At 43.6% G+C, this 57,671-nt stretch carries 55 protein-coding genes, 1 tRNA gene, 1 pseudogene and 1 riboswitch (2 of these 58 cut by a window edge); of the genes and pseudogenes, 28 read left to right on the plus strand and 29 right to left on the minus strand.

All coding sequences use genetic code 11. From position 1 onward, the window contains the following. The 3 genes from AC07NA_RS24165 to AC07NA_RS24175 form a co-directional block, all read left to right on the plus strand. A protein-coding gene (locus AC07NA_RS24165; protein WP_494900429.1) for a glutamine--tRNA ligase/YqeY domain fusion protein crosses the window boundary here: on the plus strand, window positions 1-993 show its 3' portion. It extends 663 nt beyond the left edge of the window; only the last 993 of its 1,656 coding nucleotides appear in the window; its start codon lies beyond the left edge, outside the window; it ends in the stop codon at window positions 991-993. Window positions 994-1,046: 53 nt separating this feature from the next. Next, window positions 1,047-1,310, plus strand: a complete 264-nt coding sequence (locus tag AC07NA_RS24170) for a hypothetical protein (RefSeq protein ID WP_494900430.1) — start codon at window positions 1,047-1,049, stop codon at window positions 1,308-1,310. A 90-nt stretch (window positions 1,311-1,400) separates the two neighbouring features. Further along, window positions 1,401-2,864 (plus strand): hypothetical protein, encoded by a 1,464-nt coding sequence (locus AC07NA_RS24175; RefSeq protein ID WP_494900431.1) that lies wholly within the window; start codon window positions 1,401-1,403, stop codon window positions 2,862-2,864. A gap of 25 nt (window positions 2,865-2,889) precedes the next feature. Here the strand turns inward: AC07NA_RS24175 and AC07NA_RS24180 are convergent, their stop codons facing one another. From AC07NA_RS24180 to era, 3 genes are all read right to left on the minus strand, one after another. Then, window positions 2,890-3,099, minus strand: coding sequence for a YqaE/Pmp3 family membrane protein (locus AC07NA_RS24180; RefSeq protein ID WP_494900433.1), 210 nt, complete (start codon window positions 3,097-3,099; stop codon window positions 2,890-2,892). A 499-nt stretch (window positions 3,100-3,598) separates the two neighbouring features. Then, a complete protein-coding gene (gene der / locus AC07NA_RS24185) occupies window positions 3,599-4,900 on the minus strand; it encodes a ribosome biogenesis GTPase Der (RefSeq protein WP_494900434.1) in 1,302 nt (433 codons plus the stop codon). A 133-nt stretch (window positions 4,901-5,033) separates the two neighbouring features. Beyond that, window positions 5,034-5,909 (minus strand): GTPase Era, encoded by an 876-nt coding sequence (gene era, locus AC07NA_RS24190; RefSeq protein ID WP_345213365.1) that lies wholly within the window; start codon window positions 5,907-5,909, stop codon window positions 5,034-5,036. 145 nt (window positions 5,910-6,054) lie between these two features. On the opposite strand from era, the gene AC07NA_RS24195 reads away from it, so the two are divergent. Next, window positions 6,055-6,127: transfer RNA gene (locus tag AC07NA_RS24195), tRNA-Met, on the plus strand. Between the two features lie 91 nt (window positions 6,128-6,218). Here AC07NA_RS24195 and AC07NA_RS24200 read toward each other — a convergent pair. Next, entirely contained in the window at window positions 6,219-6,632 is a 414-nt protein-coding gene (locus tag AC07NA_RS24200) for a hypothetical protein (RefSeq protein ID WP_494900435.1), read from the minus strand. A 188-nt stretch (window positions 6,633-6,820) separates the two neighbouring features. Between AC07NA_RS24200 and AC07NA_RS24205 the strand changes: the two genes are divergently transcribed. Next, window positions 6,821-7,147 carry an Imm32 family immunity protein gene (locus AC07NA_RS24205; RefSeq protein ID WP_494900436.1) on the plus strand — a complete coding sequence of 109 codons (327 nt, stop codon included), beginning with the start codon at window positions 6,821-6,823 and terminating at the stop codon, window positions 7,145-7,147. Between the two features lie 50 nt (window positions 7,148-7,197). Here the strand turns inward: AC07NA_RS24205 and AC07NA_RS24210 are convergent, their stop codons facing one another. The 3 genes from AC07NA_RS24210 to AC07NA_RS24220 form a co-directional block, all read right to left on the minus strand. Beyond that, a complete protein-coding gene (locus AC07NA_RS24210; protein ID WP_494900438.1) occupies window positions 7,198-7,800 on the minus strand; it encodes a Crp/Fnr family transcriptional regulator in 603 nt (200 codons plus the stop codon). Further along, window positions 7,797-8,507: an alpha/beta fold hydrolase gene (locus AC07NA_RS24215; RefSeq protein WP_494900440.1), complete on the minus strand. Its 711-nt coding sequence runs from the start codon at window positions 8,505-8,507 to the stop codon at window positions 7,797-7,799. Before AC07NA_RS24215 ends, AC07NA_RS24210 begins: the two co-directional genes overlap by 4 nt. An 81-nt stretch (window positions 8,508-8,588) precedes the next feature. After that, window positions 8,589-9,176, minus strand: a complete 588-nt coding sequence (locus tag AC07NA_RS24220) for a Crp/Fnr family transcriptional regulator (RefSeq protein ID WP_494900442.1) — start codon at window positions 9,174-9,176, stop codon at window positions 8,589-8,591. A gap of 220 nt (window positions 9,177-9,396) precedes the next feature. Here AC07NA_RS24220 and AC07NA_RS24225 point away from each other — a divergent pair, with 220 nt between their 5' ends. From AC07NA_RS24225 to AC07NA_RS24240, 4 genes are all read left to right on the plus strand, one after another. After that, a complete protein-coding gene (locus tag AC07NA_RS24225) occupies window positions 9,397-9,990 on the plus strand; it encodes a hypothetical protein (RefSeq protein WP_494900444.1) in 594 nt (197 codons plus the stop codon). A 330-nt stretch (window positions 9,991-10,320) separates the two neighbouring features. Beyond that, complete coding sequence (locus AC07NA_RS24230; protein ID WP_494900446.1) at window positions 10,321-10,647, plus strand: Imm32 family immunity protein; 327 nt, start codon at window positions 10,321-10,323, stop codon at window positions 10,645-10,647. A gap of 36 nt (window positions 10,648-10,683) precedes the next feature. Beyond that, a complete protein-coding gene (locus AC07NA_RS24235; RefSeq protein ID WP_494900448.1) occupies window positions 10,684-11,289 on the plus strand; it encodes a hypothetical protein in 606 nt (201 codons plus the stop codon). Between the two features lies 1 nt (window position 11,290). Beyond that, entirely contained in the window at window positions 11,291-11,905 is a 615-nt protein-coding gene (locus AC07NA_RS24240; protein ID WP_494900450.1) for a hypothetical protein, read from the plus strand. Window positions 11,906-12,064: 159 nt separating this feature from the next. Here the strand turns inward: AC07NA_RS24240 and AC07NA_RS24245 are convergent, their stop codons facing one another. Together AC07NA_RS24245 and AC07NA_RS24250 are read right to left on the minus strand one after the other, a co-directional pair. Then, window positions 12,065-12,643, minus strand: a complete 579-nt coding sequence (locus tag AC07NA_RS24245; RefSeq protein WP_494900451.1) for a TlpA family protein disulfide reductase — start codon at window positions 12,641-12,643, stop codon at window positions 12,065-12,067. Next, on the minus strand, window positions 12,640-14,037 hold the full coding sequence (locus AC07NA_RS24250; RefSeq protein WP_494900452.1) for a hypothetical protein: 1,398 nt from the start codon (window positions 14,035-14,037) through the stop codon (window positions 12,640-12,642). Before AC07NA_RS24250 ends, AC07NA_RS24245 begins: the two co-directional genes overlap by 4 nt. 244 nt (window positions 14,038-14,281) lie before the next feature. On the opposite strand from AC07NA_RS24250, the gene AC07NA_RS24255 reads away from it, so the two are divergent. Further along, window positions 14,282-14,581: a hypothetical protein gene (locus tag AC07NA_RS24255; protein ID WP_494900454.1), complete on the plus strand. Its 300-nt coding sequence runs from the start codon at window positions 14,282-14,284 to the stop codon at window positions 14,579-14,581. A gap of 55 nt (window positions 14,582-14,636) precedes the next feature. Here the strand turns inward: AC07NA_RS24255 and AC07NA_RS24260 are convergent, their stop codons facing one another. Further along, window positions 14,637-15,674 (minus strand): redoxin domain-containing protein, encoded by a 1,038-nt coding sequence (locus AC07NA_RS24260; RefSeq protein WP_494900456.1) that lies wholly within the window; start codon window positions 15,672-15,674, stop codon window positions 14,637-14,639. 190 nt (window positions 15,675-15,864) lie between these two features. Here AC07NA_RS24260 and AC07NA_RS24265 point away from each other — a divergent pair, with 190 nt between their 5' ends. The 4 genes from AC07NA_RS24265 to AC07NA_RS24280 all read left to right on the plus strand — a co-directional run bounded on the left by AC07NA_RS24265 (window position 15,865) and on the right by AC07NA_RS24280 (window position 17,419). Continuing rightward, entirely contained in the window at window positions 15,865-16,275 is a 411-nt protein-coding gene (locus AC07NA_RS24265; RefSeq protein ID WP_494900458.1) for a hypothetical protein, read from the plus strand. Between the two features lie 30 nt (window positions 16,276-16,305). After that, window positions 16,306-16,617 (plus strand): hypothetical protein, encoded by a 312-nt coding sequence (locus tag AC07NA_RS24270; RefSeq protein WP_494900460.1) that lies wholly within the window; start codon window positions 16,306-16,308, stop codon window positions 16,615-16,617. Between the two features lie 64 nt (window positions 16,618-16,681). Then, window positions 16,682-16,891: a hypothetical protein gene (locus tag AC07NA_RS24275; RefSeq protein ID WP_494900462.1), complete on the plus strand. Its 210-nt coding sequence runs from the start codon at window positions 16,682-16,684 to the stop codon at window positions 16,889-16,891. A 75-nt stretch (window positions 16,892-16,966) separates the two neighbouring features. After that, complete coding sequence (locus AC07NA_RS24280; RefSeq protein WP_494900464.1) at window positions 16,967-17,419, plus strand: SMI1/KNR4 family protein; 453 nt, start codon at window positions 16,967-16,969, stop codon at window positions 17,417-17,419. An 85-nt stretch (window positions 17,420-17,504) separates the two neighbouring features. Here the strand turns inward: AC07NA_RS24280 and AC07NA_RS24285 are convergent, their stop codons facing one another. Beyond that, window positions 17,505-17,984, minus strand: coding sequence for a cupin domain-containing protein (locus tag AC07NA_RS24285; protein ID WP_494900468.1), 480 nt, complete (start codon window positions 17,982-17,984; stop codon window positions 17,505-17,507). A 251-nt stretch (window positions 17,985-18,235) separates the two neighbouring features. On the opposite strand from AC07NA_RS24285, the gene AC07NA_RS24290 reads away from it, so the two are divergent. From AC07NA_RS24290 to AC07NA_RS24300, 3 genes are all read left to right on the plus strand, one after another. Further along, window positions 18,236-20,602, plus strand: a complete 2,367-nt coding sequence (locus AC07NA_RS24290) for an ABC transporter permease (RefSeq protein WP_494900470.1) — start codon at window positions 18,236-18,238, stop codon at window positions 20,600-20,602. Window positions 20,603-20,715: 113 nt separating this feature from the next. Next, entirely contained in the window at window positions 20,716-23,448 is a 2,733-nt protein-coding gene (locus AC07NA_RS24295; RefSeq protein WP_494900472.1) for a TonB-dependent receptor, read from the plus strand. Continuing rightward, the gene (locus AC07NA_RS24300; protein ID WP_494900474.1) at window positions 23,445-24,215 is read left to right on the plus strand and encodes a GLPGLI family protein; all 771 of its coding nucleotides are present in this window, start codon (window positions 23,445-23,447) and stop codon (window positions 24,213-24,215) included. Before AC07NA_RS24295 ends, AC07NA_RS24300 begins: the two co-directional genes overlap by 4 nt. An 11-nt stretch (window positions 24,216-24,226) precedes the next feature. Here AC07NA_RS24300 and AC07NA_RS24305 read toward each other — a convergent pair whose 3' ends face one another. From AC07NA_RS24305 to AC07NA_RS24320, 4 genes are all read right to left on the minus strand, one after another. After that, window positions 24,227-24,913: a pirin family protein gene (locus AC07NA_RS24305; RefSeq protein ID WP_494900476.1), complete on the minus strand. Its 687-nt coding sequence runs from the start codon at window positions 24,911-24,913 to the stop codon at window positions 24,227-24,229. Window positions 24,914-24,917: 4 nt separating this feature from the next. After that, window positions 24,918-25,421 (minus strand): hypothetical protein, encoded by a 504-nt coding sequence (locus tag AC07NA_RS24310; RefSeq protein ID WP_494900477.1) that lies wholly within the window; start codon window positions 25,419-25,421, stop codon window positions 24,918-24,920. Window positions 25,422-25,483: 62 nt separating this feature from the next. Beyond that, a complete protein-coding gene (locus AC07NA_RS24315; protein ID WP_494900478.1) occupies window positions 25,484-26,215 on the minus strand; it encodes a dioxygenase family protein in 732 nt (243 codons plus the stop codon). A 160-nt stretch (window positions 26,216-26,375) separates the two neighbouring features. After that, complete coding sequence (locus tag AC07NA_RS24320; RefSeq protein WP_494900479.1) at window positions 26,376-27,254, minus strand: NmrA family NAD(P)-binding protein; 879 nt, start codon at window positions 27,252-27,254, stop codon at window positions 26,376-26,378. An 83-nt stretch (window positions 27,255-27,337) separates the two neighbouring features. Here AC07NA_RS24320 and AC07NA_RS24325 point away from each other — a divergent pair, with 83 nt between their 5' ends. After that, window positions 27,338-27,733, plus strand: coding sequence for a winged helix-turn-helix transcriptional regulator (locus AC07NA_RS24325; protein WP_494900481.1), 396 nt, complete (start codon window positions 27,338-27,340; stop codon window positions 27,731-27,733). Between the two features lie 10 nt (window positions 27,734-27,743). On the opposite strand, the gene AC07NA_RS24330 is transcribed toward AC07NA_RS24325, so the two are convergent. Further along, complete coding sequence (locus AC07NA_RS24330; protein ID WP_494900482.1) at window positions 27,744-30,314, minus strand: T9SS type B sorting domain-containing protein; 2,571 nt, start codon at window positions 30,312-30,314, stop codon at window positions 27,744-27,746. A gap of 149 nt (window positions 30,315-30,463) precedes the next feature. Further along, window positions 30,464-32,857: an ABC transporter permease gene (locus AC07NA_RS24335; RefSeq protein WP_494900483.1), complete on the minus strand. Its 2,394-nt coding sequence runs from the start codon at window positions 32,855-32,857 to the stop codon at window positions 30,464-30,466. Between the two features lie 429 nt (window positions 32,858-33,286). Between AC07NA_RS24335 and AC07NA_RS24340 the strand changes: the two genes are divergently transcribed. From AC07NA_RS24340 to AC07NA_RS24350, 3 genes and pseudogenes are all read left to right on the plus strand, one after another. Further along, window positions 33,287-33,865, plus strand: coding sequence for a Crp/Fnr family transcriptional regulator (locus AC07NA_RS24340; protein WP_494900485.1), 579 nt, complete (start codon window positions 33,287-33,289; stop codon window positions 33,863-33,865). A 103-nt stretch (window positions 33,866-33,968) separates the two neighbouring features. Further along, window positions 33,969-34,538 (plus strand): annotated as a pseudogene (locus AC07NA_RS24345) (SDR family NAD(P)-dependent oxidoreductase); the annotation flags it as partial. A 175-nt stretch (window positions 34,539-34,713) separates the two neighbouring features. Continuing rightward, entirely contained in the window at window positions 34,714-34,833 is a 120-nt protein-coding gene (locus tag AC07NA_RS24350) for a hypothetical protein (protein WP_494900487.1), read from the plus strand. 91 nt (window positions 34,834-34,924) lie between these two features. On the opposite strand, the gene AC07NA_RS24355 is transcribed toward AC07NA_RS24350, so the two are convergent. Continuing rightward, window positions 34,925-36,142: a glycoside hydrolase family 76 protein gene (locus AC07NA_RS24355; protein WP_494900489.1), complete on the minus strand. Its 1,218-nt coding sequence runs from the start codon at window positions 36,140-36,142 to the stop codon at window positions 34,925-34,927. A gap of 359 nt (window positions 36,143-36,501) precedes the next feature. Here AC07NA_RS24355 and AC07NA_RS24360 point away from each other — a divergent pair, with 359 nt between their 5' ends. Beyond that, window positions 36,502-37,410: a glycerophosphodiester phosphodiesterase family protein gene (locus tag AC07NA_RS24360; protein WP_494900491.1), complete on the plus strand. Its 909-nt coding sequence runs from the start codon at window positions 36,502-36,504 to the stop codon at window positions 37,408-37,410. Between the two features lie 7 nt (window positions 37,411-37,417). Here AC07NA_RS24360 and AC07NA_RS24365 read toward each other — a convergent pair whose 3' ends face one another. Further along, a complete protein-coding gene (locus tag AC07NA_RS24365; protein ID WP_494900493.1) occupies window positions 37,418-38,374 on the minus strand; it encodes an ROK family protein in 957 nt (318 codons plus the stop codon). Window positions 38,375-38,514: 140 nt separating this feature from the next. After that, a complete protein-coding gene (locus tag AC07NA_RS24370; RefSeq protein WP_494900495.1) occupies window positions 38,515-39,312 on the minus strand; it encodes a tRNA pseudouridine synthase A in 798 nt (265 codons plus the stop codon). A gap of 701 nt (window positions 39,313-40,013) precedes the next feature. Between AC07NA_RS24370 and AC07NA_RS24375 the strand changes: the two genes are divergently transcribed. Further along, window positions 40,014-40,487: a ribonuclease H-like YkuK family protein gene (locus tag AC07NA_RS24375; RefSeq protein WP_494900497.1), complete on the plus strand. Its 474-nt coding sequence runs from the start codon at window positions 40,014-40,016 to the stop codon at window positions 40,485-40,487. A 48-nt stretch (window positions 40,488-40,535) separates the two neighbouring features. Then, on the plus strand, window positions 40,536-41,012 hold the full coding sequence (locus tag AC07NA_RS24380; RefSeq protein WP_494900499.1) for an SRPBCC family protein: 477 nt from the start codon (window positions 40,536-40,538) through the stop codon (window positions 41,010-41,012). Between the two features lie 8 nt (window positions 41,013-41,020). Here the strand turns inward: AC07NA_RS24380 and AC07NA_RS24385 are convergent, their stop codons facing one another. Beyond that, window positions 41,021-42,250 (minus strand): acyltransferase family protein, encoded by a 1,230-nt coding sequence (locus AC07NA_RS24385; protein WP_494900500.1) that lies wholly within the window; start codon window positions 42,248-42,250, stop codon window positions 41,021-41,023. Window positions 42,251-42,414: 164 nt separating this feature from the next. Between AC07NA_RS24385 and AC07NA_RS24390 the strand changes: the two genes are divergently transcribed. Beyond that, the gene (locus AC07NA_RS24390) at window positions 42,415-42,873 is read left to right on the plus strand and encodes a hypothetical protein (protein WP_494900502.1); all 459 of its coding nucleotides are present in this window, start codon (window positions 42,415-42,417) and stop codon (window positions 42,871-42,873) included. Between the two features lie 3 nt (window positions 42,874-42,876). On the opposite strand, the gene mnmL is transcribed toward AC07NA_RS24390, so the two are convergent. Beyond that, on the minus strand, window positions 42,877-43,827 hold the full coding sequence (gene mnmL / locus AC07NA_RS24395) for a tRNA modification radical SAM protein MnmL/YtqA (RefSeq protein ID WP_345213333.1): 951 nt from the start codon (window positions 43,825-43,827) through the stop codon (window positions 42,877-42,879). Window positions 43,828-44,141: 314 nt separating this feature from the next. Between mnmL and AC07NA_RS24400 the strand changes: the two genes are divergently transcribed. Continuing rightward, window positions 44,142-45,536 (plus strand): glycoside hydrolase family 76 protein, encoded by a 1,395-nt coding sequence (locus tag AC07NA_RS24400; protein WP_494900504.1) that lies wholly within the window; start codon window positions 44,142-44,144, stop codon window positions 45,534-45,536. Between the two features lie 72 nt (window positions 45,537-45,608). Here the strand turns inward: AC07NA_RS24400 and AC07NA_RS24405 are convergent, their stop codons facing one another. The 7 genes from AC07NA_RS24405 to murQ all read right to left on the minus strand — a co-directional run bounded on the left by AC07NA_RS24405 (window position 45,609) and on the right by murQ (window position 54,877). Further along, window positions 45,609-46,862: a hypothetical protein gene (locus AC07NA_RS24405; protein ID WP_494900506.1), complete on the minus strand. Its 1,254-nt coding sequence runs from the start codon at window positions 46,860-46,862 to the stop codon at window positions 45,609-45,611. Window positions 46,863-46,892: 30 nt separating this feature from the next. Further along, window positions 46,893-47,849: a methylenetetrahydrofolate reductase [NAD(P)H] gene (gene metF / locus AC07NA_RS24410; RefSeq protein ID WP_494900508.1), complete on the minus strand. Its 957-nt coding sequence runs from the start codon at window positions 47,847-47,849 to the stop codon at window positions 46,893-46,895. An 89-nt stretch (window positions 47,850-47,938) separates the two neighbouring features. Then, a complete protein-coding gene (locus tag AC07NA_RS24415; protein WP_494900510.1) occupies window positions 47,939-48,292 on the minus strand; it encodes a four helix bundle protein in 354 nt (117 codons plus the stop codon). Window positions 48,293-48,327: 35 nt separating this feature from the next. Continuing rightward, on the minus strand, window positions 48,328-52,002 hold the full coding sequence (metH, locus tag AC07NA_RS24420) for a methionine synthase (protein ID WP_494900512.1): 3,675 nt from the start codon (window positions 52,000-52,002) through the stop codon (window positions 48,328-48,330). Window positions 52,003-52,157: 155 nt separating this feature from the next. Beyond that, window positions 52,158-52,270: riboswitch (SAM riboswitch) on the minus strand. A gap of 292 nt (window positions 52,271-52,562) precedes the next feature. Next, the gene (locus tag AC07NA_RS24425; RefSeq protein ID WP_494900513.1) at window positions 52,563-53,297 is read right to left on the minus strand and encodes a Bax inhibitor-1/YccA family protein; all 735 of its coding nucleotides are present in this window, start codon (window positions 53,295-53,297) and stop codon (window positions 52,563-52,565) included. 115 nt (window positions 53,298-53,412) lie between these two features. Beyond that, window positions 53,413-53,979: a hypothetical protein gene (locus AC07NA_RS24430; RefSeq protein ID WP_345213326.1), complete on the minus strand. Its 567-nt coding sequence runs from the start codon at window positions 53,977-53,979 to the stop codon at window positions 53,413-53,415. Window positions 53,980-54,061: 82 nt separating this feature from the next. Beyond that, window positions 54,062-54,877: an N-acetylmuramic acid 6-phosphate etherase gene (gene murQ / locus AC07NA_RS24435; protein ID WP_494900515.1), complete on the minus strand. Its 816-nt coding sequence runs from the start codon at window positions 54,875-54,877 to the stop codon at window positions 54,062-54,064. 104 nt (window positions 54,878-54,981) lie between these two features. On the opposite strand from murQ, the gene AC07NA_RS24440 reads away from it, so the two are divergent. Together AC07NA_RS24440 and tcmP are read left to right on the plus strand one after the other, a co-directional pair. Further along, entirely contained in the window at window positions 54,982-56,580 is a 1,599-nt protein-coding gene (locus tag AC07NA_RS24440) for a S41 family peptidase (protein WP_494900517.1), read from the plus strand. 381 nt (window positions 56,581-56,961) lie between these two features. Continuing rightward, window positions 56,962-57,671: the 5' portion of a three-Cys-motif partner protein TcmP gene (gene tcmP, locus AC07NA_RS24445; protein WP_494900518.1), read on the plus strand. It continues 418 nt past the right edge of the window; 710 of the gene's 1,128 nt are visible here — the first part of the coding sequence; the start codon lies at window positions 56,962-56,964; the stop codon falls past the right edge of the window.

Below are 57,671 nucleotides of genomic sequence, written 5' to 3' on the forward strand. Positions count from 1 at the left end.
CAGATCACCCACTCGATATGCACCCTGGAGTTTGTGCCACACCGTGCCCTTTACGATTGGTTTATTGAGCAGTTGAGCTTGTTCCCCTCGCATCAGTACGAGTTTGCGCGCCTTAACCTTAACTATACCGTAATGAGCAAGCGCAAGCTGCTGCAACTGGTAGAGGAAGGCCATGTAGAGGATTGGGATGACCCGCGTATGCCAACCATCAGCGGTTTGCGCCGCCGTGGTTATACTCCTGCCAGTATCCGCGATTTTTGTGAGCGCATCGGCGTAGCCAAGCGCGAGAACATGATAGACGTAAGCCTGCTGGAATTTTGCATCCGCGAGGACCTTAATAAAACCGCGTGGCGCCGTATGGCCGTGCTTGATCCGGTTAAACTGATCATCACCAACTATCCCGAAGGGCAAACAGAAATACTGCACGGCGAAAACAACCCCGAGGTTGAAGGCGGCGAGGGCGGTCGTGATATACCATTCAGCAAAGAACTGTGGATTGAACGTGAAGACTTTATGGAAGTTCCGCCGAAGAAATTCTTCCGTTTAGGTGTTGGCCTTAGCGTGCGCCTTAAAAATGCCTACATTGTTAAATGCGAGGATTTTGTGAAGGATGCCGATGGCAACGTAACCGAAATACACTGTACCTACATCCCCGAATCAAAATCGGGCAGCGATACCAGCGGCATCAATGTAAAGGGTACCATTCACTGGGTGAGCGTACCGCATGCTAAAACCGCCGATATCCGTTTGTACGACAGGTTGTTTAAGGTTGAAGACCCATCAAACGAGGATGGCGACTTTAAAGATTACATTAATCCGGATAGTTTAAAGGTGATTCCGGGATATATTGAGCCCGATCTGGCTACTGCTGTAACCGGTAAAGGTTATCAGTTTATCCGCAAAGGCTATTTCACTTTAGATAAACATTCAACCGCCGACAAGCTGGTGTTTAACCGCACCGTTACCTTGAAGGACGGCTGGGTGAAGAAATAAATAAGAATAAGATGCATAGTTAAACCTTATGGGCGATTATGCATCTTATTTGTATGAAAAAAATACTACCCTTATTACTTGCCCTTTGCGTTTTAGTTAGCTGTAAAATACCCGAAGCTATTTTGGGCATGAGCGAACCGCAGTTTAAAAAACAGCATCGTTACGCCAATGTTGTTGAAGCATCGGCCTACCGCAAGGTTTATAAAGAGCCTCTTTATGAGAGCTTTCGCTTTTACTATTTTAAGGATGGTAAATTGTTCCTGATAGATCAGGGTTATTTCCCGGAGAATGCTAAGGAAGCGGTGCCTTCGCGCTAAAGTAAAATTTAATGTATACATAATATAACAGGCTTGCAGTATATCGCTGTAAGCCTGTTATATTTGGGCACGTAATTAACCCCTTATTACATGAAAAAACTATTACTCTACGCAGTACTGGCACTTCTGCCATTTTTAACCTCCGCGCAAAGCGAACCACCCGTAAACAAAGATTTTGCTAATGATACAAAAGGCATAGCTGACTCCTTTAGCTGGGATGATCACATCAGCGTGATGCAAATTAACCTCAATAACGAAAAGTTCGACCTGGTAGCTATTGACGACAAGATGAACATTTTGTGGAAAACCACCCTTAACGGTTATGCCATATCATGCGGAAAATTTAAAGGAAAAATATTAGCCATAGCCGCCGAAAAGCATGGCGAAATAAGAGGTTTTAACGGTGTTTATAAAGGCTTTTTAATTGACCCCAAAACCGGCAAATCAAAAATTGAGAAAACAATATATGAAGGCAAGGGCGAATATTACGAAACCATAGCCAATTACTATACCGGCGATGGTACCTATTTCAGGATGGTGATACGCCAGAGCAATATGAAGCGGGCCATGTTTTCGTTTAGCCGCACCAAAACAAATTATGATAAAACAACAGATCTCACAGTTTTTGAGCTTAACGAGCGTTTAGATATAGCATCGGCCTTTAAACCCGTTATTGGCGATGGTACCATTATTGAAACAGCCGGTAATTACGATGCCGATCTTTTTGTGTCGGTTTTTAAAGGTGATAACACCATTGAAGTAAACAGGTACAACGCGGGCGCTAAAGTACCGTCGGGTGTGTTGAGCCAGGATATTGACCTGCCCACGAGTGCCGATAAAAGTATGCCGGGCAGGTACATCAAAACCATTGCTTCGGAAGCTGACCGTAACGTGGTTTACTTCAGCATTATGCACAAGAACTACGAAAAGGATATTCAGCTTGCTGTAGCGAAACTTGATTTTGCCAAAAAAACCAAACAGATCATCTCAGAGGTTTTTGACAGAAACCATATCAAAGAGATTAAGAAAGTTTTTGTAAAGCCTAATAAAGATGTTGACAAGCCTGAATTCGGTTCGTTTAATAATGTTGAGGTGCGCTATATCAGGGAATTAAATAACACCTTGCTGGTGGCTGTATCAAACAAGCATTTTGAACAGGGGCAGCTTGGCGCGTGGGGTGTTGAGCAAAGTATTATTATTAACGGTTATGATACCAACCTTAAGCAAAAATTTCAGCAGGTAATGCCAACACAATGCAGCTACACCATGATAGTGGTACCAACCGGTTACTATGCTGATAAGAATACACTTCATGTGATAGCTAACGATAAGGATGGGATGACATCGATAAGGGCCATACACGGCACGCTTGATATGCAAACCGGCGAATGGAAAAGCATGGAGATATTATCGAAAAAGAACCTTCGGAGTTCGTCGTTCTCGGATGGCTCGAACGCGTTGTGGTATAAAAACGGCTTTATATTGCCTTATGTAGCCATGGGCGGCATGTTCAGCATAACCAGCGACATCAGGCTGCAACAAAATCTATTTTAATTGCAGCCTGCAAGCAGGCGTAGTATTACCACGAGTACCGGTGACTGCGCCTTACCTCGCGAACCAGGCGACGATGACGTTTGGCTTCGTAATAATCCTGCGTTACCAGTACAGCATGTATAATGCCCGGTATCCAGAAGAACAGGGTAAGGATGATACTCAATATAAAGGCGCCAATGCGACCGGTAGTTAACACGGCAGCCGGCGGAAACAAAAAGCAAAGGAAGTAGCGCATAAGTTTAGTATTTAATATATGGTTTTGACGCGCGAAAGTGTGGAATGTTACAGATGATGTTTTGATGTGTAGATGATTTGATGTGCAGATGTGCAAATTAGCAGATGTGCAGATATGAGTATGTGCAGATGATGAGGCGATGCAGATTTTCCCTCCTCGGAGGGGCGAGCGTGGGGCATGCGCGGTAGCGGGGTGGGTTTATGCGATATTAATTGAAGCACAGGCACCTCCCCTAACTAAACCCGATAGCAGCGATACCGGCCCCGAGCCTAATGCCTGTGCCGTATAAGCGAATAGCGGGGCTATCGTAACCGATGCCCCGCTATTTTTGATTTTCAGAAAAATATTGGAATAGCTTTTATATTGTAGAAACCCACCCCGCCATTGCTCGGGCCTGCGCTCGCCCCTCCGAGGAGAGTAAAACTACATCAAGAAATCATCTGCACATCTGCTAATTTGCACATCTGCACATCAAATCCATCTGCACATCAAAATAAAACTACTTCTGCCTGAACCACACTTGCACCGTGGCGCCTGATAGTTCGAAGTTTTCGCGGAGTTTGTTTTCGATGAAACGATAGTAAGGTTCTTTTACGTACTGTGGCAGGTTGCAAAAGAACGCGAACATGGGTGATGTACCTGCTATTTGTGTTACGTATTTAATTTTAACGTATTTACCTTTTATTGATGGCGGCGGATAGTTCTCGATAATCGGCAGCATTACATCATTCAGCTTCGATGTTGGTATTTTGCGGCTGCGGTTTTCGTATACCTGGTTGGCGGTATCAATTACCTTCAGTACACGTTGCTTTTCGGTTACCGAGGTAAATACGATAGGCACATCGCTGAATGGCGCAAGTTTCTGGCGGATCTGCTCTTCAAATACCTTAACGGTTTTGTTGTTCTTTTCAATTAAATCCCACTTGTTTACCACGATCAGCACACCCTTTTTATTTTTTTCGGCCAGGTGGAAAATGTTGATATCCTGCGATTCGATACCTTCAACGGCATCTATCATCAGTATCACTACATCGGCCTCTTCTAATGCTTTGATGGTACGCATTACCGAGTAGAACTCGATGTTTTCTTTCACCTTGGTTTTCTTACGCAAACCGGCGGTGTCTATCAGCATAAAATCGTGACCGTATTGGTTATAACGAATGTGGATAGAATCGCGGGTGGTACCGGCTATCGGGGTAACAATATTCCTGTCTTTACCCAGCAGTGCGTTTATAATAGATGATTTACCTACGTTAGGGCGGCCAACAATGGCGTATTTAGGCAGGGCATTTTCTTCCGGAAACTCATCTTCAAAGTGTTTTACCACTTCATCAAGCAGTTCACCCGTGCCCGAACCTGTCATAGATGAAATGTTGTAGATCTCACCCAAACCAAGGCTGTAAAATAAAGTAGCGTCAGACTGTAAGGCATGGTTATCAACCTTATTTACCACTACAAAAACCGGCTTTTTGCCTTTACGAAGCAACGACGCAATTTCATCATCCAAATCGGTTACGCCGGTAGTTACATCAACCATGAACAAGATCACACTGGCTTCCTCAATAGCAATAACCACCTGCTCGCGAATGGCGGCCTCAAACACATCTTCAGAGTTGGCTACGTAGCCACCGGTATCAATCACGGTAAAGTGATGATCAGTCCATTCAGATACGCCGTAGTGCCTATCGCGCGTAACGCCGCTAAAGTCGTCAACGATGGCCTTGCGGGTTTCGGTTAAGCGGTTATATAAAGTTGATTTGCCTACGTTGGGCCTGCCCACTATGGCTACTATGTTACTCATTCTGTTTTGTTGTAAGTTGCGGGTTGTATGTTGCGAGTAGTTACCGCAAAATTACAACCATTTTTGATTATGATGTTAGATGCTAAAAAATTATGAGTACCTGCAACTCACAACCTATAACATACAACTGATTTTATTCGTACCCGAATTTTTTAAGGTAATTTTTTTTGCTGCGCCAGTCGGGTATTACTTTTACAAACATTTCCAGGAACACCTTGCGCTGAAAGAACTCTTCCATATCAAGGCGGGCGTATTTGCCCACTATTTTAAGCATACTGCCGGCCTCGCCTATCAATATATTCTTTTGCGAATCGCGCTCCACAATAATTTCGGCACTGATGCGGTGCAGCTTTTCGCCCTCCACAAAAGCGGTAACTATTACCTCGGCACTATACGGAATTTCTTTTTTGTATTGTTTAAAGATCTGCGCGCGTATCATTTCAGATGCGAAGAAACGGTCGTTACGATCGGTAAGCGCGTCTTTTTCATAATAAGCCGGGTGCTCGGGCAGGTGCTCGATAATAAAATCGAGCAGGCTTGCCGCGTTTGGCATGTGCAGAGCTGATATAGCGAAAACCGCTTTAGGGTTCAGCTTTTCCTGCCAGTAAGCAATTTTTTCGTTTACGGCGTCGGGGTTCGACTGATCTATCTTATTGATCAGCACCACCAGCGGGGCCGATGAGTTTTGCAGCTTCTCCATCACATCGTTCTCATCGTGCTTTTCGTTGATATCGGTAACCAGCAAAATAAGGTCGGCGTCAACAATAGAGCCTTCTACCTGGTGCATCATGCTCTCGTGAAGGGCATAATGCGGCTTAATGATACCGGGCGTATCTGAAAAAACGATCTGGTAGTTTTCGTGATTTACTATACCCAATATACGGTGACGTGTAGTTTGTGCTTTAGGCGTAATGATCGACATTTTTTCGCCCACGAGGTTATTCATGAGGGTTGATTTACCCGCGTTGGGTTTACCAATTATGCTTACAAAACCTGCCTTATGACTCATAAAAAAATATTTAAAATATTATTTGGACTGCAAAGAAACGAATTATATCTTTGCAGTCCAATAAAAACGGAGATGTTATTTGCATTTTCGCTAATTGGAAGCACCTTTCCGAAGTTATGACGGAATGCAACATATAAAAACACAGTGCGGGATGGAGCAGTTGGTAGCTCGTCGGGCTCATAACCCGAAGGTCGTAGGTTCGAGTCCTGCTCCCGCTACCTGAGTAAAATGAAAGCCTCTTAGAGAAATCTGAGAGGCTTTTTTTGTTTATGGTCGACTATTAGTTGTCGAAAAATAAAGTTCCTAATACTATTTGGGGGTATACTGAAAATCAACTCCTCCAAGCATAATCTCAGCTTCTGCTCTCGCCTTTAGAAGTTCTGGCATTTCAATAATATTAGCTTTATACCGAGAGAATGCATAATGAAGATGTCGCCATCCTTTCCGGCAGTTGTTTGCTTTGTTTCCTAAATTAAACGCTGTTATTAAAGTTAGGGAGGCAGTTGCAATAAAGGAAATATATGGCAAGACCCCTTTGTGAATCGCTGATTTGAGTGACCCTGAAATAAATGTAGTGACAAATACAGATGAAATTATAGCTATCAAGCCTAAAATGACATATACGGTATGCAGTTTTACAGCCATTCCATGATATACATCAAGTGCACGTAATATATCATTTTCTATTTCCTCAACTGAAGTTGGCGATCCTGGATTAATCATGATAATGGTTTTAGATAAAAATACAATTGATTTATTAATAATCAATGCGATAGTATAATAAACAGTTTAAATGAAGAACAGTAGGTCTGCATGACGGATTAAGGAGATCGAGATTGCCAACACCCTCCGGAAAATCCGGGAAACTTTTATTGTTTATATATTCGCCATTAAAAACAAGCAAACAATTCATGAAGAAATACGAACCACAAATTACAGGACACCTTGATATTTTTGTTGCAGAGAATGCAAATGAGATTGAAGGAAAAATAGAAAAATGGCAGGATGTATTAATTCACGGAGACCCGGAAGGATTGAGATCATTTGCCAAGCTTTTAATAGAAATAGCCGATTTAAACCAGGAGGATGCTACAGAACTTCCAATAGGCGCACGTGAGCATATTCACTTACGGCCAAACATTGAGATAAGTAAAAGCTCGGTACAGGTAATTGTAGGCAGAATTGACGCGAAAGGCACAGGTCATTTTTATAACAGGTATAAAAAACAGACCTCATAATGACTAATCAACATTGAATTCAAATAACTCCACCACTGGTCTAAAACACCCTATTCCGCTTTTTTCTTCTCAATCCGCTTCCTGATACGGCTTAGTGAAGGGTTGGTAATACCCAGGTACGACGAGATATGATACGCGGGTATACGCTCAATAATATCCGGGTGCTCCTGCAACAACCTGATGTAGCGTTCCTCGTGCGAGAAAAAGATGAACTCTTCGGTACGGGTTTGCGCTACCGAAAAGAACAACTCGGCCAGCAAGCGGCCAAACTTCGCCCAGTTAGCGTGGGTTTCATAAAGACTGTTAAGATCCTGGTAAGAAATGAAGAATATTTCCGAATCTTCCATCGCCTCAATAAAATACCAACATGGGTTGCGCGATACAAAACTGCGGAAGGACACTACAAACTGATTTTCCGAGAAAAAGAAGATGTTCTTATCCTCCCTGGTATCCGGGTCGCGATAATAGATACGGAATATGCCTTTTACAATAAGCCCGAGGTCATTACAAACCATGCTTTGCATGTTGAAGAAATCTCCCTTGTTGATCTTTCGCGGTTTCCAAAATGATTTGCTGTCGTTAATATCCTTATCGTTCAAGGGGGCAAAATCTTTCAGGTGCTGAAATACAATATCGTTTCTGTCGGTAGTCATATGGATGATTGTATAATTGGTTGTAAGTTAACAAAGCTTTCTAATACGGCGTTAAATGCCGCCGGTTTTTCCATCATAGGGGCATGTCCACATGCTGGTAGCATAATTAATTGCGCGTTGGGCAAGTTATCCCAAAATTGATAAGCGGTAGCCGGCGGTGTAATATGGTCATCGTTACCCCATATTAACAATACCGGTGTTTGTATCTCGGGCAGTAACTCAAGCACCTGTTCACGCTGTGTGGCTTTGGCCGCTTTAATAGTGCATAAGCATTTGTAAGTATTAGTGGTTACTTGCATTACTTCCGCAACCAACTCGTCGGTGGCTATGGCCGGGTCGTAAAATGTAGCGGCAACCCGCTCTCTTATATACGCGCTATTGCTGCGCTTTAAATAACTGCCAACCTGCATATTCTCATAAAGTCCGGAGCTGCCGGTGAGCACCAGTTTGGCAACATTGCCCGGGTGCCGGTGAGTGTACAATATAGCCACGTGCCCGCCCAGCGAATTGCCTACGAGAATAACGTTTTTTAGTTGGGCAGCGTGTATCATTGTTTCCAAAAAGTTCACCAGGAAATCCAACGTATCAGCCTTGTGTTTTTGGTACAATGGCAGTTCCGGAACGTAAACATCAAACTTGTTTTCAAAATGTGCCACCACGTCGGTCCAGTTGCTTAACCCGCCAAATAACCCGTGGAGTAAGATCATGCTTTGCTTCATAACTTTTTACCCCAAAACTATCTGCAAGGCCAAAACGGACTTGTGATTTCAGTCACAAAATAAGCGGCGCTACTTTGATATGGATAACCGTGCCCTGCTTAATGCTTCGCGACTGATATAAAGGTACCGCGCGATGTTGGTAAGCGTTACTTTTTGTATGATCATGGGCCTACGTTCAAGCAGGTAGCGGTAGCGCCCCAACGGACTTTTTAACGACAGGATATGCTGATGCTCTGATTGCTGTTCGGAGATCTCGCGGTACAGATCGAGGTTAACATGCAGCAAATTCAAATGCAAATCGTAAAGCGGTTGCAGTTTTTTAATGTTGATCTTCAATACAACGGCATCTTCAAGCGCGGTAATGCTCACGGCAGAAGGCGCCCTTTTGTTATAACTTTCGCAATTGGCCAAAAAATCATTCGCGAAGCCGAATTTGATGATCTTCTCATTGCTGTCCTCATCCAGAATAGAGAATTTGAATAACCCCGAAATTACAAAGGCCGAAAAGCGTGCCACCTTGCCATATCTTAAAAAAGCATCCCCCTTCCTGATGTGTTTAACGGTAGCTATACTATGCAGCAAAGCCCATTCCTCGTTGGTTACTACGGGATATTTTCTTTTAAGCGGCTCGTACCAATAAGGTAATTCGTGTTTCATAGCAACCGGGTTGTTAAATATGCTGAACGGGATATCTATATATAACAACTCAAATATAACAGGAATACGGCACACCCATTTTCACTTAAGTGAAAATTACAACCGTAAAACAAATGCAATCAAAAAGTCATTTCAAATGGCATTTTCACTTAAGTGAAAATTGTGCTGCCCAATGCTTTACACCTTTGACATAACGAATCACAAAAAGAATTTAAAGATCATGACAACAAGCACTTCACTTAATGCAGCACAAGCCCAACAGGCTGTTGAAACTGCAAAATCATTACGAAAACTATATTTCATACGCGCTGCCTTTTCGCTTACATGGGTTATTCTTGTAGCGCTGTTTGCAAAAACGTCCCCGGGGTTTGCCTCCATATTATTAATAATTTATCCGTTGTGGGATGTTGTGGGCACTTTCCTCGATATCCGCGCCAATAACGGCAGCACATCTAAGATGCCGCAATATGTAAATGCGCTTATCAGCAGTATTACCGCTATCGCCGTTGGTATAGCTTTGCAAAGGGGCGTTCCTGAAGCATTAATCGTTTTCGGAATTTGGGCCATAGGTACAGGATTGATCCAGCTGATATTAGGCATACGCCGCAGAAAACTTTTAGGAGGCCAATGGCCCATGATTATCAGCGGTGCGCAATCTACCTTGGGTGGTACTTCTTTTATCATCCTGGCACACGACCCAACAAAGGGCATCAGCAGCCTGGCCGGATACGCCGCATTCGGGGCCTTTTATTATTTGCTTGCAGCATTTCGTTTAGGCAAAACAGCTAAACAGGGTGCTATAACGGAGGGATAATAACGGAAGGTTGAAAGCCTGTAAATAGGAGAAAGCCCTTATATTACAGACATTCAAAAGCTTCTCAGATGTATCTGAGAGGCTTTTGAATGTTGATCAGTTTTTAATAAAAGAACTCGGGCCTCATCCGGATACATATATTACGAGCTTTCGCAATTGTATGATAAACTTGGCGATCAGCAGAAGGCTGTAAGTTATTTATATAAGTTTAATAATGTTAATGAAGCAGGTTATTTATAATAGAAAGGTTTCCTATAGGGAATGCATGAGGCTTTTTTGTTTATATTACTCTCCTTGATCATAAAGATCATTCTTCACAAAAAATGATACATGAAGCAGTATAAGTCACCGATTACAGGTCACCTTGATATTTTTGTTACAGATAATAAAGACGAATTTGAAGGGAAAATAGAAATGTGGCAGGACGTATTAATTCACGGTGACCCGGAAGGCCTGAGATCATTTGCTAAGCTTTTAATTGAAATAGCCGACTTAAATCAGGATGAAGTAACAGAACTTCCAGCGGGTGCACGTGAGCATATTCATTTACAGCCGGACATCGACATAAGTAAAAGTTCGGTGCAGGTAATTATAGGCAGACTTGACGCAAAAGACACGAAGCTTTTTTACGATAGATACAAAGGCAGAGCTCACTAAACTTATGTAGCTTTATGGCACCGAACCTTTAATTTAATGAAACGTCCTTTTCTTTTCGCTTTTATAATCGCGATATATTTTGCCTCCTGCGCTAATAATGAGCCATCATCTAAAGATGGCTTCAAACTACTTGACTTTAAATATTTCACCATCCGGGTACCCGAAAGCTGGGAGCGTGTTAATGTAAATGGTATAGATTCTTATGTAAGCGCGATTCGTATCGATTCTAATACTTTAATTGGCGTTGATTTAGGCTGGTATTCAGACCCATTAGAGGAAGGCAATAACACTGAATATTATACCGTGAAGGAAGGTAATATTTATAAGGTAGACACCTTGTTATCTACCACTCATAACAGCCATTTTGTTTACTTTGGTAAAGCCGATAGCATTAACCTTGAAAAGGTAAGAAGAAACAACATTCAATGGGCGGTTATTAATAATTATAAAGCTAAATTGGTTATTGCCAAAAGGCCAGGAATAGGAACAACGGGTGTTTATATTGATAGTTTATGGAATGCGGGCAGCTCAATTGATAAATTTCAACTCAGCGGGCATAATCTTAATCGTGAACAGCAGCAACTTCTTTTGGCCGCCATCAAAACATTAAAGTTCTACCGGCACCCGGATGAACGTAAATAGCATGCCTCTCCAAAACCGCGTTGATCCGCAAGGAAATATCTTCAGCACTGCTGCCCGTGGGGCGTGGCTGGGTAACCGGGGTGTGATCCACAATGAGGATAAACAAATTACGCGGCCGTTTAAGCTGAAGGCATGGATCACCTGCGCGTTGAGTTTCAGGGGCAGGCACCGCGAGATCATGCTGCCCGACCGCTGGACGGAGCTTTTCTTTTTGGATGAGGCCACCGCGTTTTCTGCCGGGCACCGGCCATGCTTTCAGTGCCGGTTTAAAGATCATCAACGCTTTAAATCATTTTGGTTAAAAGGAAACCCACAGCATGGCTTTAACCCAAAAACACCGGTGACCAAAATAGATGAGATCATTCACTCGGAAAGGATAGCGGCGGATAAATCGAAGATAACCTACAAAGCAAAACTTGCCTACCTGCCCGACGGTACTTTTGTGTTGCATGAAGCCGAGCCTTATCTTGTTAAAAATGGCACCTTACATTTATGGACACCGTCCGGTTATAAAACAAGCCTCGAAATACCGGCAGATGAAATAGTAACCGTACTCACACCTCGCAGCATTGTTAATATGTTTACGGCAGGCTATCAGCCGCAAATGGCTATTTAAAATACGCTCTACCCACAGGTATTGGGAAGACTACTTGTCATCTCGAACCGCAGGGAGAGATCTTCTTCGCCCTGTAAGTCTGCTACTTGCTCCGAGCAGAAGATTTCTCCTCGTACCTCGTTCGAAATGACAAAAAAATCATCTTCCCAACACCTGTGGTTACTCTGCCGACAAGCGTTTCAGCAAAGCGATGAATTTCAACGAAGAATAATCCGCCGTGCCATCGTGCCTGAAAACGATCTGTCCTTTTTTATTGATTACCACGGTGGCTGGTATGCTGCTGCCCGCCATGGTTTGCGGTATAGCGCTCTCGGCCGCGTACACCGGCAAATTGTAATGGTGTTTCGCCATAAATGCTGCCGATTTTTTAAGGTCGCCATCGGTATCTACTGCCAGCACAACAATGTTGGTGTCGGCTTTCAGTTGCGTGTGCATTTCATTTATGGCGGGCATTTCTGCCAGGCAAGGCAGACACCAGGTAGCCCAAAAGTTAATAAATACAACTTTGCCTTTCAGGCTTTCGAGGTGAAACTGTCGTCCCCGCGCATCGTGAAACACTACATTGGCAGCCTGTATATTTTTAGTTGAGCTATCAGCCACATCGGGCTGAAACAAGCCCACCTGCATTAAACCACGTATTAGCAATGCTTTTGCCGCAGGAACGAACAGGAGAGCCAGTATAACGGCGAAAAATAAGGCGTTCAGGATATTGCCGCGTGTTAACCATTTTTTGCTCATGGTGCCTGCCAGTTTGCATCGGTAAATGCAGGGTTAAACTCAATAGCCGTGGTGGTAACCGTAATGGTGTTCTTCCCGTCGGACGATTCGGTAACCGAGGGATAACTTATGTCGCCCTTCTCAACAAAATCGCGGTATACCGAATAATTAGGCGTGTTATTAACCGTGTAGGCATTGGCCTTCAGCTTATAATCGCTGCCAACCATATAAATGAGCTTGTTATTGTTTACAAAAAAAGTAAGCATATAATCGCCCTTTGATTCGGATACCGTTCCCGCCAGGAAATTCTTGTTCAGCTTTTTATGCAAACCCAGTATGCCCTGGTACAAGCTCAGCATCATTTCGGTTTTATCACTTTGCGATAGCGGCTTTTTAGCGCCGTTCACCCATTGCCAGCCGTCGTTGCCTTCCAGTTGTTTCACCATTAATAGTTTGCCATTCTGCCTTATTTCTACGCGCAGTTTATTAGCGGCAATATCGGTAAAAGTTACCGCTTGCAGGTTGCCCGTTATAGATGCCATTTCTTTTACCGTGGTGATTTTATCTATACCCGCGCCTCCACAGGCTTCGCGCAGCTTGCTCAACAGCAAAGCCGGCGATGGCAGCCCACCTGATGCTTTTGTAGCATTGGCCTGCGTTTTGGTAGTATTAGTAACAGGCTGCTTTGTATTGGCTACAGGTTTTTCACCCTCCTGCCGAAAGTAGAAGTTGCCATCCAGTATGATCATATCCTCCTCGTTAGGCGGACTGTAGAAAAAGCTATGCTTATTAACGGTGCCATTGCTAAAGGTAAGCGTGATCTCTCCCGGACTAAGCTTGTAAGTACCCAGTGTTTTGCTGTTGGTATTTGTTTTGCCGCCAATGGTACCGCCTGCAACATCGCCGCCAATACCTACCACGCCCGAATGATCTGTCGAGAAATTTCCCTTGCCGTCGAAATAAAGATAGTCGGACGAGAAGGCACCCACATTAGGCATCCCCGTGCCCATACCACCACTGCTTGATGCCGATTTCATTTCGTAACCCGCCGCGGCCAACATACTTACATTCTTCACTTTGTGCAAGGTATGCTTAATGCCCGATGTACTTTCGAGGTTGCCGTTCGCACTTAGCTTGTACTTTTTAATAGCCTTATCAAAGGTAAACTGCACTATACCATTGCTAATGGTGTATTTGCCGGTAACATTAGTTTTCCAGTTTTTGATGTTCAGTTTATCGGTATAGGTACCATCGTTTCTAAAATAGACCGCAATGTTTTCTATCTGCATACCATTGTAAGGGGTTGAATACAATTGCGCCCCCACGTATACGCCATCCAGCTTTTGCGCTTGCGCCGTGGCCAAAACAGCGTTTATAACAAACAGGCAGACTAACAGAACCTTATTCTTTTTCATAGGATGTTGGTTGTTTTTCAGTTTAGTTACGTGCGCTGTAAAGTTCTGAATTTCTTTTTACTTATTCTTTTATTGTTAAAAGCAAAAAAGACAAATAGCAAGAAGCAGGTGCATATTTAATTTATCTGCAAACTTCGCTTAATATAAAATTTAAACGGGAGAGATATTTGTGTTGTCAAACTATAAAGCTTGATGATTCTAATATAGTAGCTATATTAGAATCATCAACTTATACAAAATCACAATGACCGGTGTAGTCGCTAAATTTCAGCTAAGCAATGCCTTTAAACTAACCGGACGAGGATTGGTATTGGTAGGTGAAATTATAGATGGCCATGTTAATAAAGGCTATATTATCAGGTTATATGTTGATGGAACTTACATTGAGTATAAGATTAAGTCAGTTGAATTTGTAGATAGCTTGAAAAGCGGCAAAACAGAACTCGGGTTAATCATAGAAGCTACCGAGAATATACAAAACGCAGATGTGAATGTAATTGCAGCTACAAGGCAATTGTGTTTGGTTTTTCGCAACTCACCATAAAAGCTATTTTGCCAAGGCAAATTGCTCAGTTAAACTTTAGTTATTTCGGATTGCTTTATTTCAGATTCGCTATAATATCCTGTTCTGTAAGTCGGCTGTTATCGTAAACTTTAATTATTTTTCTATCGCCGTTCAGCAAAAAACGGAAGGGAATGAAGGTGATAAAGTAGTCACTTACCAACTTGCCATTCCAGCCCTGTAATTCAGATACATTTACCCAGGTATTGATGTTGTCCTGTTTAATGGCGTTTAACCAGGCTTCTGATTTATCATCAATAGAAACACTCACAATTTCAAGCCCTTTATCGGCATACTTTTTATACCACTCTATGTATTTGGGGTGTTCGGCACGGCAGGGCGCGCAAGAGCTTGCCCAAAAATCAATCAGAATAAGCTTTTTATCTTTTAATGATGACAGCTTGAACTCCTTGCCATCAATGGTGCGCATGGTAAAATCTTCAAAAACCTTTTCCTTGTCTATTTTCTCCTGCCTGTTCAGGTCTTTTTCCAGGCCCGCAATGTTATCGTCTTTCTTCATTTCGGGAGTAAGCATGCTGATATATTTTTTGGTGATGCTATCGCCCACAAAATAACGCACGCTGCTTACCATACCGGGTAACGATTTAAAGTTAGGGTGTTTCTTAAAAATAGCATCCATATACTGGCTGGCGGCTTTTTGCTGCTCGGCCCTGCCACCGGGGGCGTTTTTAGCAATAAAGCCAATATAGGTTTGTCGCGTAAAATCATCTAACACGGTAGCTTCGTTAGGACCGCTCGTTATTTTAGAATTAAACAGCACGTATTTACTTTCGGGATTACGGTATTCGTTGCATTGAAGCATATAGTTACCTTTCTCCAACCATATTTTATACAAAGAAGAACTATCAGTAGAAATAAACGCTTCGCTTGCCGCGGGTACTTCTCCGCTGAACTCAAAGGTTCCGTCGCTTTTTATGGGGATGATAAAACTACCCAGGCGGATGTTATTGCTTTTGGTAAGTCTTTCAACTTTACCATGAATAGTGAATTTTTGCTGGGCGATAAGGGCCGCGGTTTGCAGCAAACAGCATGCGAGAACGAGTATTTTTTTCATTTTTTGTGCGGATAACGGCAGCGTTTGTTAGTTGCACTAAATATAAGCGGATTGCTTTTACTGCTCAAGGCATTTAACATATATTCACATTTGGATGATACAATTGATATACCTTGCATATCTACACTTGAACTGAATTATTCCATATATTTAGTGAATATAAATTTGAAATCAGCCTGCTATCCTTATCATGTCAACCCCAGATAATTTTACACAGAACAATTTTAACAGGCAACAGATCAGCCTTGTCTGGTGGCAAAAAAGGCGCTTGCATTATAACACGGGCTTAGTTATAGCAGGTATATCGGCATTTGTGCTGTATGTCATTTTAGGCAGTTTCCTCATAGCGCCCTATGATGAGGAATTTGAGATAACACTATTCACCATATTTTTTCAGGGTATAGGCTATTTAATTATGATGGGAGTGGCCAATCTGTTTTATACTTTGGGCTACGCGGTAGATGCCGGCTTTAATACGGCAGATAACGACGCCTTTAGAGTACGACTCTATAAATTAGGTTACTGGTTCTCGTTTGGATTGCCGTTCCTTGTTCCGTTAGCAGTAGTGCTTAAGTATATTTTCATTTATGCCGGGCAATAAATATAATTAAACAGATATATAACATACAGCATGAACAGTTACCTGCAAAGAGCCTGGAGCGACTATATAGATAACCCTACTCTTGACGATATTAAAACAGTTATTGAAGAAACGCAACAGATGGACGACGAACACGGCGCATTTTGGGTAGGCATAAATGATGATGAAGTTGTGATGGAAGCGGAAAAAGATTTAAGAGTAACCGCTGTTTTCGATGGAGACGACCGTAACCCCATTATAAAACACGTGGACAACTGGACCGAAGTTGAAAAACTATATACACTTCTTTTAAATGGCGAGTTAGATAAATTAAGATCGGCGATGGCTAAACCTATATTATAAATCAGGTATGAAAACATTTCTTATTTGCAGCATCGTAATTTTTGTTTTATTAACATTGATTACGATGAATAATCAGGCCGCTTCGGATGGGATTGACAGCTATGGTTTCCCAAAGATATTTTATCAATATTCAGGTGGAAAATCAACGTTGGCACATAAAAATAAAACACAGTTTCTACCATTAAGCTTATTTCTGGATATAGTTGTAGCTATGTTAGCGGCTACTATCTTTTTGCTAATACAAAAGATGTTAAAAAAGAGAGTTGCATTTTAAATCCTTAGCCCATATAAATTTCAAATCTGAATTTATCGCAACAATACCCACTATTACCTTTATAAATCATCGCACATGTCGATACCCGAAATAATCACCTATTTAAAAAACCACATAGATCAAACCGACATAACGCTCTATTGGCCCGCTTCGCTTGAGCTTATTAACAAATTTGAAACGACGTTTAATGTTAAACTTCCGGATGATATCAAAGAATTCTACTTGTTCTGTAATGGCTTTGAATCGGAAGAAGATCTATTCAGAATTATTCCCCTTGATGAAATGATAGAACAGAAAGGCCAGAATGATGATCATAATATTTACATAGCCGAATATCTTATCTACTGTGATATGTGGCAGTTGGAAATAGAAGGGAAGAATTATAGTATTTCGCATACGGATTCCACCTACACAAAAGCTGTGCTAACTGTAAATTTCGCTGAGTTTTTAGAGCGTTTTCTGAAGGGCGGGGTGTACACGCCTTTGGGGTTATATCACTGGAGAACTGAAGTTCTTAGAAAAATGTAGAAAGATATTTAAATCTTGTTAAGGGAATTTTAAAAAAGCCTCTCAGATCACTCCGAAAGGCTTTCTCATTATCCCACGAAATTTCTTACGCGAATTTTACCCCATACTTTTCATCCAGTACCTGCGCCATGTAGGTTATGGCTTCGGCAGGTGGCGGGCCTTGCGGCGCGGTTACCTGCGGTTCGCCTTCCACCGGTGTGCTGAACTCCATAAAGTAATCAACAAACTTACCGGGAGTAACCATGGTAAGCATGCGGGCTTCGGCGGTATTAAGTGTAAAACGGTGAGCGATGCCGCGCGGCGCGAATACGGCTTCACCATGTTTGGCGATGATGGTTTCGTTGCCTATTTCAAAGCTTACTTCGCCATCTATCAGGTAAAAGGTTTCGTCTTCATGTAAATGAATGTGCGGCGGTGGTTCGGAACCTTTAGGCAATCGTATATCGATAATACCCATGGCTCCCGCCGTTTGTTCGGGCGAAATTAATACGCTGAAAAATCCGCCATGGTAGCTTCTGTAAGCTACCGGCGCTGTTACACTGGTTTCTGAAATTGTGATACTCATATTCTTTTGGTTATTTATATTGATGACGTAGCCGGTAAAGCATATGCTACAAGCGGGTAAGCATTTAATTATAAATGCCGCGTTCAATCAATAAAACAAACCTCTTAAAATCCTTCCCGCAACATTCAAGCGAAAGCCGCTGTGTTAAAATAAGTTAAATGCTTTTACAGCTATCGGCATATTAAATAACTTAGTGCATAATTATATTACCGGCGTAAAAACCCGCACAAAGCAACCAACCTACACACAGCATGATCAAAAACTACTTAAAGATAGCCTGGCGCAACCTGGCCAAAAACAAGGTATCGTCGTTCATTAACATAGGCGGACTGGCCATTGGTATGGCGGTAAGTTTTATGCTGCTGTTGTATGTATACAATGAGTTCAGTTTTGATAAGTTCCACACCAAGGCCGACCGTATTTACAAGGCATTTAAAAACCAACCCGGCAATGGCGAAATAAAAACCAAGCCCTTAACACCACAGCGGCTTGCAGGTACCTTAACGCAGGATTTCCCCGAAGTTGAACGCGTGGCCCGCATTAACGAAGCCAAGGATATACTGATAAAATATGCCGACAAAGGCATCAAGTTTAATACCGTAGCCGTAGACCCTGCATTACTTAATATTTTCGATTTTGATTTTATATATGGCAATAAAGCCACTGCGCTAACAGATCAATCAACTATTGTACTCTCCGAATCTGCCGCGAAGGCATTGTTTGGCAATGTAAACCCGGTAGATAAAATCGTTCAGTTTGATGTACGTTTTCCGCTTAAGGTGAGCGGGGTAATTAAGGATAACCCGGCTAATTCAAGTTTTACCTTTAAGGCACTTATCCCCTGGAACGCTTTTATGGCCCAGCAGCCCTGGTTAAAAGATGAAACCTGGGGTTACTATTCGTATTTTACTTATGTGCTGTTAAAACAGGGCGCCTCGGTTAGCGCGGTTAATGCCCGTATAAAAAATCTTATAGGCGAACACTTCGCTGCTGATAAGGATGTAAAGCTGTTTATGTACCCCTTTACACGGTTGCACCTCTATGGCGACTTTAAGAACGGCGTTCAAGCAGGCGGCAATATCGAATATGTGCGCCTGTTTTTAATCTTGGCCATCGGCATACTGGTTATCGCCTGTATCAATTTCATTAACCTATCAACCGCGCATTCGGGCAGGCGTGCCCGTGAGGTAGGCATTCGTAAGGCCATGGGTGCCCGCAGGGCCGCGCTCATCAGGCAGTTCATGGGCGAATCGTTATTGATGACCCTGCTGGCTTTTGTATTGGCGCTGATATTGGTTGCCCTGCTGTTGCCTGCCTTTACCCATTATGTGAACATCCATATCACCGTACCGTTTAAAAATGTATGGGTATGGCTTACCATTTTGGCGGTTACGCTATTTACAGGCTTGGCGGCGGGGAGCTACCCGGCCTTGTTGCTATCGGCATTTAACCCCGTGAGCGTGTTAAAAGGTCAGCTATTAAATACCAACACGGCGGCTAAACCAAGGCAGATACTGGTGGTATTGCAGTTCACCTTTGCGGTATGCCTTATCCTATCGAGCATTTTCATTTACAAGCAGATCAATTATATAAAAGATCGCCCGGTGGGTTATAACCGTAACGGGTTGATTGAACTACCTGCTGATGGCAGCATGTTCGAAAAGTTCGAGAGCTTCAGGCAGGATGCCCTTAACGCCGGGGCTATTACCGAAGGCGCGTTAATCTCCGAACCTATAACCACAGTGACTAACGCCACCTGGCAAAATACATGGCCCGGTCAGTTGCCCGGCGAAGAAAAAATTCCGATTGATTGCTTCGCGGTTACATATCATTTCATTGATACCTATCAGTTTACCTTAGTGCAAGGCCGCGATTTTGCTACCGACAGGCCTGCCGATTCAACAGCCGTAATACTTAACGAAGCCGCGGTAAAGCTGATGCGCCTTAAAGATCCCATAGGGCAAACCATAAAATGGATGGACGCTAAGCGCACGGTTGTTGGTGTGGTAAAAAACTTTGTTTGGGCTTCGCCTTACGAATCGGTGAAGCCCGCCATCATCGGCTTTGTGCCTGGCTGGGCAGGCAATATCGGGTTAAGGTTAAACCCTGATGTATCTGTCGCTAAAAATCTTGGGGTATTAAAAACCTTGTACAGCAAGTATAATCCGTCCTTCCCGTTCGAGTATAAATTTACCGACGAAAACTTTGCTTCCAAGTTCAGGAGCGAAAAATTGCTGGGCACCATGTCGGTGTTGTTTACTGTTTTGGCCATCATCATTTCGGCATTGGGATTGTTTGGCTTGGCCTCCTTCTCGGCCGAGCAGCGCCGCAAGGAGATCAGCATCCGCAAGGTATTAGGGGCAAGCACGGCAAATCTGTGGCTAAAGCTCTCGCAGGAGTTTATCAAACTGGTAATTATCGCCTTTGTGATAGGTTCGGCAATCAGCTGGTATAATATTAACCGCTGGCTAACGCAATACACCTTCCATACCAGCTTTGAGGTGTGGATATTTTTAGTCACCATGGCGGCGAGTATAGTCATCTGCCTTGCGGCGGTAAGCTGGCAGGCCATAAAAGCCGCGTGGGCAAACCCGGTTAATAATTTGCGAAGCGAGTAATATTACGCGGCGGTTCATAGTTGCATTTGCCACGCTAATAATTATTTATTAATAGTGCAAAATCGTTTTTCAAACTGGTTTTTTAGTTATATATTGCCCGCATAAACCTCCTTATGACGCCTAAAAGCGCAATAATTATTATCTATTGCTTAATATGTTCTGCCACTGCCTTTGCCCAAACCAATTATGGTGTTAAGGGGCTGGTTGCCGATACCTCATCAAATATCTCCCTGGATAAAGCCACTGTTTGCGTGCTTAATGCCAAAGATTCCATCCTTTTAAAGTATAGCTATACCGACAAGGGTGCATTTAACATCGACAAACTGCAACCGGGCAAATACATGCTCATGGTTACCTATCCCGACTATGCCGACTTTGTAGAGAATTTCACGCTGGATCCCGATCATCCTCTGAAGGATTTTAATAGTATAGGCATGATATTACGTTCGAAACTATTGAACGAGGTGATCATTAAGGCGAGAGCCGTAGCCATTAAAATAAAGGGCGATACCACTGAATTTAACGCCGCCGCCTATATCACGCAAAAGAATGCCAAGGTGGAAGACCTGCTGAAACAATTACAGGGCATGAAGATAGATCAGCGGGGGAAGATCACATTTCAAGGGCAGGCTATTGATAAGGTACTGGTAGATGGCGAGGAGTTTTTTGGCGATGACCCGCTGCTGGTCACCAAAAACCTGCGGGCCGATATGGTGAGCAAGATACAGGTATACGACCAAAAAAGCGAAGATGCCAAACTGAAAGGTATTGACGATGGTGTAAAAATAAAAACCATTAACATACAACTCACCGAGGATAAAAGGAAGGGTATTTTTGGCAAAGCCGAGGGGGATTACGGTACCGGTAAATATAATACAGGGCAGGTAATGGTGAATAAGTTCACCACAAAAGAAAAGATTGCGGCTTTTGGTAGTTTTAGTAACACGGGTAAGGTAGGTTTAAACGATGATGATAATAACAAATATGGCGGCGGTGGCTACAATAACGGCGGCTATGATGGCGTAGGCTTACCCCTGTCGCGGAATGCGGGCGCTTTTTACAGCAACAAATGGAATAAAGACAAGCAATCTATCAACACCAGTTATAAAATAGGCTCATTTAGTGTTGATGGCGAGGGTAGTTCCTTTACCCAAAATAATTTGCCGGGCAATTTTAATACCAGTAACCGCACCAATACATTTCACAGGTATAATTTTAATCAATCGTTATCGGGGGCCTTTACCTCACAAATAGATTCAACCTCCGACATTAACACCCGCTTTGGCGCTTACAATACTAATGGTAAAAGCGATGGTAAAAGCAACACAACCACCCTGCGTGGCAATGGCGTTTTGCAAAACACAAGTGATAACGCCACCTTTGGCGACTATGACCATAACTCGTTATCCAGTTCCGTTTATTATACGAAACGCCTGAAAAAGAAAGGCCGTTACATCTCCTTAAATGCTTATGGAGCAGCCAGCAAAGGTAACAATAACAACAACCTCAATACAACACTAAAATACTATAATGAGCAAGGTACGTTAGATAATACAAGCCTTATAGATCAACACAAGCCCGGCACCTTTAAAAGTAGCGATTACGGAGTGGGCGTATCCTATGGTGAACCGCTTTCAAAAAAGATTACTGTATCGGCAGGCTACAATATAAGCAGTAACGTTAGCCATAACAGCCAGTTATCATTCAACAAATCGGCAGCAAACCGGTATGATATGCTTGATTCTCTTTTCAGTAACGACTTGAAAGTTACAAACCAATCCGGGGGGTATACTGTAGGCATGGCTTACTCGGGTACCGGTACTTATTTCAGCATAGGTGCCAATGTAGCAAGGGTTAACTCAAAACAGGCTGATCTGTTTGCCGATACGGTACTGAGTCGTAAGTTTGTCAATTGGTCGCCGAATGCTTACTTCAGCCATCAGTTAAGTAAGGCGGCATCCATCAATTTTAATTATTATGGTTTTAGCGGCCAGCCATCATTTAATCAACTACAACCTTTAAGGCAAAACTCCGATCCCCTAAATATCACCATTGGTAATCCGGCTTTAAAATCATCCTTCTCTAACCGCTTTTCTGCTAATTACCGCCTTTACCAGCCAACCCTCGATAGGGGGATCAATCTTAACGGTTCGTATTCCAATACTTATAATGCCATTGTATATAACCGTACAACCGATTCGGCCGGGGTAAATACGCTGCAATATGTAAATATTGATAAAAAACCCACCAGCTGGAACATATATAGCGAGGTATACGGCCACTTCCCGAAGCTCGATTTTATTGTGAGCATCAATATGTCGGTTAACGGCAACACGCAGTTCAATTATGTTAATAACCAGTTGAATACATCAAAATCAACCACCTATACACCGCAGATCAACATCTGGAAGAACAAGACCAACTATTCATACTTTTTTGATTTCGGGTTGAATTATGTGGTCAACTCCAGCTCATTGCAGCAGATCAATAATAACAGCCGCGGTTTTCTTACCAATGCCGGTTTTAGCTTTAAGCTGCCGCATGGCTTTTTTATAAACAGCGATGCCCGGTATAGCTATACTGCCAAAAACAAGGTGTTCGACCGCGATTTCAGTCGTTACCTGATCAACTCCACCATTGGTAGAACTTTTTTGAAGGATGAAAGCCTGAAGATCTCGATAATGGGGAACGACCTGCTTAACCAAAATACAGGCTATAGCCGCAACGGCAATGCCGATAACTTTACCGAAGAACGCAACACCACCATAAGGCGCTACTTCCTGTTTTCGGTAACGTGGGATTTCAGCAAATTCGGTAAATCATTACAACCCGTACCACAACCATGAAATATATAGTCTATATTTTTACTTGCGTGTTTATGTTTAAAGCAGCGGTATCGCCTGCTCAAAACAAGCACTTTATAACAAGCGGTGTTATTGAATTTGAACGTACCGCCAACATGTTCGCGCTGGTTAAAAAGAAGGTGACCAAAAGCACCATGGATGTAAAACCTTATTATGAAGAGTATTTAAGAACCCAGCCCCAGTTCAGGAAGTTGAAGAGCACCCTGACTTTTGGCAATAATACTACTCTGTACAACCCGTTGCCCGCGGATACCTGGGTATATTACTGGTATGATTCGCCAATGGCTAACCAATTGAATATCGTGTTTTCTGACCTTACTAAAAGCTCATCAGTTATTCAGAAAGACTTTTACGAGCGTACATACCTGGTAAAGGATAGTCTGCGTACTATTAAGTGGAAAATAACCGACGAAACACGGGTAATTGCCGGGTACAATTGTCGCCGGGCAAACGCGCTGGTGCTCGATTCTATTTATGTGGTTGCCTTTTATACCGATGAGATCCATGTATCGGGAGGCCCGGAATCATTCAACGGTTTGCCGGGTATGATACTGGGCGTTGCCGTTCCGCACGAAAACGTAACCTGGTTTGCCACCAAAGTAACCGAAAAAGCAATCGAAAATAAAACCCTCGTACCGCCCACCAAAGGCAAAGGGGTAAACAACAAGCAATTGTACGAGGAGATTATGAAGGTAATAAGCAATAGCGGCGACTATGCTATTGTACAATTAAAAGGGTTGCTATTATAACTACCGTCACGCTACTTAAGCTCAATCAGCAGCAGTACAGCGTTATTGCTCAGTGCTTCGGCTTCCACCTGTTCGGTGTCCCAAAGAGCGAGCCCATCACGTTCGTGCAAGAGCCTGTTTTGTAGCTCGAAGGCTCCGGCTATTACGAAGGCAAACACCTGCGACTGTTCATCCTTTAAATAATAAACGGCTTCCGTACGCCCGGCAAAGCGGCCAATGTGCAGGGCAAAGGGCAATGTATTATTATCAACAACAGTCACCAAACTATCCGGGTTGCCGTGTATATCAAAAGCGAAATTTTGTGCTGATGTTGGTGTAGCCGCATCTGCTTTTATTTGCACCACTATAAAATCCACCCAGTTTTCGGGATAGGGATTAGAAAGGGTAAACACCTCGTTGTCGGAAACCGGCAGTAGCAGCACTTCTCCGGCATCGGCTTCATGTGTTTGTGCCCCTATCGTGATCTGTACTGCGCCGGTAACCGGCAGTACAATCATGTAACCCCTAAAGCGAGCCTGTTGCTGAACGGAAGCCCCGGCAGCAAGCATTTCATCATTAAAGGTATAAAGGCTGCCCGGCCCTTGTTTATGCTCGTTATAATAACCGGCAAAATTGAAGGTGCTATACCGGCGTTCGAGGGCTGTTTCAGTAAGTCCGCGATCATCTGCCAAAAATATTTTGCCGTGCGATTGTTCCATAGTGTTAATCAACCATTTGTACAGAATAGATGCTCAGGTAAGGCTGTAACTGAAATAAGTGAGTAAGCACAGGGCTTTCGGCGGGTATCTCGTTACCGATCAATAAATAATTATCAATGGTATCGTACCACAACACCGGTTCCGAAAAAAAGCTGATGGAAATTTGGTGCTTATCCTTCAGGTGTAAATGCGAATTAATGATCTCGAACTGAAAGGTTTTAAACTTTAAAAACCTGCGACCAAGATTGTTCAGTATATCCGGCATTACATCGTTCAATTGCTGAATATAATTCATAACCGCGCCGCTAACAATATGGGTCAGCTTTTTTACTTCGGGCACATGGCTAAGCAATTCGCCGTACGACGGATAGGTTTGTACCTCGGCAAAATTTTGCACCTGCATCCTGAACTCCATATAGCTATCGTCAAACACCAGCTTCTCCCAAGGTTTACCGGAATTTACATCGATGATTTTACGGTAACACAATACTATTTTACGATTGGCCATTAGAGCGGATAAATAAGGGCACCCAACATTCGCCGGGTACCCCTGGTTATGAAACAGAACAATTATGCAGGTACAGCAAGCGCTATTGAAAGCGCGAAACCATCGGTAGTATTACCGGTTACGGTAGCAATTTCTACCCCGGCAGTATCATCACTAAACACATTATCACTTTTGTTATAGGTATAATTGCTCATGCCTTTTGAGTAACCGTTTACCGCCGCAACGGCAGTTCCTGTACCTTCGGGAAAAGCGATCTGCGTAACTTTTAACGACGTGCCCGAGCTGTTGTATACATGCACGTGTATGTGCGTAGCCCTGCCGCTATACCAGCCCGGGAAGATGGAAGTAAAGGTAACCAGTCCGTTAGCATCGGTAGTTTGGCGGCCCCGTAAAAAGTGAACTGACTGATAATTGGTAGATTGCATGCCCGAGCCACCGTATTCGGAGTAATTGCCCTCGGCATCACAATGCCATATATCAACCAGCGCGCCTGATACTGCCGCACAGCTTTTGCTGCTGTTATTAATGGTAATTTTAATAGTAAGCTTATAGCCCGTACGATCTGACGTGATATCGCTGCGTACATAAGATGCAGGCTGCTTGGTTGGGAACGGCCCCTCGGTTTCGGTTGGCGCTACCACACAACCACCCTCCGCCGATCCATCTGCCGTGCTGCTTGAAGTAGTTGTAGCATCCGGCGAAGCCGAATCGCTATCCTTTTTGCAGGCCTGTAATATCACAGGTGCAGATACCGCGCTGATCACTAAACTCTTTAAAAAATTCTTTCTTTCCATAACCTAACGTTTATAATGTAAAGGTGTGCGAAAGAGCGGCCTGTTTAATGAGAGTATCGGTGAAGCGGGCTGATGTGTCGATAATCAGGTAACAAAAAAGGGAATCAACCTCTTATAAGAATAAAGAGACCGATTCCCTTAGTTGTTTGCTGTCGCGATGTTAAAAAGCAGCGGCAAACTCCTGCGCGAAGCTTTCAAAATTACGGCCGCCGAATGTGGCCGGTTTGTGGGCATCGTAATATTGCCATAAAATGCCGCTGCGCACAGCGGTGCCCATTTCTACAAAGTTGCGTGCCATTTCGGCGGGTAAACCGCCTTGCAGCATACCGTTAAGGGCTTGTTCGTCGGTAAACTCCACCCATGGCAGTTCGGGTTTGCCAATGGCAGCGCCCAATACCGCGGCGGCTTCGTTGGGGGTGCGCTCATCACTTACGAGGTAACGCACGCTGTGGCCTGTAAAATCATTTTGAATTTCTTCGGCAGCTACATCGGCAATATCGACCGGGTGCACCATTACCAGGCGGGCATCGCCGGGATAATTAGCGCCAAGGATGCCCTGGTGTTTGATGAGATCTACATTGCCATAAAAGTTAACGTAAAAGAACGGCGCGCGCAGGTGTTTTATCGCTACGTTTTCCAGCTTGCTAAAAATTTGCTCCACATCGTGCAAACCGGCAATTGGACCTGTGCCGCCATCTAAATGCGCGCCAATGCTGCTCAGGTTAACCACGCGGGTTACGCCTGCCTGTTTAATGGCTTCGGCGTAGTTTTTACCGATACCGCCAACATGCTGCCTGAAATTTTCGGCATTATAGCTGGGCGGTACCATAGTGTATATGGCATCGGCACCTGTAAAAGCATCGGTAAGAAAAACCACATCGGTTATAGAACCAATTTTGGGCGTAGCGCCTAAGGCCTCTATATCGGCCGCCTTATTGGCATCGCTGCTGATGATACTAACCTGATGACCGGCTTTAATTAATTGTATGGCCAGGGGCTTGCTGATATTACCCAATGAACCTAAAAGTGTGATTTTCATGCTGATTTATTTAATTTTTATTGTCAGCAAAGCTATATTTGTACTTACTTTTATACAAGTACTTACCCTAAAGTGTGTATGCTATGACGGCCATTAAAGAGAGTTCGACCCTACAGGAAAACAAACACCTGGCGTTTAAAGAATGCCCGGTAACGTATGTGATGGATAAGATAGGCGGACACTGGAAACCCATCATTTTGTTTCATTTACTATCGGGCAGTAAACGTTACAGCGAACTGAAAAAGACCATACCGGCCATTACCGAAAAAATGTTGATACAGCACCTGAAACAGCTGGAAGCCGATAAATTGCTAACCCGTGAAGCACGCCCCGTAGTGCCGCCCTATGTGACCTACACGCTTACACCATCGGGCATGGGGCTTAAGCCAGTGCTGCTTGCCATGGCGGTATGGGCCATGCAGGAACGCATGGACGACCCGAAAATAACCCATAAAGATCTGGCCGGTTTTCCGGGTTGATGGCGAATGCTTAGTACAGAACCGTGAGTGAACCTTTGAGTATTTGCTGACTTGCTTTAGTATTGATGATATAATAGTAGGCCCCGGCAGGTACTTTAACGCCTTTACGATGACCATTCCACGGCACGGGGTAACCGATACTCTCGAACACCAGCGCGCCGTAACGGTTATATATTTTAACACTGGCAGACGGATCATTATCAAGGCCGGTAATTATCCAGGTATCATTTATGCCATCGCCATTGGGGGTAAAGGTATTGGCAAACTTTATATCGGTACACTTGCTGGCAATGTTTATGGTTTGTGTGGCCGTACAGCCGTTTTGATCGGTCACTTTCAGTGACACCGTCCCCGCTGAACTTGCTATATAGGTTTGCGTACCGGGCTGCCCGTTCCATTCATATTTAGCCATATTTGCCGGGGCGGTGAGGGCAACCTGCTCATGGTTGTACGCGCAAAGCGTAGCATCGGCAAGGCTGAGTGCAGGATTTGGCAAAACATCAATATCAATACTCGCCGGGGCTGTACATAAACTTCCGGTTGTTACTATGGCTGCATACCGCCCCGCCCGGGTTACCTGAATTTCATCGGTAGTTTCACCTGTTGACCATTTTAGCGTGCCCGCGCTGTGCGTTGCTTTAAGCTTAATGGATGCACCATCGCACCAAGCGGAATTACCAATCTTTTCGATACTGATAGTTGGCAGATCGCCTATAACAAGCGGGAATATAACAGAAGACTCACTGCAACTACCGGTAAGGCTATTAACTGAAATTGAATAATTGCCCGGCACGTCGGTTATCAGATCAACCTGATCCTGTGCTTCGGGCAATGCTACACCATCGCGAAACCAGTTAATCGTATATGCCGCACCAGTAGGCACATCGGTAAACAACCTGGCTTTATCGCCCACACAGTAATTAGCTTTATCACCGCTGATAGCTGGCCGGGGCAATGTCGTAAAACTAACTTCTACTTCTTTTGATGGCAGCCAACCGGCTCCGCAGGCGCTTGCCTCAATCTTATATTTACCGGTTTCTGTAACTGATATTTGTTTACCGGTAACACCGTTCAGTATTCCGTTTTTATACCAGCGGTATTGGTAAGCATCGTTACCGTCTGCTTTTAAGGTTACCGTTTCGCCTTTGCATTTAACAATCTTGTTAGGGTAATTAAAGCTGAACACTACATCAACACCGGTAACTTTCAAAACATTTGTTAAAGCACCATATCCCGAACACGGGTCATAAATTTTTGCACTATAAAGGCCGCCTGTTTTTACTATCAACGTTGATCCAACTTCTCTGGACATGACAACTCCGTCTTTGTACCAGGCAATTGCACCTCTCCCAGCCTGATATTGTGGTATAACAATTTTAATGGTATTGCCCGTGCATAATTCCATTTCATTTACAACAGGCGACTTCCCTTCAAACTGAATTGCCGATAAAGGAGTACTCGTTTTAAAACGAGTATAACTTGGCGTTAAAAAATATAAGCCATCAGCGGTAGCCGTCCACACACCATTTTCGCAATACAGGTAAGGATCAATCGGCGTTGCGTTTACACATATATCATTTACTTTTTTGTTGCCAAGTTCATCACAATAGTAGTAGGCATATTTATCCGGGTCATAGTTCTGATCATATCCTGATGTGCTAAAGAATAAGCCTTCATCTGTAGCAACAAGCATGTTCTCCTGCCGTAGCCCTGCGCTCCCGTAAGAACCAAAAATTGCCAAACCATAAATGGATGATACTTTATTTATGCTCTTACCGGCCAAATAATTTTGATAATTATGGTTATTATAATTCTCCCACGGTGCTTTAAATAGTCCCTTTTCTGTAGCCCAGTACATCTCCATTTTATAGGTGCGCTCATCTCCCCTGCTTATATTATTAGTTGAGTAATAAGCACTTGAAATATTATCTCCAAACTGTGCGCCAACCCAAACTATATTAACAAACGTAGATAACCCATATATTCCCATAGAGTAGCCCGTGGCACCATCAGGTGGGATACCCCTGCCATTACTGGCAGACATTAGGGTGTTACGATAAGATGCCTCAAAAACCCGTCCGTTGAAATCAACTTCAGACGGTGTCATACTTTCTGTTATAAAATTATAGCGATCAATACCATGCAGGGTACCTATGTAAAGTATTTGCCCAAGTGTGCCGCCAAAGTAAACATGTTCAATACCTATTGAGTTTACCGGTCCGGATAAGCCATTAGTTGCATCAATTACTTTTAACACGCCGTTTTTATAAAAGACAATGCTGGTAGAATTGGTCGCAACAAATACCATATCTTTAGTACATCCCGCTATATCAATAAATTGCTGTCCGGCATGGGAAGCAAACACCGGTGTAAAATCTTTTACTTCCTTTGTTTCACTATTAATACGATACACCTCATTGTTTTTTGACAATACCCATACGTAAGGATCGTCAAAATCACGCTTTACTTTAATTATATTTTTACCTGGTAAATATTTATCGCTGAGATGAAATTCAATATCTTGCTGGCTGTAGGCGCTAATTCCAATAAACAGAAAACAAAATAACAGGATATAACGCACGGGGTGTTTGATAAAGCTTAGATTTTACATTCTAAAAATAACATTTTTTTCCGTTATCAATACTTTAAATCAGCAAAAGCAATTACACCAAAAAAGGCGCTGACCGCTCATCGCTGCCAACGCCTATATAAACATAACTATAAACTATACTATTCGCTGCGCAAGCTTTTCACCGGGTTGGCAATGGCTGCCTTAACCGATTGAAAGCTTACTGTAAACAAGGCAATAAATGCCGATAACAAGGCAACCCAGCCAAATACCTGCCAGTCAATCGCTATGCGGTAGGCAAAATCGTTAAGCCATTGGTGCATAGCATACCAGGCCAGCGGCCAGGCTATCAGGTTAGCAATTAATACCAGTTTTATAAAGTGCCCCGATAGCAGCAGCACAATGTTTTGTACCGATGCGCCAAGCACTTTGCGTACCCCTATTTCTTTTATACGCTTTTCGGCCGAATAAGATGCAAGGCCCAGTAAACCAAGTGCTGAAATCAAAATGGCCAGTCCGGCGAGGATCCCTACAATTTTGCTTACCTGGTTATCGGCCTGGTATACCTCGTTAAAATGATCGTCTAAAAACTGGTACTCAAAAGGGCGGTCGGGATAAATGCCATTCCATTTGGCTTGCATAAAGGCAATCGCTTCCTTGGCTTTACCCGGGTTTATCTTTACCGAAACCTGGCTGAAGCCCCATTCCTTTTGATTGAACATAAACATGGTTTCAATTTTATAGTGCAGCGAGTTAAAGTTGAAATCTTTAGCTACGCCGGTTATCACCCCTAACGAATCGAAACCGAAGGGCTTGCCGATCAGTGATGACAGCGGTGCTTTTTTATCGTCCTTCAACAGTTCTTTAGCCAGTGCCTCGTTAATGATATACTCGCGGCCTTTGCCGTTCTCGGTAAAGTTTTTTCCTTCGGCGAGTTTTATTTTATAGAGGTCAAGATAATCATGATCTACTACTAAACGCGTTACCGCCAGTTGCCGCTTAGGGCCATTACCGGGCTGAAACTCTACCCCCGATTGATCAAGGTGACTGCCCAGTACATCCTGCGCGGCGGTTACTCCCGAAATAAGGGTATTGTTGGCCAGTTCTGATTTAAGCAGATCGTACTTTCTGGAAGTAATATCATCCAGCGGAATGGTTACCACCTGCTCGCGGCTAAAACCGGGATCCTGCTGCTGCATAAACCGGAGCTGCTTTACCACAAATACGGTAGCTATCATTAAAAATACCGCGCTGGTAAACTGCCCAACCACCAGCACGTTACGTAACGATGCCTTGTTGCGGCCAACTTCGATAACGCCTTTCAGCACCTTTATCGGCTTAAACGACGACAGGAATGCCGCCGGGTAAAGGCCTGATAGCAGGCCTACCACCAGCGTTAAACCAAAGATGATCAACAAAAATTCGGGGTGGCTAAATATGGGCAGGCTTATACTACGCTGACTAAGGTTATTGATATAAGGCAGGCTGATCTCTACCAAAACAATTGCCAGCACTAAGGCAAATAAGGAGAGCAGCACGGTTTCGCCCAAAAACTGGATAGCCAACTGAAAGCGGTGCGCCCCTATCAATTTACGGATACCTACTTCTTTAGCCCGCTCGGCCGAACGCGCGGTAGAAAGGTTCATGAAGTTAACACAGGCTATTACCAATACAATGATGGCGATAATGGCAAACAGGTTGGTTGAGCGTTTATCAAATTTTTGATAGTTGAGGTAATCCAGCCCGATATCTGACGTACCGGCGTGAATTTCTTTAAGCGGTACATAAAACAGTTCATAGTATTTCCAACCCTCGTTTTGCGACATGTATTTTTTAAGATAGCCCGGCATTTTCTTTTCCAGCGAAGCTATATTGGTGCCCGGTGCCATTTCGAAATAAGTATTTAGCCAGTTACCACCCCAATTCTCCATCCATGGTTTATAAGTACTGCTAAAAGAGAACAATCCATCAAACTGAAGCTGCGAGTTTTGCGGCACATCGGCCATTATACCGGTTACGGCGAAGCTCACGGTATCCTGCGCGTAGTGGGTAATTACTTTACCGATAGGATCCTGATCGCCAAATAGCTTTTTTGCTGTTTTTTGGGTAAGCACCACAGTGTTGGGTTTTTGCAACACTGTTTTGCGATCTCCTTTTATCAGCGCGAAATCGAAAATATCCAAAAAGGTAGAGTCAACAAACAAGGCCTGCGGCAAAAAGAGCTTTTGCGCGGCAAAGGTCATCTGGTATTTAGGATTCCACCTAACACGGGTAAAGTTCTTTATTTCGGGAAATTCATTTTTAAGCGTTGGCCCCATAGGATACATAGATAAAGCCACCTTTTGAGATGATACCATGCCCGGAAACTTTTGTACTTCGCTGAGGCGATAGATGTTTTTGGTATGCAGGTTATCGAAACTCTTCTCGTAAAAAACAAACAGCATAATCACTATACAGGCGGCCATACCCACGGCAAGGCCAATAATATTGATAGCCGAAAAAAACTTGTTTTTCCACAAGTTGCGCCATGCAACTTTAAAGTAGCTTTTTATCATAATTACTTAATTTTCAGGAAATAATGTGCCGATACACTTTTTGCTTACCACATATTACATGCCATGCTTTTATCTACCTGGTTGTCAAATAGATATGTCGAATTTTAATTTAGAAAATGTTCGGCTATGATATAGCTTACGTGCGGTTATGTTACAGCCATTATAGTATAGGAGGATTGGCAGTCGCTCCAAAAGTGTTGGAAAAATTACTTGTCATCTCGACCGTAGGGAGATATCTTCTTCGCCATGAATGTCTGCGACTTGCCTGAAGCAGAAGATTTCTCCTCGTACCTCGTTCGAAATGACAACGAATCATCTTCCCAACACTTGTATGCAGTCGCCCTGAATATTCGATTATTACAACCGGATGAAAGGCGCTAAATATTTATCGTATACTTTTACCTATATTCATCTGATTGAGATACTGCCATGTTTGCTGTTTTTAAAAAATATATCGACGATAAAATTAACCTGACTGCTGAAGACTGGGCGCTGATTGAAAGCCTGGTTGTTATTAAAAAGCTGCGCAAACACCAGTATTTATTACAAGAGGGCGATTTGTGGAAATACCATGCCTTTGTATGCGAGGGTTGCCTGCGCACCTATCGTATTGATGATAAAGGGCAGGAAAACATTATGTACTTCGCCATTGAAAACTGGTGGACCGGCGACCGTGAAAGCCTGCATTCGGGCAACCCTTCGCGTTCAAATATTGACGCGGTAGAAGATACCGTGGTACTGCTTTTTACCTTTAATAACTTTGAGGCCATTAAAAACGCTATCCCTGCTTTCAGGGAACTTATTAATACTATTATAGACAGGAGTTTGGTTGCAACGCAAAACCGTGTGCATACCTCCATTAGCCAAACTGCCGAAGAACGGTACAATAGTTTCCTGGTAAACTCGCCGCATTTAGCCAACCGCGTGCCCCAGCACATGATAGCCTCCTACCTGGGTATCTCGCCCGAAACACTTAGCCGGGTGCGTAAGCAAGCGGTTAAAAAGTAATTCCGTTGATATTTGTCAAGTTTTTTGGCATCAAACATCAATGGATCGGGAGGCTTGGGCTTTGCACATTTGTCTTAATAAATCACATCAAAAAATTAAGAAAATGAGCAAAGTAATTTTAATAACCGGAACAAGTACAGGCTTTGGCAAATTGATGGCTATCACCTTAGCAAACGCAGGCCATAACGTAATTGCCGGTATGCGCGGCGTTACTGCCAAAAACGCCGAAGCTGCAAAAGAACTGAGAGCCTTGCCTAATATAGAAGTAGCCGAACTTGATATAACCAGCGATGATTCAGTTAACGAAGCTACCAGCAAAACGCTCACCAAATATGGCAAAATAGACGTATTGGTGAACAATGCCGCTGTAAGCGGTTTTGGTTTGCTGGAGGCCTACTCCTTAGATCAGATCCGCAATATGTTTGAGGTAAACTTTTACGGTGTGCTGCGTACTTACAACGCTGTGCTACCATCCATGCGTGCCAACAAAAACGGATTGATCATCAACATTACATCGGGCGCAAGTGGCCACACCCTGCCTTTTATGATCCCTTACCTGGCCTCAAAATTCGGGGTAGAAAGTATTACCGAAGGCTTGCAGGATGAACTGAGCCAGTTTGGCATCGAGAACGTAAGCATACAACCGGGCGTTTACCCTACCGAAATGAACAATGGTAGTAAAAGCGGTATCCATGCCGATAAACCAGCCATAATTGATGAATATGGCGATAACGCTACACAACAGTTCAACGCCCTTGGCAGCGCGCTTTTCAGTAAAATGGCCGAGTTTAAAATGGATCCGCAAACCATTGCGGATGGCGTATTGAACTTGGTAAATATGCCTAAAGGTGAACGCCCATTACGCTACCCACTGGATGCCGTTGCCCAAGGCACCGACCAGGAGTTTATTGATGCCAGGGCCGCTATTAAAGCCAAATGGCTTGCAAAATATAGTAACTAAGCTATAAGATCAGCATAAACAAACGAAGCCCCGCCCTGAATATTTAAGGCGGGGCTTCGTTTTTCATTAAAAGCTATTGAGCAAGTAATATTTAGCTTTTAATGATACCAGTAAACGTTATTCATCATAGAAACCCCTGTGGTAGTTTCAAACGAGTTAAGGGTAGTGTTATCGGGGGTACGGGTACCCCATTTGCCCCACATTACCCCACTGTTGTTACGTACCGACCATGCTTTTTCGGCATTGGCATCCAGCCAGGCACCGTAAGTACTTACCAACGATGCCGACTGCACGTAAATACATGCCCAGCGTGCAAATATGGCTTTCATACCCTCAGTGTCGCCGGTATCGTATTCATCAGGCAGTATGCCCGCCGCGTTACACATATTGTTTTTGGTATAGTTCATTACATTGTTGGCCATAGTAGCATAACCTACTGCCGGGTATTCGTTCCGCAGTAAATCGCAGGCGCCTATAAAAGTGCCTTGCGTGTAGGTACGTGCGCCTTCGGTAATTATATCGGCAGCGTTAACAGCACCCTTTACCTCGCCCGATGAGGTGTAGAACTTACCAACCATCCAATCCATAATTTGCTTGGCTTTGGTTTTATACGCGGCATCGCCGGTAGCGGCGTAAAGCTTCATGGCACATATTACCGCCGGGGCATTTACACATGCATTTTTCGATTGCTTGTCGGTTTTCCACCACAGGCCGCCGCCCAATTGGGTATCCCAGGCCCGGTTCCATACAATAGCGAAATTGTTTTTAGCCATATCAAGCATGCCGCCGTCATTGGTAATGGCATAGGCCCTTACGCACATGAGGGCGCCCCAAATAATATCGTCGTTAAACTCATTACTTTCCCAGGTAAGCCCCCAGTTGTCGCGCATGCCATTATAGAGGTACGATATCTTGTTTTGAAGATCGGTACTTGGATTAATATAATAAGCGTCGATCAGCATTTCAATGGCTTCGGCCTGTGTCCAAAAGTCCATGCGCGAGGTATGGTTCTGGTCTTTCCAGTAATACGCTTTAAACGATGGACCGTAAGTGCCATACTGATTGTAAAAATTGTTGTTGTACACCTGTATGGCCACCAAAGCCTCGGCACGGGTAGGAAGGGCTTCGGTACGCAGCTTTCTACCGGATGATATGGCATCGGCGGTGGCGGCATCCGTCTTGATGTCTTTTTTACAACCCGCTGCAAACGCGCAACAGGCCAATACAGCTATGGTTAGGATATGCCTGCCATGCCGTAATAATGAGTAATTAAAAACTGCACGTGTGTGGTGCAAATTGGTTGAGTTGTTTTTCATAATCTGGTTAATTACAATTGAATTTTTATAGTGGTTTACTTGCTCGCTTTTAAAAAACGCGTGTATATAAAAACACACGCGGCCGCTACAACGGCTTGTCGCCATTACAGGACAATAATTGACGATCGGCCTAAATCGGTTTAGTTAATCAGGATAAAAACACATCAAAAACAGCCTGCAGCAATTCGTATTGCAGATAATCACCTTTCAGGAAGCAGATGTATTAAATAGTTTAATTGGTTTATCATCAACAATGCGCAAACCGTGTGCCTAAAACGATAAAGTAGCTCAGCGTATCAGCATTGTTAACATAGCGCACACAATAATTTACTAATTTGGGCAGGCAAATACCCTACCCAATGAACAACATATTTAAAGGCTTATTACTGATAGCACTGGTGTTGACCGGTACAAATGGTTTTTCGCAAACGGGCAAAATCGACCAGCTGATCAAACAACTACATAACCCTACAGATAAGCATATTATGGTAGCCGCGCATCGTGGCGACTGGCGCAATGCCCCCGAAAATTCTTTACAGGCTTATCAAAATGCTATTGATATGGGCGTTGATATTATTGAGGTAGATTTAGGTATGACCAAAGACAGCGTGATCATTATTATGCACGATGGCGGTATTGACCGTACAACAGATGGGCGTGGCAGTCCGGCTAATTATACCCTGGCCGAAATAAAGAAATTTCATTTGCGTAATGGGCTGGGCATACTCACCACTCATACTATACCCACCCTTAAAGAAGTAATGTTACTGGCGAAAAACAAAGTGCTGGTGAACCTCGATAAAAGTTACCCATACTATCAGCAAGCTTATAAAATATTGCAGGAAACCAATACGCTGAAACAAGCCATATTTAAATCGGACGCGAAGTATGAAGACCTTAAAGCGAAATACCCAACAATATTTGATAAAATAACATATATGCCGGTAGTAAACATTGATAACGCCGAAGCGCAAAACATAATCAACAGCTATCAGCAAAATTTAAAACCCGTAGCTTTCGAACTCATCTTCGGGCGGGATACTTCGGGCATCCTCAGTAAGAATACGATCAATGCCAAAGGCTCAAAAATATGGATCAACTCGTTATGGGCAAGCCTGAACGGAGGCCATTACGACGACATGGCCGTTGAGCAGCACAACACCCGCGACAGCTGGGACTGGCTGATTGCCCACGGCGCCAACATCCTCCAAACCGACAGGCCAAAGGAGATGATCAGGTATTTGAAGGAGCGGAAGTTGAGGGATTGATCTTACCTCAATCCCAAACCAAAGTACTGGCGCCCAATATCGCCGCGTCGGCTTCTTTGAGTTTACTTAGGAGTAGCTTTACCTGGCCTTTGTAAACGGTGAGCACATTTTTTTCGAGCGCCTTTTTTGCAGGCTCCATCAGCATGCTGCAAGCGTGGGTTACCCCACCGAAAAGAACGATGGCTTCCGGGGAAGAGAACATAGTGAAATTGGCCAGCGCTTCGCCCAAAACCTGCCCGGTAAATTCGTATACCCGCTTGGCTACTCTATCGCCTTTCATGGCGCAATCGAATACTATTTTGGAGTTGATCTCGTCGTCTTTATATTGCTGAAGCAGGGTAGGTTTTTTGGCCCGGTTACGCATTTCGATTGCCGTAAGGCGTATGCCTGTTGCCGAGCAGTAAGCTTCTACCGTTCCGCGTAACCCGGTAGACCAATGCAGCCTCCCATTATAACGAATGGTAGTATGCCCCAGTTCCCCGGCATTGCCGTTGTGTCCGTATATTAAACCGCCGTTAACAATAATGCCGCTGCCTACACCGGTACCTAAAGTGATCATAATGAAATCTTTCATACCCTTGGCGGCGCCGAATTTGAGTTCGCCTAAAGCGGCTGCTTTGGCATCGTTATTCAGCACACAAGGAATCCCGAATTTTTCTGACATCAGCTTTGCTATAGGTACTATGCCTTTCCATTTCAGATTAGGCGCATGTTCAATACAGCCGTTAAAATGATTACCATTTGGCGCGCCGATACCGATGCCCTTAATAGTTGCCTCTTTACCGTGCTCGGCTATCATGGGCGACAAGCGCTCGTATAAACCATCAACAAATGATTCAATAGTGGGGAAAAGTATTGTTTTAACTTCTCCCTGCTGCAAAATTTCTCCTTGTTGGTTTACAATGCCGTATTTTGTATTGGTACCACCTACATCGATACCTACGGCCAGGCTTGTCTTTTTCATATAATATGTAAAATAAGCAATATCCCATCAAAATGTTTATAGCTTATTGTAACTGCAAGATCATCTTTAAATTAAAGCGGAATTAAACAGAGCGCTTACAAAAGCAAAAAGCCTTATAATAGAATTGCCGGTTAAGCTACCTATCGCCATTCTCCCGCCTCTGCAAGCATTTGACTGAAGTTGCTGCGGGGCTGAATATTAAGATACGGATAAGTGATTTTGCTGAGATATAGCCCTTGCGGGTAAGCCGGTTTAATAGTTTGCGGTAATTGCGGATCAATGAGGTGCGATTCGAACTCGTCGATACTTAGGCGGCCTGTGCCTATATCTATTAGTTTACCTGTTATTATACGTACCATTTTTCCTAAAAAACGGTTGGCTGCTATGTGAAAGCGCAACTTATCGCCGGTGCTGTCTACAAAAATACCGGCATCGTTCACATTACAAATGGTATGGGTATTGCGGTCGGGCATTTTACAGAAAGCGTGGTAGTCATTATATTTTAACAGCAGATTCGCCGCACGCTGCATTAACGCTATATCCCAGCTTTTAACTATGTATAATGAGCTGAAATTGCTCAGAAAAGGATCTTTATAGGTGTGGATAAAGTAATCATACGCCCTTTCGGTAGCATCAAACCGGGCGTGTTGCCGGCCATCCATCGGTATAATATCAAAAACGGCAATGTCATCGGGCAACAAATGGTTTAACCGGAACAGCAGGTCGAAATCCCACGCTTCATCCACATCCATATGAAAAAAGAACTGGCTTGCATGCACCTGCGCGTCGGTACGGCCGCAGCCTACAATCCACATGGGCTTTTTAAATGCCTGTGTCAAACAGTTTTCTAATACCTGCTGCACGCTTAACCCATCGGGATGCTTTTGCCAGCCGCTATAATTTGTACCGAGGTAACCTATATGAAAAAAGTAGCGCAAGTTGTTTTGATATGGTGAACGGGCCAAAAATAGGCATTATTAATTTCGCCATGTATACCCGAATACATACTGCCTTCTGGCTGAGCAAATATCGTAACACATTAAAATTCAATTAAAATACCCGGATTCAGGTATTGCGGTATTAAAGCCGGCAAGGTAGCTTTACGTAAGGATTGAATCATAGTCAATACGGATTTCAACCTAAACCTTATCATATTGTAAAGCCGGCATTCGCACGGCCTCATCAACCGTTTTCACAAAAACGTAAATCAACATAAATAATCCAAACTCTCATAGCTGTTAATTTAAAGCGTTAAAGCAAAGCGCATAATCAACTCACCCATTCTACGCTTCGCTGGACCGCCCTCTCTCCGGCTTTGCCGCAAAGAGGACTTAGAAGAAGCCAAAAAACAAAGCCCTTCTTTCCGCTTGCGGAGAGAGGGGTGACAAGCGAAGCGATGTCGGGGTGAGTTAATATTGATCAGTTCTTAAGTTGACGGCCGTGACCCGAGCCTCAACCCCCTAACCCCATCCCACACACAGCCTTCAACCCGCAACTTACAACCCAACCCACAACCTGTTGATAATCACCAAAATGTTAACAAATAAATAATATGCGGGTGATGTATATATGAAATGTTATGGCTTATTTTTATAAACCTGTTATTCAAGGTCTTACTAAAATAACTTAACTCAATTTTATGACCTGGAGAAAATTCAGCGGCGAAGTTATCCAAACGCCCATTCTCGAAGAAGTTGAACGTGCCATTGAACGTGAAGCCCTGCTCGGCAACAAACTAAAAGTATGTATCGGTACAGATTCGCAAGTAAAAGGCGCGGTGACTGATTTTGCCACCGTTATTGTTTTTTTACGCGAACAGCGTGGCGGATTCATGTTTATCCACCAAGAGCGTACCTCACAAAAAATGAGCATTAAAGAACGTATGCTTAGCGAAGTACAAAAATCTATCGACACGGCCTATAGTCTTTGCGACCTGCTTGACCTGTACGATGTAGACCTGGAGGTGCATGCCGACATTAACACCAACCCTATGTTTAAATCGAACCAGGCACTGCACGAGGCCATGGGTTATATTTTGAGCATGGGCTTTGTATTTAAGGCCAAGCCGGAGGCTTTTGCAAGCTCGTATTGCGCCAATAAAATTGTACAGTAAATAGTTAGTTAACGCTAAACTATTAAGCCCCCGTTACGTTAAATAAGCGTGAAAACTTATACATTAAAATGGGAGCAGGCCATACCTATCTCCCTTAACCAAGCATGGGATTTCTTTTCGTCGCCAATTAACCTTGCCAAAATAACCCCACAGGGCATGGGCTTTGTTATCACATCTGATTTTACGGCCGATACCAAAATGTATGAGGGCATGCTCATCAGCTACAAAATAGCGCCCCTGTTCGGTATAAAAATGAACTGGACCACGGAGATCACCCACATTAACCCTGATAAAGAATATTTTATTGATGAGCAGCGCTTTGGCCCCTACGCCATGTGGCACCACGAGCATCATTTTAAAGAGATCCCCGGCGGCATATACATGACGGACAGGCTTACCTACGCCATTCCGTATGGTGCTATAGGCACATTTGCCAACAGCATACTGGTAAAAAAGGAAGTGAACAAGATCTTTGATTATCGCACCAAAGCCATCGAAGAATTATTTGGCCCAATGCCTAAATAAGTGTACAGCTATTTTATTAATGCCGATCCATTCTCCGGGTTATGCGGTTTGTTTTTTACGAGGAAGTTTGATTTGCGGATGTAATGGTTCAGCGGCTCTTCAATAGTTTTAAACAATATAACCGATACCAGGTTGAGCAGCACAAAGGCATAGAGTAAATTAACCGTGTCGTTTTCGAAAGGTGAAGGCCAGTTGATCCCCCATTTATCGTACCATTTAAAAGCGTAATCATTGCCCTGGTTAAACCCGTTGTTCAGCAGGTTATACATCCAACCCAAATGGATAAGGTAAAATATGTAGGAACTTTTGCCCAGTAGTTCAACTGTTTTATTGGCCAGTATATTTTTAAGCAGCGTGCCCTCGGTAAGTAAGCCGTAGAAAAACCAGGCTATACACACCGGCAAAATATAATTGTTGGTAAGTATACCCACGGGATGTTGCAAGCCTGCCGCCCAGCCTTTGGGGATTGGCAGCAACGCCATGATCAGCACGCAAACAAATAGCAGCGCGAAACCTAAATAGGTATAGCTAATCTTATTGCTGCGTGTAAAATTATGCTTAAGCACATATATGGCCAGTTGCATGCCCACAAAAAATTCAAAGCACCTGCCTAAAAAGGTAAACAGCATCACAAAGGTGAAGTTGCCTAAAAAGCCATACCAGTTAACATGCCTAAACAGGCTTACCAATAATAACCCGGTAAGGGTAATTACTATCGGCTGCACCCAAAACTTTTTATAACGCTGCGCTATTAAAAACGCGAACGGTGCCGAAAAGTAAAAACATTCTTCTACCGTTAACGACCATCCCTGTGCAATGCCGGTATTCCAAAAATCATAGAAGAAACCACGGATGAAGCTAATATTAAGCAGCAACATTACTATCGGGTTATAGCCTTTGGTAATGGTTTGGTCCTTGGTAAAGGCATAATAAATAAACGCGCCTATAGTAAGCAGCGCGTACATGGGGTAAATACGGGCTACCCGGTTCTTGAGGTACTGCTTAAACCAGTGAGCCGTTAAATGAAAATTATTATAATACCTGAAGGTGATCAAAAAGCCCGACAGTACAAAGAAAATGGTTACCCCAATGTGGAATTCCCCGAAAAACCGCTGCACAATAGGAGGCATACCAGCACTGAACACATACGAATAGTGCGATATAAATACGAGGTAAGCCGCCAAAGCACGCACACCTGTAAGTGCCGGAATATAGTTTTGAGGTCGGGTTTGAAGCAAGGTGATAGCTGAGTATTGTTTTATATAATCGCTGGTGAAATAAGTATAAACACAATAGCAAGGTAAATATTATTAGCTTTATCTAACTAAACCCATTATCTATGAAATATGCAATCCTGTTAATACTGGTAGTCTGTTTTTCATCATGTATTAAACCCATAGATATGGATGCCAAAGAAGCAAAACAGTTTTTCGGGCAACTGGATTACATTAAAGATCCCGCAAGACGAGGTAAGCCATTTTTGGTTGATAGTGTGGTTTATCGTGATGATCTGATCTTGGAAGCTGCAAAAATGGATGAGTTAAATAACGAAAATGATATTAACTATATTAAAGGTCAGATAGCTTCATCCCGCCCTGTAAAGTGGAATGTTGATTTATTTGATAGTATAAGGATTGTTAAAAGCAGCTACATAGATTCTATTAGGCAACTCAAAAAATTTAAATATAATCTGATATATATCAAATTATCGAAACCTTATTATTCAAAAGATAGACAATACTGCCTGATTTATATTAATCACTATTGTGGAAATTTATGTGCTTTTAGGGGAGTAGAGCTTTATAAAAAAATAAAAGGCAAATGGATATTCGTCCGATCTTATTTCGGCATAGTAAGTTAACAACTACATCAACGCCGAGCCCTGAATGATCCCTCTATCGGCGATCTTTTTATCAATGTAGTATTGTATTTCCGATTTCTTTAATTGCCAGTTAGGAGCAATCAGCAGTTCGCGGTCGCTGAGGCCAAACAACCTTTGCACTACCACATCAGGTCGTACAAGCGGCAGTAGTTCGCATAAAAATTCGGCATATTCATCTAAGCTGAACAGCTTAAATGGTTCGCGTTTGTATTTTACGCCCATTACCGAGCCTTCTACAATATGCAGGTGGTGAAACTTTACGAATTTTATTTGCTGGTGACGGTTTATCTCGTCGGCATAGCGCAGCATCATTTCTTTTGTTTCCCAAGGGAAACCGAATATGGTATGCACGCAAATATCCAGCTTGCTGTTTTCGGTGAGTTTAAGGGCATTAATAAGGTCTTCGTGGGTGCAACCGCGGTTAATCTGGTTAAGGGTTTCGTTATAGATAGATTCCATACCCATTTCCAGGTCCACATCAAAACGGTCGGTATAGCTTTCCAGCAGCGCGATCTTTTCAGCATCAATACAATCGGGACGGGTACCAATAGACAGGCCCACAATGTTTTCGGTGTTAATGCTTAAAGCCTCATCGTACATCATTTTAAGGTAATGCGCCGGGGCGTAAGTATTGGTATTGGGCTGAAAGTAAATAATGAATTTATCGGCCTTATTACCCTTTATGGCACGCTCCATGCCTTGTATCACCTGCTCGCGCAGCGAAGGCGCCTTGCGCGATACCGACGGCGTAAACGAATCAACATTGCAATAGGTACAACCGCCATAGCCCTTTGAGCCATCGCGGTTAGGGCAAGTAAAACCACCATCCACAATAACCTTAAACACGCGCTGGCCTGCGTACTTTTCGCGCAACCATGCACCGTAATTGTTATATCCCTTAATACCCTGATTTAATCCCGCTACTGCTTCCATATTCGTTTAGCCCATACCACTGATCTGTAGTGCTTTCGGCCCATTACCGCAAAGATACGATTTTGGATTGAGTTGTAAGTTGCGGGTTGTGAGTTGTGGGGGTGAGCGAATTTTAAGTTCACAGTTCCTTCCATTATCAATCAAGCCTTACAACTTACAACACACAACCTGCAACCTAATAAAACCTTTTGCATGTTTATTAAATTGTTTTAGCTTTGGTTTTGTAAACCGGGTTGTTCTGCTGCCGATGAGTGCCGAAACATTTGCGAACAACCGTGCCCACTGAAACCAATTTTACTAAATTATAACCTAACATGAACAGATTTACATCTATCACATTCATGCTGTGCGTAGCTGCGGCAACCCTCACACAATCGTGCAAAAAGAGCGATACCAAACCCGCCGATAACCCGGAGGTGGTAACGCCCGAAAAAACCAAACCAACAGCCAACTTTACCGCGCAAACTGTTACTGCCGATAAATTCGGGAAGACCTACTCGTTTAAAGGTATTGCTACCAATTACAAAACTGTTAAGTGGGATTTCGGTGACAGTAATACTTCTACCGAAATGAATGCCGAACATAAATACACGGCTTACGGCTCGTTCAAAGTGGTTTTTACAACTGCCGATGCTGATGGCAATACCGCCAAAAAAGAGGTTACCATAGCCGTAGCCGATCCAAGTAAATGGAATATTTACGCCGAAAAGGGACAGGAAGCATTGGAAACATACTTTTACGACCCTACCGGTAAATACTACAAAACTACCCAAACTGATTTTGGCTTCAACTATTGGTGGAATGCCCACGCCCTTGATGTAAAGGTGGATGCCTACAACCGCACTAACGATCCTAAATATCTTACGCAGATGAAAAACGTATTGCAGGGATCGTACAATAAGAACGGCAACAAATTCAAGAACGATTATTACGATGATATGGAATGGTGGGCCATATCGTGCTTGCGCGCTTATGATGCCACTAAGGATGTTACTTACAAAAATGCGGCTGTGGAGCTGTGGGGCTACATAAAAACCGGCTGGACCGATGTAAATCACGGCGGTATTATGTGGAACATCAACACACCCGATAGTAAAAACGCCTGCTCAAACGGTCCGGCTGCTATTATAGCCGCGCGCCTTTATCAGCTCGATAAAAACCCGGAGGATCTGGCATGGGCTAAAAAGATATACGAGTGGGAAAAGCAATATGTGGTAAACCCAACTACCGGTTTGGTATGGGATGCCTATGGCAACTACAACGATGGCTGGCGTTTCACTTATAATCAGGGTACATACATTGGGGCTGCCGTTGAATTATATGCCATTACTAAAGAAGCTAAATACCTGAACGACGCCAGGCAAACCACCAACTCAGTATTAACTGATCCGTTCTTTAACTCGGCGGGAATACTTATCGGTAACGGCACCGGTGATGGGGGCTTGTTCAAAGGCATCTTTATTCGCTATATGGTACAGCTGATACTTAAAGGCGACCTGGATGCGGCTACTAAAACTACCTACAGTACCTACCTGGTAAAGAATGCCGAAAGCCTTGTTGCCACCGCTACAAAAAGCCCGGAAAGATATTACGGACCAAACTGGCGCGAGCAGCCAAAAAACAACGAATACCATTCATCGGTAGCCTTGAGCGGCCTTATGCTTTTTGAAGGCGTACACGAACTATGGCGATTGGATATTGTTAAGTAAATACATCCATAAAAACAAAACGGTCAATTTAATCAGATAAGTTGCCCGTTTTGTTTTTATATAATTGGGGTACTATTTTTTGTTAAACAAGTATTTCAGGTTTAAGCCGATCACTTCATTGCCTAAAGTAAAAAAGGTGTAACGGGTGTATGTTGCAGGTGGAGTATAGCTTACCGATACATCAAACTTTTTATTAATAACGGCGCCTATCTGGAAAGGGAAGCTAAGCCAAAAGCTTTCGCCGTTATATGGCCTCGCCTGGCTCGGGATATTACTGTTTCCGGATACGATCTTATCATTACTATAAAAAGAAAAAGTAAGCGCCGCGCCGCCGTTTACATATAGTTTAAGATCATCAGTGTTATATAAGTTGAATATCAATTGCGGCGTAAAGGCAACGTTGCTTTGGCTAAATGAATATACAGCCCCTGCTGTAGCACTTTGCGTTGATGTTATTTCGGGGTTGATATAGTTGAAGGATAATTCGCCCCTGAAAATAAACCGCTGTACCTGCGCATTGGTAAAGGCATCATAACCTACGCTTATTTTGGGCAAGTATGTTTTACCGCCGGTGCCTCCATCAAACGGAACATCACCTTTAAAACGTGTTTTAGTATAGTTTAACCCGATACCAACAAAAAAGCGGTTGTTGGATGGCCTTGCTATTTCAGTGATTGTTTTGGAGTTAACACCTGCACTGCCACTGTTATTAATGATATTAATACTTTTTACTAAATCGCTTTCAACAAAATTGGTATGCTCTATTGTAGACCGGTTTTTATTGTTGTCATCATTATACTTTTTATGAAGTAAAAGCAACTGCCCTATATATAGTTTAGTAACAACTGTGGCCACATTGCTGTTGTTATAATAGTAGTAATAAGCCAATTCTGTTACTACATCGCCTTGCTCCTGGTAAAAATAGCGGGTTTTAACATTGTCCGACTGTGCATATAACGTAACATTAGGCCCTGAAGCAACGCGTTTTATAAATATGGTAGCCTGGGTTTTAGTAGTATCCAGCCTTTTATCCATATTAGGAAACCCGTTACGATTATTACTGATACGGCCGGTATAGCTTACGTAAGTATCATAAGGTGCAATGTGGAAAAGTGATATATCTGCTGCCGAAAAACGCAGGGCATCTTTGTCGCCCTTCGAGTTTTTAAACTCAATAACTTCCGGACTGTGCGACCACTCCCTCGCATTAATATAACCCTTTACGGTATCACCATTGGCTTTTACAACATAGCCATCATGATAGTTTGCCTGCGACAAGGCAAAAAGCGGTAAAAGCAATAATACCGCGCAATAAAAAATACGCATGTGATAAGAATTTATGTTGCCGCAAATATATTAAAATATAGCTTCGGCAATGCGCTTTGTTGGCCCGGCGTTGCTCATGGTATAAAAGTGCAATACAGGCACGCCAAAAGCCACCAACTCCTTACACTGGTTGATCATCCACTCAATGCCTGCTTCGCGTACATCTTTTTCACTGGTGCAGGCTTGTATGGCGTCGCTCAAATCTTCGGGCATGTCAATATGGAAGGTTTTTGACAGGCTCACCAATTGTTTCGACGAGGTAATCGGCTTCAAACCCGGAATAATAGGCACATTGATACCATTAGCCCGGCAGTTGTTTACAAACTCGATGTACTTTTTATTATCGAAGAACATTTGGGTTACAATAAACTGGGCGCCCATATCTACCTTTTGTTTGAGGTATTTAAAGTCGGTTTTAAGGTTTGGTGCTTCAAAGTGTTTTTCGGGGTAACCGGCCACGCCTATACAAAAATTAGTTTTTTGAATGTTATCGTAATTCTCGTGCAGGTAAACGCCGTTGTTCATGTTCACTACTTGCTGTAGCAGGTCGGTGGCATAGCAGTGCCCGTTAGGGTTTGGCACAAAGGCCGGATCACCGCTGCGGGCATCACCACGAAGCACCAGTACGTTCTCGATACCTAAAAACTCCAGGTCTATCAACGCGTTCTCGGTTTCATCCTTAGTAAAGCCACCGCATAGCAAATGCGGAACGGTATCAACCTTGTACTTATTCATGATTGCTGCACAAATGGCAATAGTGCCCGGGCGCTTGCGATAAGCCAGTTTTTCCAGCAAACCGCTGTTATGCTGCTTATAAATAAAATCTTCGCGCAGCGAGGTAACATCAATAAACGGCGGCTTAAACTCCATCAACGGATCAATAGCGTTATAAATACCCTGTATGCTCTGCCCCTTCAATGGCGGAATCAGTTCAAAAGAAAAAAGTGTTTTGCCGTTAGCGTTCTTTATGTGTTCGGTGATCTTCATTGGTTAGTATCAAGTAGCGAGTATCAAGTAGCAAGACTTTTTTGCAAAACGTATACTCTTTTTTAATGTATCAGTATTTAATAGAGAGATCAGGCAGCAAGGCTTTTTTGCAAACCATATATCATCTTTTGTATTTCAGTAATTAGCAGGCATACGGTATCGTGCTTTGCCTGGGTTATGTAATCAAATTCTTTGGCTAAGATAATCTGCGTTTCTAATTCAAACGAAGAGCCTAACGCAATATTTAAAAAATGGTACAATTCCTTATTTGATCTTCTGCCGCAACCTTCAGCAATATTGGAAGGTATAGAAACAGCCGAGCGAGTTATTTGCGATATCAAGCCAAACTTTTCTTCAGCCGGAAAAGCCTTTGTTAGCAGATATACCTCCTTACATATTTCTATTCCTGCCCGCCAAACTTTTAGTTCTTTAAAATTGTGCATTTCGTGTCTTGATACTTGATACTAACTACTTGATACTAATAGTTCAAATTCGGTCCCAGCCATTTTTCTACTTCTTCCAGTGGGAGGGCTTTGCGTTTGGCGTAGTCTTGTACCTGGTCTTTACTTATTTTGCCGAGGCCGAAATAGCGGGCCTGCGGGTGGGCGAAGTAAAAACCACTTACTGACGCGGCCGGTGTCATGGCCAGGCTTTCGGTAAGGTGCATGTGGGCATTGTCTTCAGCTTTCAGCAGTTCAAACAGCGTTGTTTTCTCAGTATGATCCGGACAGGCGGGATAACCCGGCGCCGGGCGGATACCCTGGTATTCTTCCTTGATCAATCCGTCGGTATCCAGTTGCTCATCTTTCGAGTAACCCCAGTAATCTTTACGTACCAGTTCGTGCATTTTTTCGGCAAAGGCTTCAGCAAGACGATCGGCAAGGGCTTTGGCCATAATGCTGTTATAATCGTCGTGATCTTTTTCAAATTCGGCCACCAACTCGTCGCAACCAATACCGGTAGTAACGGCAAAGCCGCCCCAGTAGTCGGTAACGCCGCTTTCTTTGGGCGCAATAAAATCCGACAGCGCATAATACGGATCATCCTTTACCTTTTCACCTTGCTGGCGAAGGGTATGTATTTTGGTGATCACATGCTTGCGGGTTTCATCCGAGTATATCTCGATATCATCGCCCACACTGTTGGCCGGCCAAAAACCGATAACGCCATTGGCATGCAGCAATTTTTCTTTCACTATCTTTTTCAACAGCACCTGCGCATCGTCAAATAGTTTTTGCGCTTCGGTACCTACATATTTATCGTTAAATATTTTCGGGTAGCTGCCGCGTAGCTCCCAGGTATGGAAAAAAGGGGTCCAGTCGATATACGGCACTAATTCTTCAAGCGGGAACGATTCAAATACCTTAGTACCGGTGAAGGTAGGCTTGTTCGGGATCGAGCCGTTAAGGTTGATCTGGAATTTCGCTTTGCGGGCATCTTCAATACTCACAAAACGCTTATCCGATTTTTTGTTGGCGTGCGCCTCCCGTGCTTTGGCGTATTCATCTTTAATGCCCTGTATGTACGCATCGCGACCATCGCGGTTCATCAGGTTACTGCAAACCGTTACGCTGCGCGATGCATCAAGCACGTGAATAGCCGCTCCCGAGTAGTTAGGTGCCACCTTTACCGCCGCGTGGATCCGTGAGGTAGTAGCACCGCCCAATATCAGCGGAATGGTAAAGCCTTCGCGTTCCATTTCTTTGGCAAAATGTACCATTTCATCCAGCGATGGGGTAATTAAACCACTCAGGCCGATGATATCCACATCCTGCTTTTTAGCTTCTTCAATAATGCGTTGCGCGGGCACCATCACCCCAAGGTCAATCACCTCGAAGTTGTTACAGGCCAGCACTACGCCTACTATATTTTTGCCAATATCGTGTACGTCGCCTTTTACGGTGGCCATTAATACCTTACCGGCATTTTTGCGCTGATCGGCATTGGCATTGTTACGTTTTTCTTCTTCAATAAAGGGCAGCAGATAAGCCACGGCCTTTTTCATTACGCGTGCCGATTTTACCACCTGTGGCAAAAACATTTTACCCGAACCAAACAGATCGCCTACGATGTTCATGCCATCCATCAGCGGGCCTTCAATTACTTCGAGCGGTTTGTCGTATTTCTGACGGGCTTCTTCCACATCGGCATCAAGGTACTCTATGATACCTTTTACCAGCGCGTGCGACAAGCGTTTCTCTACCGGATCTTTACGCCATTCTTCATCACGAACAATCTCCTTGCCTTTACTCTTAATGGTATCGGCATATTCTACCAGTCGCTCGGTAGCATCCTGGCGGCGGTTAAGCAATACATCCTCCACCAGTATCAAAAGGTCTTTCGGAATTTCTTCGTATACCTCAAGCATCCCCGCGTTTACAATACCCATATCCAAACCGGCATTAATGGCATGGTACAGGAACGCCGAGTGCATAGCTTCGCGCACCACGTTATTACCACGGAACGAGAACGAAATGTTACTCACTCCACCGCTTACTTTGGCATAAGGCAGGTTCTGCTTTATCCAGCGGGTGGCTTCAATAAAATCTACCGCGTAGTTATTATGTTCTTCGAGGCCGGTGGCTACGGTAAGTATGTTTGGGTCGAAGATGATATCCTGCGGGGGAAAACCAACTTCGTTTACCAGTATATTATATGAGCGCTGGCAAATCTCTTTACGGCGTTCCAGCGAATCGGCCTGGCCGGTTTCGTCAAACGCCATCACTACGGCTGCGGCGCCATAGCTTTGTATCTTGCGTGCGTATTCTATAAATTTCTCTTCACCCTCTTTAAGCGAGATGGAGTTAACGATGCCCTTGCCTTGCAGGCATTTCAACCCGGCTTCCAATACCGTCCACTTTGATGAATCTACCATGATAGGCAGTTTGGAAATATCCGGTTCGGAGGCTACAAGATTCAGGAATTTCACCATCACCGCTTCCGAATCGATCATACCCTCATCCATGTTGATATCGATCACCTGCGCGCCGCCTTCTACCTGCTGACGGGCAACTGTTAGCGCTGCCTCGTAATCTTCGGCAAGTATCAGTTTGGAGAATTTGGGTGAACCGGTGATGTTGGTACGCTCGCCAACGTTAACAAAGTTGGTTTCGGGCGTAAGCGTAACTGCTTCCAGTCCGCTAAGGCGCAAAAATGGTTTTATTTCGGGGATCTTGCGCGGTGGGAATTTTGCTGCTTTATCGGCAATACACTTGATATGCTCGGGCGTGGTGCCACAACAACCACCCACAATATTTACTATGCCGGCTTTTATAAAATCGTCAACCTGGTGCGCGGTTTCGTGCGGGGTTTCATCATAAGCCCCAAACTCGTTAGGCAAACCCGCGTTAGGGTAGGCCGATATGTATACTTCTGCCTTTTCAGATAGCTCTTCCAAATAAGGCCTCATCTCCCTGGCACCCAAAGCACAGTTTAACCCTACCGACAGCAGGTTAGCATGGCGGATAGAGTTCCAGAACGCCTCCACCGTTTGCCCCGAAAGCGTGCGCCCGGAAGCATCAGTAATAGTACCCGATATCATGATAGGCAAATGCTTGCCGCTTTCTTCGGCATAGCGTTGTATGGCAAATAATGCCGCCTTGGCATTCAGGGTATCAAATATGGTTTCAACCAACAGCAAATCCGATCCGCCGTCCACCAGTCCGCGCACCTGCGCGTAATAAGCATCGGCAAGGTCATCAAATGATACCGCGCGGTAACCAGGGTCGTTCACATCCGGTGATATAGAAGCCGTACGGTTAGTAGGACCAACCGCACCGGCAACAAAGCGCGGTTTTTCGGGTGTTTTTATATTATATTCGTCAACCACCTCACGGGCAATGCGGGCACCCTCATAGCTCAGCTCATAGTCGAGTTCTTCCATGTGGTAATCGGCCAGTGAAATACGTTGGGTACTGAAGGTATTGGTTTCGATGATATCTGCCCCGGCATCCAGATATTCGGCATGTATTGCCTTAATTACATCCGGACGGGTGATATTCAGCAAATCGTTATTGCCTTTCAAATCGGATATATGATCGCGGAAACGCTCACCACGAAAATCCTCCTCGGTGAGCTGGTACCGTTGTATCATGGTACCCATAGCCCCATCAATCACTAAAATGCGTTTCTGTAGTTCTTTTCTAATATCCATTTTGGTATCAAGTAGCGAGTATCAAGTAGCAAGACTTTATGAGTCCGCGTGATTAGCGCAGTGTGATCAACAGTAAAAACTACTTGATACCTGATACTAATTACTTGATACTATAACAGCTTATCTCGAAAAGTCGGGCGTGTGTATTTGACTTTCGCTTATCTTTCCTAACCGGTCCAGTTGACTTGTTAAGTAGAATGTAGCACCTTGTAAGTACAGGTTGCTAAGACATCGCAGGGTCTAATCCCTCCGTCTTTCTCCATAAGCAGCACAAAGGTGCATAATAAAGTTTTAATGTGCAATAGGCTTTTGGCTTATGTATATAAGCGAAATGCAATATTGTTGCAGGAAGGGTTTTTAACTCACCCCGCCTACGCTTCGCTGGGCGCCCCTCTCTTTCGCAAGCGAAAAAGAAGGTATAAGTATTACATATTCCGTAATATTCAAAATAAAACCCTCTTTGCGCAGCAGAGAGGGTGATCCAGCGAAGCGTGGATCGGGTGAGTCCACAAAAAAAGCCGCATTTTCATGCAGCTTTTCAATATTGTTAATCAATACTATTATCTTCTGTTGCCGCCGAATACACGCAGTAACATCAGGAACAGGTTGATAAAATCAAGGTACAGCGTTAACGCACCCATGATAGCTATCTTTTTGGTCGACTGATCGCCGTACTCTAAGCCTGCACCAATACGTTTTAATTTTTGTACGTCATAAGCGGTTAGGCCCACAAACACTGCAACACCTATATAGCTAATAATAACACTAAGGCCACTGCTTTTGATAAAGAAGTTAACCAATGATGCTACAACTATACCTATCAGGAACATAGTTAAAATTGAACCGAATTTAGTAAGATCTTGCTGGGTTGTATACCCTGCTATAGCCATAATACCAAACACTACCGATGCGGTAATGAAAGTTCCATAAATTAGACCACTCGCATAAACCGAAAAAATAGTACTAAGGCTTATACCCATCATAACCGCGAATGCCAGGAAGAAAACCGTTAGCATGCCAAATGAGAAACGGTTAAATGCCAGGCTCATTGTGAATATAAAAACAAGCGGGGAAAACATTGCAATGGTACCAAAACCCGTACCTCTGTTTGTAATTGGGTCTATCAATAAGTTTCTTAACGACTGATCATAAGCAAATGTCCATGCAAATGCCGCCGATATACCTAATGCCACAAACATCCATAAAAACACGTTCGCAATAAATTTGCGCGATGCAGCTGCATCTTCATTTACAAATACACTATCGTAAGTGTAATTACTTTTATTAATCTCCATTTTTATTATATGGTTTAAATTGTACGAATTTACTAAAAATTACCCTGCTTAAATAATTACCGGGGTCTAATTTGTTGTTATAACAATTAGACGAATTTCGGGCTCAATGGTTTAATCAGTTTAGCCTTTTCATCAACTGTTCTTCTACCTTCTTGAATACCTGTACCGGCTTTAATCCGCGCCAGCTCAGGTTATCGAGTTCGCCGCCGAAGTTGATGTAATAGTCGATATTGTTTTGCTTAAACTCGGCTATCACATGGTCGCGAAAGTTTACACCGGCTATCCAGCCATCTTCCACATCCTGAAACCATTCCTCGTAATAACAATCGTCGGACGAGTGGTAGTTCAGCACATTTTCGCCGATCAGTACAAACTTGGTTACGCCCGCGTCTATCATCAGCTCCAGCAGTTCGCGCTTCATCAGCATAATATCGTTATTGATGGCATCGTTCCATTCGCCAATTAGTTCAATAATGGAAAAGCCCTTATCGTAATCAACAAACAGCACCTTCAGGTACAAGGTATTTGAGCCAAAGGTATCCCATTGCGGGTGCAGCAGGTAATTATATATCTGCTTATCAAACTCAAACTCATTGTACTGCGTAGCATAAAAAGGTGATAGCTCATCCTCCGATGCTATATAATCATCCCGCCAGCGGTAATATGGCTCTATCTCGTGCATTTTTTAAATTCAAAAGTTAAAAGTCAAAATTCAAAAATGGTGCATGTCTTTTTCACTTTTGAATTTTGACTTTTGAATTAATTTATTCTTTATTAAGGTTGAGGCTCTCAACTGCTTTGCGTACGCTGCCGTATTGTTTCAGCAGGGTAGCCGCTTCCGTTTCGGGCAGGCCTGTTTCGGCCATTACCATTTGGGTACCGCGGTCTATCAGTTTATTGTTTGATAGCTGCATATCTACCATGCGGTTACCCTTTACGTGGCCAAGCTGTATCATTGCGCTGGTGGTAAGCATGTTCAACACCAGTTTTTGCGCGGTACCTGCCTTCATGCGGGTTGAGCCTGTTAAAAATTCCGGACCAGTTACTACCTCTACCGGGTATTGTGCAACTGCCGCAACCGGGCCGCCACTGTTACATACGATACAGCCCGTTAAAATATTGTGCTCGTTAGCGGTTTTTAACCCGCCAATTACATAAGGTGTTTTGCCCGATGCCGCAATGCCTACCAACACATCCTTATCGTTAATGTTATAGGCCGAAAGATCTTTCCAGGCCTGCTCGGCATCATCCTCAGCAAACTCAACTGCTTTGCGTATGGCGCCATCGCCCCCGGCTATAATACCTACTACCAAATCGAACGGAACGCCAAAGGTTGGCGGGCATTCGCTGGCATCAACCACGCCTAACCTGCCGCTGGTACCCGCGCCAATATAGAACAACCTGCCGCCCTTTTTCATCCTTTCGGCAATGGCGGTTGCCAGCGCTTCAATTTGCGGCAAGGCCTTTTCTACAGCCAACGGAACGCTTTTATCCTCGGTATTAATGCTTTGCAAAATCTCCGCGACGGTCATCTGCTCCAGGTTATTATAGTATGAACTTTTCTCGGTAGTAGCTTCCATTTTTCAATTTAGTTGAAACAAAATTCGGTAAAAATCATCAAATACTACAGCTAATTAATAATTGGTATCCCGGGCAATTGTTATCTTTGTGTTAAGCGCTATTTATGAAACAAACAGCATCCGTAATTTTCCGTTCAACCCTGCTCATACTCATTGGTATAGCCCTGGGGCTGTTCATTAGCGATAATGGACTTACGGGGAGGCGTATGGGCTTGTCGCTTTCGGGCACCGATGATAAGATGTCGAAAGTGCTGGAACTGGTGCAATATAACTACGTAGATTCGGTAAATGTAGATAGCATAACCGGCGTTACCGTTAACGAACTGCTGCAAAAGCTCGACCCGCATTCGCTGTACCTGCCGCCGCAACAGGCATCGGCATTAAGCGAAAAACTGGAAGGCGGCTTTACCGGCGTGGGTATCGAATACCTGCTGCTGCGCGATACCTTTGTGGTTACGCAAGTATACGCGGGCAGCCCGGCGGCACGCGCGGGTTTAACCGGCGGCTGCAAGATCATCGATATAAATAACAAAAAATTCGCGGGTACAGGCCTCACCGACGATCACATCAGCAAGGCCCTGCGTCAAGATAAAAGCAAACCCATCCTGTTTACTGCCATTGCTCCCGGCGAAAGGGAGGCCAAGCTATACCTTGTAAAACCAGGCCGTGTAACCTTGAGCAGTTTAGATGCCGCTTATATTGCAGGCAATAACACAGGCTATATCAAAATAGGCAAATTTGCCTCCACTACCGATAAAGATTTCCGCGGCGCGCTCAACAAACTGAAAGCCGAAGGCATGCAAAAACTGGTGCTCGACCTGCGCGGCAACGGCGGCGGCTACCTCAATACCGCTACTGCCCTGGCCGACGAGTTTTTAACCAAAGGCAAGCTGATTGTTTACACCAAAGGCGTGCACGAACCCCGTACCGATTATTTCGCTACAGATTCGGGCGCGTTTCAGCAAGGTAAACTGGCCGTATTGATCGACGAATATTCGGCCTCGGCCAGTGAAATTTTAGCCGGAGCACTGCAAGATCTGGATCGTGCCGTAATTGTTGGTCGCCGTTCGTTTGGTAAAGGTTTGGTGCAGCAGCAGTTTCCGTTTGGCGATGGCTCGGCCATTAACCTTACCGTGGCCAGGTATTATACTCCATCGGGCAGGTCGATACAAAAATCGTACAGCCATGGGGTAGAAAGCTACCGCCGTGAGCTATCAGAGCGCATGAAAAAAGGCGAACTCTTCTCGGCCGAAAATATCCGTAACGACAGCGTTTTCAGTAAACAATCGCCTTATCGTACATCGAGCGGCAAACAGGTATTTAGCGGCGGCGGCATTATGCCCGACGTATTTATACCCGCCGATGCCGCCCAAACTACTCGCCTTATTCAACGGCTAAGTTCGGCACAGGTCTTTACCGCTTACATTGTGGATAAGATGCAGCCCCTGCTGAAAGAATACCCACAGGCCGATGGTTTCATTAAAAACTACACGCCAACCGATACCGATTTTAACAGCTTTATACAATACGCCTCGCACTCGCTTAAACACATCGACGAGCCGGAAGTACAGCTATCAAAAACCGAAATAAAATCGCTCCTTAAGGCCTACGCCGCCCGCTTCAAATGGGGCGACACCTACTATTTCCAGGCCATCAACCTCAACGACGCCACGCTAAACCAGGCGATAGCAAGTGTGGAATAGGTTTTTTGATGTGATGTTTTGATGTGCAGATATGCAAATTAGCAGATGTGCAGGTGATGAAGTGATTCGTTTTTTCTCCGTATCCCCTCCTCGGAGGGGCGAGCGCAAGCCCGTGCGTTGGCGGGGTGGGTTTCTACGCCATACAAGTTAATCCAATAGCTTTTTTGAAAATCAATGATAGTAGTACTTCGGTTACGATAGCCCCGCTATCCGCTTATACTACACAGGCATTAAGCTCGGGGCCGGTATAATTAAAATGAATTCGCAACATTCATATAATCTAAAACCAATAACAATAATTTATAAGCTTATACTTAGGTGAGCCGAGTTTGGTTCGTCTCAATAATCTTTGTATTTTTATATGTTATAAACCTAAACTAAATGGAAGAAGATTTTTTCAAAGAACAAACGTCCTCATCGGAAGTTAAAGCTAAAATAGTATCTGAATACTTCCCTCAATATTGTCGCATATTGTTGAAGAAACCACAAAATTCTATACGATATTTAGACTTATACGCCGGCCCCGGTAAGTATGAAGATCAAAAACATTCTACACCGTTATTATTGGCAAAAGAATGTGCAGAAGATCCTGTGCTTAGTTCAAAAGTTCATTTAATCTTTAATGACAATAGTTACGCTAAAGAACTTGAGACAAACTTTTTAGAGTTGTTTCCAGAAAATACTTTTACATATCCTCCAAGATTTGGAAATAAAACTGTCGGTGAAGATAAATCCATAAAAGACTTTTTGAATAGAGAGCCACAAAAAGTTAATCCTAATCCAACTTTGCTTTTTTTTGATCCATTTGGGTATAAAGGAATTGACACTTTAATACTTGCGAAGTTTCTTGAAAACTGGGGCAATGAATTGTTTTTGTTTGTCAACATAAAACGCATAAATCAAGCCGTTGCCGTTGGTAAGTTTGACGAGCTTATGCAATCGCTATTTCCAACTACAATTGAACAACTAAGATTAAAAAGGCAGTACAAAGCATCGGTTCAGGAGCGATTGAAACTTATTATGGAAAATTTGGCTTTGGAATTTACAAGTGCAGTAGGTGCAAAAAAATTATACCACTGTTCTTTTAGATT

The organism is Mucilaginibacter sp. GW821-FHT07G05, assembly GCF_059418565.1.

Excerpts from the sequence above, each read along its gene's own strand:
- AC07NA_RS24170 (WP_494900430.1), top strand. The coding sequence starts at position 1,047 with ATGAAAAAAATACTACCCTTATTACTTGCCCTTTGCGTTTTAGTTAGC.
- AC07NA_RS24175 (WP_494900431.1), top strand. The coding sequence starts at position 1,401 with ATGAAAAAACTATTACTCTACGCAGTACTGGCACTTCTGCCATTTTTA.
- AC07NA_RS24180 (WP_494900433.1), bottom strand. The coding sequence starts at position 3,099 with ATGCGCTACTTCCTTTGCTTTTTGTTTCCGCCGGCTGCCGTGTTAACT.
- der (WP_494900434.1), bottom strand. The coding sequence starts at position 4,900 with ATGAGTAACATAGTAGCCATAGTGGGCAGGCCCAACGTAGGCAAATCA.
- era (WP_345213365.1), bottom strand. The coding sequence starts at position 5,909 with ATGAGTCATAAGGCAGGTTTTGTAAGCATAATTGGTAAACCCAACGCG.
- AC07NA_RS24200 (WP_494900435.1), bottom strand. The coding sequence starts at position 6,632 with ATGATTAATCCAGGATCGCCAACTTCAGTTGAGGAAATAGAAAATGAT.
- AC07NA_RS24205 (WP_494900436.1), top strand. The coding sequence starts at position 6,821 with ATGAAGAAATACGAACCACAAATTACAGGACACCTTGATATTTTTGTT.
- AC07NA_RS24210 (WP_494900438.1), bottom strand. The coding sequence starts at position 7,800 with ATGACTACCGACAGAAACGATATTGTATTTCAGCACCTGAAAGATTTT.
- AC07NA_RS24215 (WP_494900440.1), bottom strand. The coding sequence starts at position 8,507 with ATGATCTTACTCCACGGGTTATTTGGCGGGTTAAGCAACTGGACCGAC.
- AC07NA_RS24220 (WP_494900442.1), bottom strand. The coding sequence starts at position 9,176 with ATGAAACACGAATTACCTTATTGGTACGAGCCGCTTAAAAGAAAATAT.
- AC07NA_RS24225 (WP_494900444.1), top strand. The coding sequence starts at position 9,397 with ATGACAACAAGCACTTCACTTAATGCAGCACAAGCCCAACAGGCTGTT.
- AC07NA_RS24230 (WP_494900446.1), top strand. The coding sequence starts at position 10,321 with ATGAAGCAGTATAAGTCACCGATTACAGGTCACCTTGATATTTTTGTT.
- AC07NA_RS24235 (WP_494900448.1), top strand. The coding sequence starts at position 10,684 with ATGAAACGTCCTTTTCTTTTCGCTTTTATAATCGCGATATATTTTGCC.
- AC07NA_RS24240 (WP_494900450.1), top strand. The coding sequence starts at position 11,291 with ATGCCTCTCCAAAACCGCGTTGATCCGCAAGGAAATATCTTCAGCACT.
- AC07NA_RS24245 (WP_494900451.1), bottom strand. The coding sequence starts at position 12,643 with ATGAGCAAAAAATGGTTAACACGCGGCAATATCCTGAACGCCTTATTT.
- AC07NA_RS24250 (WP_494900452.1), bottom strand. The coding sequence starts at position 14,037 with ATGAAAAAGAATAAGGTTCTGTTAGTCTGCCTGTTTGTTATAAACGCT.
- AC07NA_RS24255 (WP_494900454.1), top strand. The coding sequence starts at position 14,282 with ATGACCGGTGTAGTCGCTAAATTTCAGCTAAGCAATGCCTTTAAACTA.
- AC07NA_RS24260 (WP_494900456.1), bottom strand. The coding sequence starts at position 15,674 with ATGAAAAAAATACTCGTTCTCGCATGCTGTTTGCTGCAAACCGCGGCC.
- AC07NA_RS24265 (WP_494900458.1), top strand. The coding sequence starts at position 15,865 with ATGTCAACCCCAGATAATTTTACACAGAACAATTTTAACAGGCAACAG.
- AC07NA_RS24270 (WP_494900460.1), top strand. The coding sequence starts at position 16,306 with ATGAACAGTTACCTGCAAAGAGCCTGGAGCGACTATATAGATAACCCT.
- AC07NA_RS24275 (WP_494900462.1), top strand. The coding sequence starts at position 16,682 with ATGAATAATCAGGCCGCTTCGGATGGGATTGACAGCTATGGTTTCCCA.
- AC07NA_RS24280 (WP_494900464.1), top strand. The coding sequence starts at position 16,967 with ATGTCGATACCCGAAATAATCACCTATTTAAAAAACCACATAGATCAA.
- AC07NA_RS24285 (WP_494900468.1), bottom strand. The coding sequence starts at position 17,984 with ATGAGTATCACAATTTCAGAAACCAGTGTAACAGCGCCGGTAGCTTAC.
- AC07NA_RS24290 (WP_494900470.1), top strand. The coding sequence starts at position 18,236 with ATGATCAAAAACTACTTAAAGATAGCCTGGCGCAACCTGGCCAAAAAC.
- AC07NA_RS24295 (WP_494900472.1), top strand. The coding sequence starts at position 20,716 with ATGACGCCTAAAAGCGCAATAATTATTATCTATTGCTTAATATGTTCT.
- AC07NA_RS24300 (WP_494900474.1), top strand. The coding sequence starts at position 23,445 with ATGAAATATATAGTCTATATTTTTACTTGCGTGTTTATGTTTAAAGCA.
- AC07NA_RS24305 (WP_494900476.1), bottom strand. The coding sequence starts at position 24,913 with ATGGAACAATCGCACGGCAAAATATTTTTGGCAGATGATCGCGGACTT.
- AC07NA_RS24310 (WP_494900477.1), bottom strand. The coding sequence starts at position 25,421 with ATGGCCAATCGTAAAATAGTATTGTGTTACCGTAAAATCATCGATGTA.
- AC07NA_RS24315 (WP_494900478.1), bottom strand. The coding sequence starts at position 26,215 with ATGGAAAGAAAGAATTTTTTAAAGAGTTTAGTGATCAGCGCGGTATCT.
- AC07NA_RS24320 (WP_494900479.1), bottom strand. The coding sequence starts at position 27,254 with ATGAAAATCACACTTTTAGGTTCATTGGGTAATATCAGCAAGCCCCTG.
- AC07NA_RS24325 (WP_494900481.1), top strand. The coding sequence starts at position 27,338 with ATGACGGCCATTAAAGAGAGTTCGACCCTACAGGAAAACAAACACCTG.
- AC07NA_RS24335 (WP_494900483.1), bottom strand. The coding sequence starts at position 32,857 with ATGATAAAAAGCTACTTTAAAGTTGCATGGCGCAACTTGTGGAAAAAC.
- AC07NA_RS24340 (WP_494900485.1), top strand. The coding sequence starts at position 33,287 with ATGTTTGCTGTTTTTAAAAAATATATCGACGATAAAATTAACCTGACT.
- AC07NA_RS24355 (WP_494900489.1), bottom strand. The coding sequence starts at position 36,142 with ATGAAAAACAACTCAACCAATTTGCACCACACACGTGCAGTTTTTAAT.
- AC07NA_RS24360 (WP_494900491.1), top strand. The coding sequence starts at position 36,502 with ATGAACAACATATTTAAAGGCTTATTACTGATAGCACTGGTGTTGACC.
- AC07NA_RS24365 (WP_494900493.1), bottom strand. The coding sequence starts at position 38,374 with ATGAAAAAGACAAGCCTGGCCGTAGGTATCGATGTAGGTGGTACCAAT.
- AC07NA_RS24375 (WP_494900497.1), top strand. The coding sequence starts at position 40,014 with ATGACCTGGAGAAAATTCAGCGGCGAAGTTATCCAAACGCCCATTCTC.
- AC07NA_RS24390 (WP_494900502.1), top strand. The coding sequence starts at position 42,415 with ATGGATGCCAAAGAAGCAAAACAGTTTTTCGGGCAACTGGATTACATT.
- mnmL (WP_345213333.1), bottom strand. The coding sequence starts at position 43,827 with ATGGAAGCAGTAGCGGGATTAAATCAGGGTATTAAGGGATATAACAAT.
- AC07NA_RS24400 (WP_494900504.1), top strand. The coding sequence starts at position 44,142 with ATGAACAGATTTACATCTATCACATTCATGCTGTGCGTAGCTGCGGCA.
- AC07NA_RS24405 (WP_494900506.1), bottom strand. The coding sequence starts at position 46,862 with ATGCGTATTTTTTATTGCGCGGTATTATTGCTTTTACCGCTTTTTGCC.
- metF (WP_494900508.1), bottom strand. The coding sequence starts at position 47,849 with ATGAAGATCACCGAACACATAAAGAACGCTAACGGCAAAACACTTTTT.
- AC07NA_RS24415 (WP_494900510.1), bottom strand. The coding sequence starts at position 48,292 with ATGCACAATTTTAAAGAACTAAAAGTTTGGCGGGCAGGAATAGAAATA.
- metH (WP_494900512.1), bottom strand. The coding sequence starts at position 52,002 with ATGGATATTAGAAAAGAACTACAGAAACGCATTTTAGTGATTGATGGG.
- AC07NA_RS24425 (WP_494900513.1), bottom strand. The coding sequence starts at position 53,297 with ATGGAGATTAATAAAAGTAATTACACTTACGATAGTGTATTTGTAAAT.
- AC07NA_RS24430 (WP_345213326.1), bottom strand. The coding sequence starts at position 53,979 with ATGCACGAGATAGAGCCATATTACCGCTGGCGGGATGATTATATAGCA.
- murQ (WP_494900515.1), bottom strand. The coding sequence starts at position 54,877 with ATGGAAGCTACTACCGAGAAAAGTTCATACTATAATAACCTGGAGCAG.
- AC07NA_RS24440 (WP_494900517.1), top strand. The coding sequence starts at position 54,982 with ATGAAACAAACAGCATCCGTAATTTTCCGTTCAACCCTGCTCATACTC.